Here is a 55,420-nt window from a genome sequence, read left to right as displayed (position 1 = left end):
ATCGGGTAGTACGTGCCGCCCTTCACCGTGGCGTCGTTGCAGACGACCATGACGGGGCGGCCGTGCACGAGGCCCACGCCGGCGATGACGCCCGCCGCGGGGGTGTCGTCGTCGTAGAGGTCGTCGGCCGCGAGCGGTGCGAGCTCGAGGAAGGGACTGCCCTCGTCGAGCAGTCGGGCGACGCGGTCGCGCGGCAGCAGCTTGCCCCGGGCGACGTGCCGGTCGCGCGAGGCCTCGGACCCGCCGAGGGCGGCGACGCGGAGCTTCTCACGCAGTTCGTCGACGAGGGCCGCATGGGCCTCGGCATTGGCTCGCGCGGCATCGGACGATGCGTCGATCGCGCTTGTGAGGATGTGCATCCGCTCCCGTTCCGCCTCTCCGTCGTGGCGTCCGGCGAGCGCTTCGGTGAACGCTCGCTAACCGGGATTCATGTTAGCGACCATTCACCGAGTTCTGCAACCGGGTCACGCTCACGGCGTCGTCGCCGGACCGGCGGCAGCCGGTCGGGATCCGCCGAGGCCGCGGATCAGGTGCTCGAGGCCGTACGACCAGGCGTCGTCGACCGACCCGCCGAGGCGGAACGCCCCGGCCAGCTCCATGCTCGTGAACCCGTGCAGCCAGGCCGTGAGCGTGCGGGCGGCCTCGAGCGCCTCCGACTCGCCCACGAGCCGGCGCGAGACCTCGAGCAGCGCGAGGCTCGATCGCTCGAGCGCACTGCCCCGGACCCGGGCTCCGTCCGGCAGCGGCCCGAAGAGGAGCCCGTACCCGTGCGGGTTCGCGAGGGCGAAGCGCCGAGCGGATGCCGCCAGGGAGCGCGCCGCGTCGGCGGCGCCGGCCGAGCCCTCGAGCGCAGCGTCCAGGAGCGCCCCGAGCTCCCCGGCGACGTCCTCCGCGACGACGCGGACCAGGTCGTCGCGGTCGCGGACGTGCTTGTACAGCGACGGTGCGCGGACGCCGAGCACGGTGGCGACGGACTGCATGGTGAGCCCCGAGGGCCCGCGCTGCTCCAGCACCTCCCGCCCGGCTCTCCGAAGCGCCCCGGGCGTGACCTTCGACGGTGCGGGCATCCGGTCCTCCTCGCCTCATGGCTATTGACAATAGCCATTGTAGCTACATATCGTAGCCATCATGGAACTCACGCCCGGAATCCGGCGCGTCGGCAACGAGATCGTCGCGTCCTACCTCCTCATCGACGATCGCGGGGTGACCGTGGTCGACGCCGGCCTCGCCGGCCATCACGGCGACCTGGTCGCGGAGCTCGCCGACGCGGGCCGGTCGATCGACGACGTGCGGGCCGTCATCCTCACCCACGGCGACACCGACCACCTCGGGTTCGCCGAGCGGCTCCGTCGCGACCACGGGGTGCCCGTCTACGTCCACGCGGCCGACGCCGATCGGGCGAAGGGAGGCGATACGCCCCCGACGTCGTTCGGCCGTGGCATCCGCCCCTGGCCGGTCGTGCGCTTCTTCGCCTACGCCCTCGGCAAGGGTGGCGCGAAGACCGAGTACCTCACCGAGGTCCGCACGCTCGAGGGCGGCGAGCGGCTCGACCTGCCCGGCTCGCCCGAGGTCATCCCGATGCCGGGCCACTCCCCCGGCAGTATCGCCGTGCTCTCCCGCGAGCTCGACGCGGTCGTCGTCGGCGACGCGCTCACCACCCGCCACGTGCTCACCGGCCGGCGCGGACCGCAGCCCGCGCCCTTCACCGACGATCCCGATGACGCCCTCGAGTCCCTCGGGCGGATCGCCGCAACCGGCGTCACGTGGGTGCTGCCGGGGCACGGCACGCCGTGGAACCGAGGCGCCGAGGAGGCCGTCAGGCTGGTCCGCGAGGCGGCGCGCACGAGCGCGCGCTGACCCTCGGGCGTCGAGCGGTGCTTGCCGGCCCGGGCGAGTTCGGTTAGTGTGCATTCACCGAATGCCCCGGGAGGTGCCCCCTGAGCGAGACGCTGACCGAGCGCGGCCGCGCGAAGGCCGATCGCCGCGCCGCCCTGCTCGATGCGGCGGCGCGACTGTTCGCCGAGCGCGGGTACGCGGGCGTGACGCTCGAGGAACTCGGCCAGGCGGCCGGCGTCTCGGGCCCCGCCGTCTACCGGCACTTCCCCGGCAAGGCCGCCGTGCTCGCGGCGATCCTCGCCGACGCGAGCCGCGGCCTGCTCGACGGCGGCGGGCGCACGGTCGAGGAGGCGGTCGACGCCGCCGAGGCGCTCCACGCCCTCATCCGATTCCACGTCGACTTCGCCCTCGCGAACGCCGACGTCATCCGCGTGCAGGACCGCGACCTCGACAGCCTCGACGACGCGGACGCCCACGAGGTGCGCCGACTGCAGCGCGCCTACGTCGAGCTCTGGGTGAGCGTGCTCGCCCGGCTCAGGCCCGACCGGGCCGAATCCGAGTTGCGCATCCGGGCCCACGCCGCCTTCGGACTGATCAACTCGACTCCCCACAGCGCCCGCATCCATGGGCGCCGACCCGCGGACAAGGTCGTCCGCAGCATCCTGGAGGACATGGCATGGTCGAGCCTCACGTCGTGACCCTGCGCGAGACCCGCGCCGGCGACCTCGATGAGCTGTTCCGCTTCCGGCAGGACGAGGAGGCCGCGCGCATGGCGGCCTTCACCCCGGACGACGTGGCCGACCGGTCGGCGTTCGATGCCCGCTGGGAGCGCCTCAGCGCGGATCCCGGGGTCCGGATGGTCACCATCCGCGCCGACGGCGTCGTGGTCGGCGACGCCGGCCGCTGGACCGATCCGGACGAGGGGCCGATGATCACCTACTGGGTCGATCGCGCCCACTGGCGACGCGGGATCGCCACCCGCGCGATGCGCCTCTTCCTCGACGCCGAGCCCCGACCCGTGCGCGCGCACGCCGCCGCCGACAACGCGGCGTCGATCGCGGTGCTGGGCAAGCTCGGCTTCGTCGAGGTGGGCCGCGACCGGGGCTACGCGAATGCGCGTGGCGCCGAGATCGAGGAGATCGTGCTCGAACTGCGCTGATCGCGGTGCGGGCGTCGGGGCAGCGCACCGCCCCGACGAGGCCTCAGCGGTTGCGGTACGCCTCCATGAGCGGTGCCGGGATACGGCCGCGGTCGGAGACCTTGTGGCCGTTGGCCCTCAGCCACTCGCGGGCGTCCTTCGTGTCACCGCTTCCGGCGCGGCCGCCCCGACGCCGCGAGACGCCGCCGCGCCCCGCCGTCTTGCGCGCCGCGTCGATGTACGGCGCGAGCGCCGACTCGAGCTTGCCGATGTTGTCGGCGGACAGGTCGATCGCGTACTGGTCGCCGTCGAGGGCGAACGAGACGGTCCGATCGGCGTCGCTGCCGTCCATGTCGTCGATGAGCGTCTCGACCACGCGCTTCGCCATGGTGCACTTCCGTTTCTGCGGGCATTCCGCGGGGTTCTCTGGGTGACGGGCTATTCCGAGCATAAAGAGGAATGCTCCGGATTCGCCCGCGAACCCGTGGAATGTGCAGAATTCAATGGACGCTTGACAATTCGATGAATTCCCGCAGGCGATCGCGCGGAGTGCGAATCGAGTCAATTCGCGAGCGGCCGCCTGTTGGATGCCGTGCGACGGCAGACGTCTCGATCACGCCGACGCCGCGCCCTGCTCCGCCGCGATCGCGGCGATCCGCCGCGCCAGTGCGACATCGCGCGAGGTCACTCCGCCGACGTCGTGCGAGAGCAGGTCGAATCGGACCCGGCCCCAGGCGAGCGAAACGTCCGGATGGTGATTCATCGCATCCGCGTCGATCGCGACGGCATCGAGCAGTCGCACCGAACTCGCGAAATCCGCGGTGCGGAATTCCGCGGTGAGGCGTTCCCCGTCGTGCCGGAATCCCGTTCCCTCGAGGTCGGTCACGACATCCTCGCGGGAGAGCAGTCGATCATGGTCCATCCGGCCATGCTGCTCGCCCGGCGGCCGCACCGCCACCCCGCACCCGTGCGCGCGGAGGAGCGTCGGCGGCGCCGACGCTCCTCCCGGCTCGGGTGCGTGACGATCAGGACATCGTCAGGGTGCGTGACGATCAGGACATCGTCAGCGCGAGGCCCGGATCGCGGAGGATCCGGCCCACGTCGGCGAGGAACCGCGATCCCTGCTCGCCGTCGACCAGGCGGTGGTCGAAGGAGAGCGAGAGCGTCATCACGTCGCGGAGCGCGATCTCGCCGCGGTGCTCCCACGGCGTGCGACGCACCGCGCCCATCGCGAGGATGGCAGCCTCGCCCGGGTTCAGGATCGGGGTGCCCGCGTCGATCCCGAAGACCCCGATGTTGGTGATCGAGATCGTTCCACCGGAGAGGTCCGCCGGGGCCGTCCGCCCGGCGCGGGCGGTCTCGGCGAGCTGGGCGATCGCGTCGGCGAGCTCGATGAGCGTCATCCGCTCGGCGCCCTTGACGTTGGGCACGACGAGGCCGCGTTCGGTCGCTGCCGCGATGCCGAGGTTCACGCCGCCGAAGCGGACGATCTCCTGGGCGTCCTCGTCCCAGCGCGAGTTCACCTCAGGGGTGCGCGCCGCCGCGATGCACAGCGCCTTCGCCACCACGGTGAGCGGCGTGACCTTGTGCCCCGCGTAGGCCCGGTCTGCCCGGATCCCCGCGAGCAGCTCCATCGTGGCGGTGACGTCGACCGTGAGGAACTCGGTGACGTGCGGCGCCGTGAAGGCGCTGCGCACCATCGCCGCCGCGGTGTGCTTGCGCACGCCCTTGATCGGGATGCGGGTCTCGCCCCCGGACTCGTGCGCGGTCGGTGCGGGCGCGGACGCCCGCCCGACGCCGGCGGCCGTGGCGGCGGACGCCGCCGCCTCGACGTCCGACCGCGTGATCAGCCCGCGCTCGCCCGAGCCGTCGACCTGCTCGAGGTCGACGCCGAGGTCGCGGGCGAGCTTGCGCACGGGGGGCGTCGAGCGGGGCCGCTCGACGCGGCCCGGTCCGTCACCGGCGCCGCGCAGGTGCGTGGCCGTGTCGGGTTCGATCCGGTCGTGCTCCGGGGGCGCCGGCACGAGGTCCTCGCTCAGCGCCGCCGCGCCGAGGCGCCGGGCACGCCGCTTCGGGCCGCGATCCGCGCCCGCGCCGTAGCCGACCAGGGTGGGCTCGCGGGCCTCCACGGCGGAAGCGCCCGACTGCGAGGACTCGGGCGCACCGGCACCCTCCGACGCGGCGGCCGCTGCGTCGGCCCCGACCGGCTCGCCGGCCGAGGCGCCGCCGGTGTCGCACGAGAAGAGCTTCTCGCCGACGTTCACGGTCTCTCCCTCGGCCGCGTGCAATGCGGTGACGGTCCCCTCGAACGGCGAGGGCAGTTCGACGACGGCCTTGGCGGTCTCGACGTCGGCGATGATCTGGTTCAGCTCCACGTGGTCGCCGACCTTCACTCGCCAGGCGACGATCTCGGACTCGGTGAGTCCCTCGCCGAGGTCGGGCAGTGCGAAGTCGCGGATCGTGCTCACGCGTCCACCTCCGAGAGGGAGTTCGGCCGGCCGAGCGCGCGGTCCACGCCGTCGAGGATGCGGTCCAGGTCGGGCAGGTGGTACTGCTCGAGCTTGGCCGGCGGGTACGGGATGTCGTGGCCGGTCACGCGGACGGGCGCGGTCTCGAGGTACTCGAAGCAGCGCTCGGTGATCGACGCGGCGATCTCGGCGCCCACCCCGCCCTGCTCGCCGGCCTCGTGCGCGACGACGAGCCGTCCGGTGCGGCGCACCGAGGCCTCGATGGTCGCGTAGTCGACGGGCGCGAGCGATCGCAGGTCGATGACCTCGAGCGACACGTCCTCCTCGGCCGCAGCCGTCGCGGCGTCCCGCGCGACCTGCACGAGCCCGCCGTAGGTGACGAGGGTGACGTCGTCGCCGGACGCGACGGTCGTGGCGACGCCCATCGGACGGGCGTCGGCGAGCTTGGCGTCGAGGTCGACCTCGCCCTTGACGTGGTAGCGCCGCTTCGGCTCGAGGAAGATCACCGGGTCGTCGCTCGCGATCGCCTGCTGGATCATGACGTACGCGTCGGCCGGGTTGGAGCAGGCGACGACGCGCAGTCCGGCGGTGTGCGTGAAGTACGCCTCGGGCGACTCGGAGTGGTGCTCGGCCGCCCCGATGCCGCCGCCGAAGGGGATCCGGACCACGATCGGCATCTTCACCGTGCCGCGCGATCGGTAGTGGAGCTTCGCGACCTGCGCCACGATCTGGTCGAACGACGGGTAGACGAACCCGTCGAACTGGATCTCGACGACGGGACGGAACCCGCGGTACGCCAGGCCCACCGCGGTGCCCATGATGCCGGCCTCCGACAGTGGCGTGTCGACCACGCGGTGCTCGCCGAACTCGGCCTTGAGCCCGTCGGTGATACGGAAGACGCCGCCGAGCGTGCCGATGTCCTCGCCCAGGAGCACGACCTTGTCGTCCTCCGCGAGCGCGCGACGGAGCCCCTCGTTCAGGGCCTTCCCGAAGGTGATCGTGCTCATCGCCCGCCCTCCTCGTCGAACATCGCCAGGTAGCGGGCGTACCGCCCCCGCTGACGCTCGAGGTGGCTGTTGGGCTCGGCGTAGACGTGGTCGAACACGCTCATCGGCTCCGGGTCGGGGATCGCGGTGATGCCGGCGCGCAGCTCGGCCGCGGCACGATCGGCGGCGGCCTTCACGTCGGCGTCGACCGCGTCCATGTCGGCGCCGGAGGCGGCGAGCAGGGCATGCAGCCGGGTGATCGGGTCGCGCTCGCGCCAGGCGGCGAGGTCGTCGTCGGTGCGGTAGCGCTTCGGGTCGTCGGCGGTGGTGTGCGGTCCCATCCGGTAGGTGACGGCCTCGATGAACGCCGGGCCCTCGCCGCGGCGGGCGCGGTCGAGCGCCCATCGGGTCACCGCGAGCACCGCGAGCACGTCGTTGCCGTCGACGCGGATGCCCGGCATGCCGAAGCCGTCGGCTCGGCGCGCGAGCGGCTGCTTGGACTGCAGGTCGACCGGTTCGGAGATCGCCCAGCCGTTGTTCTGGCAGAAGAACACGACGGGCGCGTCGAAGCTCGAGGCGAACACGAGGGCCTCGTTGACGTCGCCCTCGCTCGTGGCGCCGTCGCCGAAGTACGCGATGGAGGCCGAGTCGGAGCCCTCCCACTTGGCGCCCATGGCCCATCCGACGGCGTGCAGCGACTGCGCGCCGATGATGATCTGCGGGATCGCCATCCGCTTCTCGAAGGGGTCCCAGCCGGATGCCGCGGTGCCGCGCCACACGCTCAGCAGCTCGTCGGGACGCACGTCGCGCAGCCACGCCACGGCGTGCTCGCGATAGCTGGAGAAGACGAAGTCATCCTCGTGGAGGGCTCGGGCCGAGCCGATCTGCGCGGCCTCCTGGCCCGCGAGCGGCGGCCACAGGCCGAGCTCGCCCTGCCGCTGCAGCGCGGTCGCCTCCGCGTCGAGCCGTCGCACCACGACCATGTCGCGGTGCAGCCCGATCAGGGCGTCCAGGTCGAGGTCGTCGATCCAGCGGTCGAACTCGGGGTTCGAGTGGCGCTCGCCGTTCGCGTCGAGGAGTCGGACGAGGTCGTCGGGGCGGGTCAGCAGCCCGGTCGCCTCTCGGTCGGTAGGGGTCATCGTCGAACCTCCGTGTCGCCAGGCCGCTTCGTGGGCAGCCTGCACCGGCGACGGTGCCGGATACCCGCAGGCTACGACGATCTGGCATTCGGCTCAAGCAACCGACCTCGCGTTGAGCATGTTGCGCTGTAATGCGGGAATCGGTGCTGCTATCGTGTGGCAGTATGACCGGCTACGACTCCGTCGATCGTGCCCTGCTCAGCGCGCTGTCGGCCGACCCGCGCGCGACCGTCGTCGCCCTCGCCGAGCGGCTCGGGATGAGCCGGAACACGGTGCAGGCGCGGATGTCGCGGCTCGAGGCCGCCGGGGCCTTCCTCTCGTTCGAGCGGAGCATCGACCCGAGCCCACTGGGGTACCCGCTCGAGGCCTTCGTGTCGGTCCACGCCCGGCAGAAGGTGCTCTCCGACGTCGTCGCCGCGCTGACCGGGATCCCCGAGGTGATCCAGGCCCACGGGCTCTCCGGCCAGGTCGACCTGCTCGTCCGCGTGGTCTGCCGCGACGCGCACGACCTGTTCCGCATCGACGAGTCGATCCTCGCGATCGAGGGCGTGGAGCGCACCGAGACGTCACTGGCCATGGGCGAGCTCATCCCCTACCGACTGGCCCCGCTGCTGGAGCACTGAGCGACCCCGGGCAATATCGCACCCCACTCGGTTTTGGCGCCGGGCCCATCCCGTGTCAGGGTGTACTGCCCGATCCACCCCGCGAAGGAGCGCAATGGCCCGCCGACGACCCCTCGACCTCGACGGACGGCTCGCCGTCGTCACCGGCGCCGGGAGCGGGATGGGCCGCGCGTCCGCCGAGCTGCTCGCCGCACGCGGGTGTGCCCTCGCCCTCGTCGACCGCGACGACGCCGCGATCCGAGCGCTCGCCGAGCAGCTGCGCAGCCGCGGCGCCGAGGTGAGCACGAATCGCGTCGACCTCGCCGACCTCGATGCGATCGCCGCCCTGCCCGATGCGGTGGCCGCCGCGCACGAGCTCGCGCCCAGCATCCTGCTCAACTGCGCCGGCGTCTCCATGCTGGGCAGCTTCTCGCAGGCGACCCTCGAGGAGTTCCGCTGGGTGATCGACATCAACCTCTGGGGCACGGTCGCGATGACCAAGGCGTTCCTCCCGCGGCTGCTGGAGGCCGACACCGCGCACGTCGCGAACGTGTCGAGCCTCTACGGCCTCGCAGCGCCGGCGGGTCGCGTGCCCTACGTCACGTCGAAGTTCGCGGTGCGGGGCTTCACCGATGCGCTGCGCCACGAACTCGAGTCGACCGGCGTCACGGTCTCCGCCGTCTACCCGGGCGGCGTGCAGACCGGGATCATCCACCACGCTCGCGTCGCCGCCGCCGTCGAGCCGGGCGTGGCCGCCCGGGCCGCCGACGCCCAGGCCGCGCTCTACCGCACCACGCCGTCCCAGGCCGCGGAGCGGATCGTCGACGGCATCGTGCGCCGCCGCCCGCGCGTGTTCATCGGCCGCGACTCGCGCCTCTCCGACCTGGTGACGCGCGTGGCGCCGGTCGGCTACTGGAACGTGATGCGCGGCATCGTCGCGGCCGCGGCCGACACCCGCGGGTAGCGCCGCGGCGCACACTGCGCGCCGCGCCCCCGCGGAGACGACGGATGCCCGCCCCGACGGATCGGGACGGGCATCCGGTGACGATGCGTTCGATTACGCGTCGGCGCCCTCTGCGGGAGCCTCGGCGTGCTCGCCGGTCGCGGCGCGGCCGTTGGTGTCGGCCTCCTCCGCGATGACCGGCGCGAGCGAGAGCTTGCCGCGGTCGTCGATCTTGGTGATCTCGACGAGCAGCTTCTGCCCGACGCCGAGCACGTCGTCGACGTTCTCGACCCGCTTGCCGCCGGCGAGCTTGCGCACCTCGGAGATGTGCAGCAGGCCGTCCTTGCCGGGCAGCAGCGAGATGAACGCGCCGAAGGCGGCGATCTTCACGACGGTGCCGAGGAACTGCTCGCCGACCTCCGGGTTGGTGGGGTTGGCGATCGCGTTCACGGCGGCGCGGGCGGCCTCGGCCGTCGGGCCGTCGGTGGCGCCGATGTAGACGGTGCCGTCGTCCTCGATCGAGATCTCGGCGCCCGTGTCGTCCTGGATGCCGTTGATCGTCTTGCCCTTCGGGCCGATGAGCTCGCCGATCTTGTCGACCGGGATCTGCACGCTGATCACGCGCGGCGCGGTGGGCGCCATCTCGTCGGGGCCGTCGATCGCGGCGTTCAGCACCTGGAGGATCGTGTCGCGCGCCTCCTTGGCCTGGGTCAGCGCACCGCCGAGCACCGAGGCGGGGATGCCGTCGAGCTTGGTGTCGAGCTGGATCGCGGTGACGAACTCGGAGGTGCCGGCGACCTTGAAGTCCATGTCGCCGAGCGCGTCCTCCGCACCGAGGATGTCGGTGAGCGCCGCGTAGCGGGTCTCGCCGTCCTTGGTGTCGGAGATGAGGCCCATCGCGATGCCCGCGACCGGCGCCTTCAGCGGCACGCCCGCGTTCAGCAGCGACAGCGTGGACGCGCAGACCGAGCCCATCGAGGTCGAGCCGTTCGAGCCGAGCGCCTCGGAGACCTGGCGGATGGCGTAGGGGAACTCCTCGCGGCTCGGCAGCACCGGCACGAGTGCGCGCTCGGCGAGCGCGCCGTGGCCGATCTCGCGACGCTTCGGCGAACCCACACGACCCGTCTCACCCGTCGAGTACGGCGGGAAGTTGTAGTTGTGCATGTAGCGCTTCTTCGTCTCGGGCGAGAGCGAGTCGATCTGCTGCTCCATCTTGAGCATGTTCAGCGTGGTGACGCCCATGATCTGGGTCTCGCCGCGCTGGAAGATCGCCGAGCCGTGCACGCGCGGGACGACCTGCACCTCCGCGTCGAGCGGACGGATGTCGGCGAGGCCGCGGCCGTCGATGCGGACGCCCTCTTCGAGCACGCGCGAGCGCACGACGAGCTTGGTCACCGACTTGTAGGCGGCCGACACCTCGCCGTTGGCCGACTCCGGGAGTTCCCCGGACTCGACCTTGGCGGCGACGGCCTCCTTGACGCGCGCCTTCAGCGCGTCATCGGCGTCCTGGCGCTCGACCTTGCCGGCGATCTGGTAGACGCCCTTGAGCTCGTCGTACGCGAGCTCGGCGACGACGTCGTACGTCGACTGCTGGTAGGGCGGGAACGTCGGGTAATCCGCCGTCTCCTTCGCGGCGGTCGCGGCGACCTTCTGCTGCGCCTCGACCAGCTGCTTGATGAAGGGCTTGGCGGCCTCGAGTCCCTGTGCGACGACCTCCTCGGTCGGCTTGACGGCGCCGCCCTGGATGAGGTTCCACGCACCGTCGGTCGCCTCGGCCTCGACCATCATGATGGCGACGTCCTGGCTGCCGTCGGCCTCGGTCACGACCCGGCCGGCGACGACCATGTCGAAGACCGCGTCCTCGAGCTGCGAGTGCTTGGGGAACGCGACCCACTGGCCGTCGATGAGCGCGACGCGCACGCCGGCGACGGGGCCGGAGAACGGCAGGCCGGAGAGCTGCGTCGAGAGCGAGGCCGCGTTGATCGCGAGGACGTCGTACAGCTCGTCGGGCTCGATCGCGAGCACCGTGACGACGACCTGGACCTCGTTGCGCAGGCCCTCGACGAACGAGGGGCGGAGCGGGCGATCGATCAGGCGGCAGGTGAGGATCGCCTCGGTCGACGGGCGGCCCTCGCGACGGAAGAACGAGCCGGGGATGCGGCCCGCGGCGTACATGCGCTCCTCGACGTCGATCGTGAGCGGGAAGAAGTCGAAGTGCTCCTTCGGCTGCTTCGACACCGACGTGGCGGAGAGCAGCATGGTCTCCTCGTCGATGTAGGCGACCGCGGAGCCCTGCGCCTGCTGGGCGAGGCGACCGGTCTCGAAGCGGATGGTGCGAGTGCCGAACCGACCGTTGTCGATGACGGTCTCGGCGAACGTGATCTCAGGACCTTCCAAGAGGTCTCTCTCCTTTGTTTCGGCTCGCCCGCCCGTGTGGCGCGCGAGGTGAACAAGGAGCAGGGAACAGGCAGATCTCAGCGGATCGGGCTGACCCGCCAGCGCTGGCCACCAGTAGAAGTCCACCAAGCTCGCGCTTGGTAAGCCACCACAGGGGACCAGCTTCCTGCCGGCCTGCTCCGGCGCGCCCGACGTCGGGCGCGAGCTCATGTTGAATTGAGCGGATGCCACGCGGGCATCCTCGGCGAGCCTACCAGTCCGGCGTGTCGCGACCTAGCGGGCCGCGGAGGCGCCGGCCGGGACCGCCCGGTCAGGCGTGCATTCCGCGGCGCGCGGACTCGTCCCGCCGGCCGGGGATGTGCACGAGCGCGTCGTGCTTCGGGTCGCGTCCGTCCCCCGCTGTGCGCCCCAGCATCCGCCGGCCGATCCACGGCACCGCGTGCCGGCGGAGCCATTCGCCCGTCGCGAGCGGCGGCGCGTCGGGCTCGTCGCCGTCGCCGTGCAGTGCCGCGTCGAGTCCGGCGAGGGCCGCGGCGTCCGGCACGCCGAGCGCGTCGGCCGCCGCGTAGGCGAGCGCCCGGTGCCCCGAGGAGTTCAGGTGCACGCGGTCCTCCGCCCAGACGCCCCGCGCCGTGAGGCCCGTGTGCCGCGAGGCGTCGAGGACGAGGGCGCCGGCGTCGTGCGCGCGTGGGACGATGCCGTCCGCGAACCGCTCGAACCGGGTTCTGACCGCGCCGAGGCGCGCGTGCGCCGGCAGGAACGGGGTGACCAGGAGCACGTCCGCGCCGCGGCTGCGCACCTCCTCGATGGCGTCGCCGAGGCGCGCGACGAGCACGTCGGGTCGCGCGTCGACCCGGACGAGGTCGTTGCCTCCGACGAGGATCGTGACGAGGTCGGCGCCGAACTCGGCGGCGCGCGGCAGCTGTCCGTCGATGACGTCGGCCGTGCGCCGGCTCCGCACCGCGAGGTTCGCGTAGCCGATGCCGTCGCCCGACTGGGCGAGCAGCATGGCGAGGCGATCGGCCCACCCGCGGTACTCGCCCGCCGCCATCCGCGAGGAGTCGCAGAGGCCCTCGGTGACGGAGTCGCCGACGGCGACGTAGCGTCGCCACGCGGGCCGCACGGCGCGCACGGGCGCGGACGCCAGGCGTTCGGCCCCGTCGTCGATCGCGGAGGGACTCCCGGGCACGCCCGCGGTGCCGATCGGGGTCGCGGCCGACGGGATCGGCTCGACCGGCCGGGCGTGCGCGAGCGCGGGCGCCTGGCCGCGGTGCAGGCTCCCGGCGAACGCGTAGTGCTCGAGCAGCTCATCGCCGAGGCTCGACCAGCTCCGTCCCGCGACGCCGATGCGCGCCGCGCGACCGAACGCGCGCCGCTTCGAGGCGTCGCCGGCGAGGTCCCGCACGCGCCCCGCGAGCTCGTCGAGGTCGCCGGGGCGGTAGAGCCAGCCGTCGCGACTGGAGTGCACGAGGTCGAGCGGGCCGCCGCGCCCGGTCGCGACCACCGGAACCCCGCTGGCGTGGGCCTCCTGGATCGTCTGGCAGAACGTCTCGCTCTCTCCCGGGTGCACGAACACGTCGAGGCTCGCCATCGCCTCGGCGAGCTCGGAGCCGCCGAGGAAGCCCGTGAACGCCGCATCCGGCAGCAGCGCCTCGAGGGCGCCCCGGTCCGGCCCGTCGCCGATCACGACCAGGCGCACGCCGTCGAGCCCCGAGAGCACGCGCAGGTCCTCGACCTGCTTCTCCGGGGCGAGCCGGCCGACGTAGCCGACCAGCACCTCGTGGTCCGCGGCGAACCGACGGCGCCATTCCGGCGACCGCAGTTCGGGACGGAACCGATCCGTGTCGACCCCGCGGGCCCAGCGTCGCACGCGCTCGACGCCGTAGCCCTCGAGCTGCCGGGTGGACGAGGACGAGGGCGCGAGCGTGAGCGTGGCCCGCCGGTGCAGACGCGCCACGTGCGCGGCGAGCATGGGCGCGGCGCCCGGGACCCGGTAGCGCTCGGCGTACGCGGGCACGTCGGTCTGGTAGACCGCGACGCTCGGGATGCCGAGCTGCTCTGCGGCGAGGACGCCCTGCCACCCGAGCACGAACGGCGAGGCGAGGTGGAGCACGTCGGGTGAGAAGTCCGCGAGCTCGGTCGCGAGCCGGCGCGCCCGCGCGAACGCGATCCGGACCGCGGGGTAGCCCGGCAGCGGGACCGATCGCAGGAAGGTGGCCTGCGCCCCGTGCAGCCCGTGGTCGACGTGACCGGAGCGCGGCGCGATGACGAGCGCCTCGTGTCCGCGTCGCTCGAGGTGGCGCAGCACCTGGAGGAGCGAATGGGTGACGCCGTTCATGTGCGGGAGGAAGGACTCGGCGAGCAGTGCGACTCTCACGGGAGCAAGCGTCGGTCCGTCGCGCGTGTCCAGCGGAGTCGAGACGCCGATGGTCGACGAGGATTCACCGGGCGGACCGCGCCCGTTCCCCGATCGGTCGGCCGAGGGCCACGCGGGGCGTGCTCGGAGACCCCGAAGGTCACGGATGGATGACGAAGCGGGCACGGAACAGGGGTGGGTGCTCCGGTTGTGAATATGCTCTGAATCCCCACACCTCGGTCGACGTCGACCGGCGCGCGCGTCCTGCATGGGCGCGCGTTCGACCCGAACTCGGAGCACCTGAATGATCTCTCTCTCCACGCGAGGCGCTGCCCTCACGGCGACCGCGCTCACCGGCATCGGTGCCATCGTCACGGCGAGCGTCCTCGCGCTCGCCCCTGCCGTGGCGGCGCCCGGCGACCGAGCCGACCTCGTCCCCTCGTCCGACGACGCTCCGGCGATGTACCAGGCCGACGCCGCCGAGGTCGAGGCCCTGCACGCCGACGTCGATGCGGCCTCGGCGTCCGCCGCCGAGGCCTCGGGCCTGCTCGGCAACTCCGCCACCACCTTCGTGCCCGTCGCGCCGTGCCGCATCGCCGACACGCGTCTCGGGGGCGGCAAGATCGGCTCGCAGGTGCTGCGCAACTTCCACGTGACCGGGACCGCCGGCTTCTCGGGCCAGGGCGGCGTCGCGGGCGGCTGCGGCATCCCGGAGAACGCCGTCGCCATCGCGGCGGGCCTGAAGGCGGTCGCGCCCACCGGCAGCGGCTACCTCCGCGCCTGGGGCTACGGCGAGGCGCAGCCCCCGTCGACGGCCCTGACCTTCGCGAAGGGCGTCGACATCGGCGACGCCACCGTGCTGCCGCTCGGCCTGCCCGACCAGGCCTATGACATCTCGACGAAGCCCTACAAGGGCTCGATCCACCTGCTGATCGACGTCACGGGCTACTACGTGCTGAACGACCACGGGCTCCTGCTCGCGGACGGCTCGCTCGACTCCGGTGGCGCGACCCTCTGGAACGTGGAGAAGACCGGCACCGGCGCCTACGAGCTCGTCGTCGACCACGACATCTGGTTCTGCTCGTACTCGGTGACGCCGTTCGACGCGAACCTCGTCGCCTCCGCGAGCTACAGCGCCGAGTGGATCAACGCGTTCGACGTCCAGCTGCGCCAGCCGGACGGGACGCCGGTCGACGGGGACTTCTACTACAGCATCACGTGCTGATCCCCTGAGCGCGCGCGAGGACGGCCCCGTCGGCACCTGCCGGCGGGGCCGTTCGCCGTCCCGCCGCGCGCCGGGCGCCGGCGGGTCAACCCCTCGCGGCCGCACGGCCGCGACGGCATCATTGGGCCCGGACGCGCCGTCCGGAGCGTCCGACGTCGTACGGGAGGAACGCCATGTCATCGGTCGCACGAGTCACCACCATCACCGCCTTCTCCGAGAGGAGCTTCGAGGACGCCGTCAACGTCGGCATCGCGCGCTCGGTCGAGACGCTCCGGGGGGTCAGGGGCGCCTGGGTGAAGGAGCAGAAGGTCAAGGTCGAGGGCGGGAGCATCGTCGAGTGGTCGGTCACGCTCGAGGTGACCTTCGTGCTCGACGACTGACGTCGCCGCACTCCGCATAGGAGCCGGGACGGGGATGCCCCGTCCCGGCTCCGCGGCGTTGCGGCGTCAGCCGCGGCTCATGAGCTGAAGGTGCCCTTCAGTGCGATGAACGCGCCGCTGTCGAGGTCCTCGACCGTCACGTTCGACCAGACCACGGAGATGAGCGTGGCCGTCTGGCCGGGCGGGCAGTCGAGCGCCTGGGCGGCCGGCGTCGGAACGAGCGTCAGCGAACCGACGATGTTGCCGTTCTTCCCGGCCTCGAACTCGCCGCTCGCGGCCAGCCTGGAATCGACCGTCGTCTTCTTCGGGTCCGCCGGGACGTGGTTGCCGCCGTTGACGCACGAGTACGTGGCGCTGAGGTCCGCGCTCGCGACGACCGTCTCGACGGAACCGGACTCGAGGCCGGCCTCCTTGAACTGCACGACGAGGTCGACGCCGTCGAGCGATGCGCTCGTGGCGTTCTTGATGAAGTGCGGGTTTCCCGCCATCGCTGGGGAGGCGGCCCCGACCAGGACGAGTGCGGCGGCCGCGACGAGCGCGGCGAACGCCTTGCGAATGGACATTGCGCAGCTTCTTTCGGGTTGGTGGGTTTCGGTGCGGAGGGCGACCGAGGCGTGCGCGCGTCCGTAGTGGCCCGTCGCCGGGGAGTGCGAGGCGTGCGCGGTCCCTCGACCACGCTCCTGATCCGGACGCTACTCCGGCCCTCCGTTCGCGGGAACCCTTTTCGTGAGGGAATCTCATTTTTTCGGATGTCCCCTCGGGCGCGGCGCGCGGATCGTGTCGCACGGGCTCCGCGCCGTCCGGCCGAGGGGCCCCGGGGAAGGGATCGACCATGACGGGGTACCTGGTGCTGTACCGCGTCGACGTCGGCGCGGAGGACCGGATGCGGGAGTCCGACGACGACGGCCGGGCGCAGATGCAGGCCCGGATGGACCGGGCGGGCCGGGTGGGCCCCGCCCTGGTCGACATGGTCACGACCCTCGGGAACTCGCGCCACCTCGGCGCCGATGCGATTCGATCATCCGACCGGCGCAGATGAGCGGATGCCGCGGCGGGTGGTCCCGCCGCGGCATCCGCTGCACGAATCGTGCCGCTACTCCCCCGCGAGCCCGCCGAGCAGGTGGCCCATCGGGCGCGCGAGGGCGAAGGGGTCGCCGACGAGCCCACTGCGGTCGGTGCGCTCGACGAGGCCGGCGAACTCGGTCGCCCCGCGCATGATGCGGTCCGGGAGGGAACGGACGCCGTCCCCGCCGCCCCAGTCGCCGGTCGCGGCGAAGACGCCCGTCGTCACCGGCATCGCGTGCAGGTAGGTGAACAGCGGCCGGATCGCGTAGTCGATCGCGAGGGAGTGCCGCGGGGTGCCGCCCGTCGCGCCGATGAGCACCGGGAGGTCGGTGAGCGCCTGCGGATCGATCACGTCGATGAACGACTTGAACAACCCGGCATAGCTCGTCGTGAAGATCGGCGTGACGACGATGAGGCCGTCGGCCGACGCGACCGCGTCGAGCGCCTCCTGGAGTTTCGGCGGCGCGAAGCCCATCAGCAGGTGGTTGGTGATGTCATGGGCCAGGTCGCGCAGCTCGAACACCTGGGCCTCGACCTCGACGCCCCGCTCCTGCAGGAGCGACGCGCTGTCGGCGAGCAGTCGGTCGGCGAGCTGACGGCTCGAACTCGGGGTCGAGAGCCCTGACGAGATGACGACGAGCGTGCGGGTGGTCATCGCACGACCTCCTTCCGGGTCGCGGCGGGGCCGAACGCCGAGCCGGTGGATGCCGCCGGGACCGGAGCATCCTGGTACGGCGAACCGAGGGTGAGGTTGTCGCCGCGGTTCGCGTTCGGCGTGGCCTGGCGCGGCGCACCGTCGCCGTACTTCGCCCGCACGAGCGAGGCGTGGGTGGGCGCGTCGGGCACGTCGGCGGGACGATCCTTCGCGAACTCGCGGCGCAGCACCGGCACGACCACCTCGCCGAGCAGGTCGAGCTGCTCGAGCACGGTCTTCAGGGGCAGGCCCGCGTGGTCGATGAGCCACATCTGGCGCTGGTAGTCGCCGACGTAGTCGCGGAATCCCAGGGTGCGGTCGATGACCTCCTGCGGGCTGCCGACGGTGAGGGGCGTCTGCTGCGTGAATTCCTCCATGCTCGGGCCGTGGCCGTAGACGGGCGCGTTGTCGAAGTAGGGCCGGAACTCGTTCACGGCGTCCTGCGAGTTCCTGCGCATGAAGACCTGCCCGCCGAGCCCGACGATCGCCTGCGCCGCGGTGCCGTGGCCGTGGTGCTCGTAGCGCTGGCGGTACAGCGCGATCATGCGCTGCGTGTGGTACGCGGGCCAGAAGATGTGGTTGGCGAAGAAGCCGTCGCCGTAGAACGCGGCCTGCTCGGCGACCTCGGGCGTGCGGATCGAGCCGTGCCAGACGAACGGGGGCACGCCGTCGAGGGGGCGCGGCGTCGCGGTGAAGCCCTGCAGCGGGGTGCGGAACTTCCCCTCCCAGTCGACGATGTCCTCCCGCCAGAGGCGGTGCAGGAGCTCGTAGCTCTCGATCGCGATGGGCAGGCCCTGCCGGATGTCCTTGCCGAACCACGGGTAGACCGGGCCGGTGTTGCCGCGGCCGAGCATGAGGTCGGCGCGACCGCCGGAGACGTGCTGGAGCATCGCGTAGTCCTCGGCGAGCTTCACCGGGTCGTTCGTGGTGATGAGCGTCGTGGCCGTCGACAGCTGCAGCGTGGAGGTCTGCCCCGCGATGTAGGCGAGCGTCGTGGTGGGCGAGGACGACCAGAACGGCGGATTGTGGTGCTCGCCGAGCGCGAAGACGTCGAGGCCGACCTCCTCCGCATGCCTGGCGATGGTCAGCGTCGCCTGGATCCGCTCGGCCTCGCTCGGGGTGCGGCCGGTCGTGGGGTCCTGCGTGATGTCGCTGACGGTGAAGATTCCGAACTGCATGTCGCCCTCCTGGGCTCCGTCTCTCATTTCATGCGTTTGCATGCAATGAGGTGAACGGGAGGGGCCGTGCGACTATTCCCGGACGCCGGACGGGGTCCGCCCGAGACGGACGACCGCCGCCGCCGCGTCGGCGAGGGCGACCCCGTAACCGCGCCCGTGGCCCGCCGCATGGACCGCGAGCGGATGCAGCTGGTGCAGCGGCACGCGGTCGCGCCAGCCCGCGCGGAGCGGCGCCGCCCGACCGTAGGCGGCGAGCACGTCGTCGAGGAACGGGCAGCCGAACAGCTGCAGCATGGCGAGGTCGGTCTCGCGGTGTCCGCCGTGCGCCGCGGGATCGATGAGCACGACGCCCGCCGAGGACCAGAGCACGTTGCCGTTCCACAGGTCACCGTGCAGGCGCGCGGGCGGCTCGTCGTCGTCGAACACGCCCGAGGAGATGAGCTCGCACGCCCGCTCGACGACGTCCAGCTCCGCATCGGTGAGATGGCCCGCCCCGACGGCGACCGGCAGGAACGGGCGCACGCGGTCGCGCGCGTAGAACGCACCCCACGAGCGGTCGCGCTCCGCGGGCATCTCCCGCCGGCCGATGAAGAGCGGCCCGCGCCATCCGCCCGGCCGCGCGCCGAACGCCTCGGCGCCGGCCGCGTGCGTCCCGGCGAGTGCCGCCCCGAACGCCGTGGCCGCGACGCGCGTCGGGCGCACGTCATCGACCCGCTCGAGCTCGATCCAGCCGGCCCCGACACCGGCGACGGCCGCGATGCGCGCGCCGCGCGCGTCGGCGAGCCAGGCGAGCCCCGCGGCCTCGGCCTCGAAGAAGCCCTCCGGGGCGTCGGCCCGGCGCTTGAAGATCGTCCGCATCGACCCAGTGTCGCGCACCGACCCATCCGGCGAACGGGAGCGGGGCCCGTCGCTCGCGCTACGGGCCCCGCTGGTCGATCGATCCGGACTAGTCCGTCTCGGGCGAACCGTGGTGACCGTGGTCGTGGTCGTGGTCGGGCGAGAGCCCGCCGCCACCGGGGTTGTTGACCGTGCCCTCGGGGCCGGCCGGAGCCGGCAGCGAGAGGCCACCCGGGACCGCGACACCCGCGACGCCGTTGACCGACTCGGTCGAGTAGGCGTACGCGAGGATCGCCATGGCGATCGCGTCGATGTTGACGTCGAGCGCGGCCTGGTTGACGTTGTCGATCGTGTCGCAGGCCTGGTGGTAGCACTGGTCGTACGACTCACCGGCGACGCCGCCCCAGATGGCCGCCTGCTCTTCGGTCTTGAGGACCTCGGCGCCCGTGAAGAGGCCACCCGCGGGGATGTCGCTCTCGATGAACGCCTGGTAGTCGCTCCGGCCGCTGAACTGCGCGTCGTCGTACGGCACGCCCGCCCAGGTGAAGTAGCTCTCGAAGAGGTCCTCGATCTGCACCGAACCCTCGGGGATCGGCACGCCCGCCGGGGCGTCCCAACCGGACTCGTCGCCGTCGTACACCATGAAGATGTGGTTCGGCGAGGCCACCATGTCGAAGTTCAGGTACAGCGCGATGCGGTCCTTCTCTTCCTGGCTGAGGTCGGCGACGTAGGCCTCGGACCCGAGCAGGCCCTCCTCCTCGGCGGCCCACCACGCGAGGCGGATCGTGTTCTGCGGCTTGATCTTGCTGAGGTTCTCCGCGATCTCGAGGAGCGAGGCGGAACCGCTGCCGTTGTCGTTGATGCCGGGGCCGGCCTCGACGGAGTCGAGGTGCGCGCCGGCCATGACCACGTTGTCGTCGTTCACGCCGGTCTTCTCGGCGATCACGTTCTTCTGCGGGCGCGACTCGGGCTCCGGCACGAAGACGTGCGCGGTCGAGCCGTCGGCGGCGAGGGCCACGCCGTCGTCGTAGCTGGCGCCGACGACCGGGATGCCGTGGGTGATCGGCGACCCGTCACCGAGCGTCGCGGCGTTGGCGACGATCAGGTCCTTCCGGGCCTCGGTGTTGCCCTGGTTGAAGATGACCACGGCCTCGGCGCCCGCGTTCTCCGCGTTCTGCGCCTTGTTGCCGAAGTTGCACGCGCCGCGCTGGATGAGCGCGATGTCGTTGTCGCCCGAGAAGTCGAGCCCGTCGAAGTCCGTCGCCTCGCAGCCGCTCGTGCTCGCGTTGCCGAGCCCGAGGTCGAGGTCGACCGGGATCACGTTGCCCGAGACGTCACCGGCGCCGGTGCCGGAGAACGCGCCGGTCTCGTAGTCGGCGGCGACCGGGGTCAGCTGCGACAGCGACGCCGGACCGAAGAACGTGAAGTCGAACTCGTGGATCGAGACGTCCCATCCGGCCGCCTCGAGCGTCTGGACCACGTAGTCGACGCTCTGCTCGTAGCCCTCGGTGCCGGCGGCACGGGTGCCGCCGTTCGCGTCCGCGATGTCCTGCAGCGCCTGCAGGTGCTCCATTGCACCGTCGGCGTCGACGCACTCCATCAGCTTGGCGATCGTGTTGTTGTTGCGAGTGTCGCAGGACTTCCCGCCGGGTGCGGCGAGTGCGGCCCCGGCCGGCACCAGCGCGAGTGCGGCGACCGTTGACGCACTCGTCGCGAGCACCGCGGCGCGGCGGGACAGCCGTGTCGTTCGATACATCGTGTCTCCTCCTGGGCAGCCGTCGTCGGCGCCCTTGAGGCGAGACTCTACTTGTCGTCATCCGCGCTCAACAGACTTGACTTCGAGGATCCCTCCACGTAAAGAGGGGACGATCGTCCGGTATCCGGCATCCTGATCGGGACGATCGGCACGGCTGCCCGGCGGCACGGCACCACGCCGCGTCGGTCAGCCGTCGAGCGCCGCCGCGAGCCCGGAGAGGTCGAGCTCGACGCCGTGCGGGCGTGACGCGCCCGTGATGCGAGCGGGCACCCGCGCGTACCGCCCGCGCTCGCGCTCGGCGTCGAGCCGATCGCGCCACTTCTCGTCGGCGGCGTCGCCCAGGAAGCCGGCATGGCGGGGACGGCCATCGCCGACGAGCTGCACCCCGATCCGGTACTTCGGCGACAGCCACCTCCGTGCGCGCGGCACGAGCACCGCGTGCTGCTCGGCTCCGCCGTGCAGCCGCGCGAGGTCGATCCCCGGCTGGTGGCGCTGGGCGTCGGCGACGGGGACCACGGTGCGCACGTCGGCGGTCACCGGTTCGGCGTCGACGAGCTCCAACGCCTCCAGGTCCTCGAGGTCGCCCATCGGGTCGGGGTTGCGCATGCGACGTTCGCGGAGGAACAGCAGGAGTACCCAGGCCCCGGCCGCGACGATCGCCGCGACCAGGACCGCGTACCAGGGCCCCGCCTCGGGCCGGACGGCCCCGGTGAGCACGAGCAGCGCGACGAGGACGAGGTAGGGCAACGGCTCCCAGCGCAGCAGCGGGACGAAGCGGGGTGCGGACACCCCGACAGGCTACCCGCCGGCTCGCCCGATCGACCTCAGCGGAGCTCGGGCAGCCGGGCGGCGATCTCGTCGAGCACGTCCTCGCTCCCGGCGTAGAGCCCCTGCTCGCGCGGGCGGTGCGACACGACGTCGGTGAAGCCCAGGTCGCGCGCACGCCCGACGGCGTCCTCGAACGCCGCGACGCTCGCCATCGAGTAGCGCGCCTCGCTGTCGAGCGAGAGCATCCGGTCGAACCCCTCGGGGTCGCGACCCTCGGCGGCGAGCGCGTCCTCGAGGCGCGCGACGAGTCCCGCGAGGTGGTCCCACCACGCGGTGTCCGACTCCGCCTCCCCGCCCGTGGTCACCCACCCCTGACCGTGCCGGGCGGCGAGCCGCATCGCCTTCGGGCCGTTGGCCGCCATGAGGAACGGCATGCGCGGATGCTGCGCCGGCTCGCCGACCATGCGCGCCGAGACTGCCGAGTAGCGCTCGCCGGCGTAGGAGATCCCCTCGCCCGAGCTGCGCTCGAAGCGGAGCAGCGCATCGAGCGCCTCGGTGAACTCGCGGAACCGCTCGTGCCGCTCGCGGGGCGTGAGCTCGGCCCGCCCGAGCACGAACGCGTCGAAGCCGGTGCCGCCCGAGCCGAGGCCGAGGATGACGCGCCCGCCCGAGACCTGGTCGAGCGTCGCGATGTCCTTCGCGAACGGCACCGGGTGACGGAAGTTCGGGCTCGCCACGAACGTGCCCAGGCGGATCCGCTCCGTCACCGTCGCCGCGGCGGTGAGGGTCGGCACGGTGGCATGCCATCGCTCCCCCGCCAGCCCGCGCCACGAGAGGTGGTCGTAGGTCCACGCGTGGTCGAAGCCGAGCTCCTCCGCGCGACGCCAGAGGCGCCCGGCCTCCGGCCAGTCGTACTGGGGCAGGATGACGAGGCCGAAGCGCATGGACCGAGCCTACGCCGGGGCCGCGATCGGCCCGGTCGGGGTGTCGGCCCGCGTCTCGGCCGCCCCGTCCGGCCTCGCTCGCGGAGCCGCGCCGTCGCCGGCGGCCCGGGCCCCGGCCGACGCGCTCCCGCTCGCCGGGGCATCCGGACCCTCGACGATCCGGATGGCGGCCGTGGGCAGCGGTTCGACGACCGGCGCGTCGGATGCGACGGGCCGAGGGGCGCGCTCGAGCTTGACGAGCACGATGCCGCCGAGGATCAGGGCGCCGCCCAGGAGCTGCAGCGGCCCGAGGGCCTCGCCGAGCAGCACCCAGCCGACGATGCCGGCGAAGATCACCTCGGACAGGCCGAGGAACGAGGCGAGCCGCGAGCCCAGCAGGCGGATCGAGGCGACGCCCGCCGTGTACGCGAACGCCGTCGAGATCGCGCCGACGGTGACCAGCGGGGCCCACCAGGGCGCGGTGCCCCCGAGGAAGGGGACGTCGGTCAGCCGCACCTCCATGGGCAGCACCCCCAGGAGGCCGACGAGTGCGAGCGCGACCGCGCCGACGACGAATCCCGCGGCCAGGAGCGCGACCGGCGGTACCTGCGCGGTCGCGCGCTCGGCCATGGCGTAGTAGACGCAGACGCCGATCATGGCGATCCCGGCGAGCACGAGGCCGAGCGGGTCGAGCGCGCCGCCGCCGGGACCGATCACGAGCACGAGCCCGCCGATCGCCAGCACCGACCCGCCGAGGACGATGAGCTGCGGCATCCGGCGACTGCGCACCCAGGCGAGGAGCACGAGCGCGACCGGTGCCAGGTACTCGATGAGCAGGGTCATCGACACGGGGATGCGCTCGATCGAGGCGTAGAAGGCGACCTGCACGCCGGCCACCGCGACGACGCCGTAGAGCAGCACCATCCACTTGGCCCGCCAGAGTGGCCGGAGGTCGAACCGGAGCGCGATGAGACCGGGGACGACGAGCAGTGCCGCGGCGATCGAGATGCGCGCGAGGACGGCCGCGCCCGGCGACCATCCGGCTTCGAGCAGCGGCTTGACGAAGACGCCGCCCGCTCCGAACGCGAGCCCGGCCGCGAGGCCGATGACGATCCCGACGATCCCCCGTGATGCACGCACGGCCGCCTCCTCCACAGTCCGCACGCCGTCGGCCATGTCATGACCGAACGCCGTTATGCTCGTTACGGTACTGCCGGCAATGTCAGGAGTCAAATGATTTTCACCGATGACACCGTGGCCGCGCTCGGCTTCATGGCGGCCGTGGCCGACACGGTCCCCGGCGCCTCGGAGTCGGGCGAGGACGAGCTCGTCACGACCGCCGAACTGGCCGCCCTCCTCGACGGATGGGCGTTCTCCGGGCGGCGCGACGGCGACGAGCGCGAGCTCGCCGAGGTGCGCGGGGTGCGCGAGCGCGTCCGCGGCATCTGGACCCTCGAGCGCGACCCCATGGCCGCCGAGGTCAACGCGATCCTCGACGAGGCGCACGCCATCCCCCGGCTCGTCCGGCACGACGGCCTCGACTGGCACATCCACGCCGTCTCGCAGGAGTCGCCGCTGGCCGAGCGCATGCTCGTCGAGGCCGCGATGGCGCTCGTCGACGTGATCCGGGCCGACGGCACCGACCGCCTGGCGCGCTGCGAGGCCGACGACTGCGCGGGCGTCTTCGTCGACCTCTCGAAGAACGCCTCGAAGCGCTACTGCAGCACCCGATGCGGCAACCGGATGGCGACGCGCGCCTACCGCGCCCGGAGCGCCGACTGACCGGACCGGCACCGCTCGGGGCGGCCGGCCGGCCCGCGCATGACGAAGGCCCCCGTCGCGCCGTGGCGCGGCCGGGGGCCTTCGGAAGAAGTTCGCGGGGTCATCGAGAGCCGCGCGGGAATGCGCTCAGCGGCGCAGCCCGAGACGCTCGATGAGCGAGCGGTAGCGGTTGATGTCCACGTCGGCCAGGTAGCCGAGCAGACGACGACGCTGACCGACGAGGAGCAGCAGGCCACGACGCGAGTGGTGGTCGTGCTTGTGCTCCTTCAGGTGCTCGGTGAGGTCCTTGATCCGCTTGCTGAGGATCGCGATCTGGACCTCGGGGGATCCAGTGTCACCGGGGTGCGTCGCGTACTCGTCGATGATCGCCTTCTTGGTGTCTGCATCCAGTGCCATAGATGGGATCCCCTTCCTTGTCGTTGCGCGCTGCCCGGGGCCTCGTGCCTCGGGCTCTCTTGATGCGCGGCCGGTTCACGGCAACCTCAAGAGTCTAGCAGAGCGGATCGCGCCGGCCCGCCGCCGACGCCGCGGCGCCCGGGCCGAACGGAATACCGTCCCCCGCAGGGCCGTTCCCATGAACGTGGATGCGCTGCCAGTCGACGTCGCCGTGATCGGCGCGGGCCAGGCCGGCCTCTCCGCCGCCCACCACCTGCGTCGACGCGGGTTCGCGCCCCTCACGGGTGACTCCGATGCCGCAGGCACGTTCGTCGTGCTCGACGCGAGTCCGGCGCCGGGCGGCGCGTGGCAGCACCGATGGGCGTCGCTGCGGATGGCGACCGTGAACGGCATCCACGAACTGCCCGGGTACCCGGTGCCGCCCGCCGATCCGGCTGCGGCGAGCCGCGACGTCCTGCCGCCGTACTTCGCCGAGTACGAGCAGCGGTTCGAGCTCGACGTGCGACGACCCGTGCAGGTTCGGGCCGTGCGCCGCGCCGACGACGACCCGGCCGGCCGACTCCTGGTCGAGACCGACCGCGGCACCTGGGCGGCCCGGTACGTCGTCAATGCGACCGGCACCTGGACGCGGCCGTTCCGCCCGTACTCGCCCGGCATCGAGCGCTTCCGCGGCCGGCAGCTGCACGTCGCCGACTACGTCTCGGCCGACGAATTCGCGGGCGAGCGCGTGGTGATCGTCGGCGCCGGCGTCTCGGCCGTGCAGCTGCTCGACGAGATCTCGCACGTCGCCGACACGTTCTGGGTGACGCGACGCGAGCCGCACTGGATCGAGGGGGACTTCGACCTGCCCGCGCGCAGCGCGGCCATCGCGGGTGTCGAGGCGCGCGTGCGCGAGGGGCTCCCGCCCGGCAGCGTGATCTCGGTGACGGGCATGCACTGGACCCCGTGGGCCCGGGCCGCGCAGGCGCGCGGCGTGCTGGAGCGCCATCCGATGTTCACCGCCATCGAGGAGGACGGCGTGCGGATGCCCGACGGCTCGTTCATCGCCGCAGACGCGATCCTCTGGGCGACGGGGTTCCGACCGGCCCTCGACCACCTCGCCCCGCTCCGGCTGCGCACCCGCGCCGGCGGCATCCGCGTCGCCGACACCCGTGCCCTCGACGAGCCGCGCCTGTTCCTGATCGGCTACGGACCGAGCCAGTCGACCATCGGGGCGAACCGCGCGGGGCGCGCGGCGGTCCGGCACATCGTCGCCGATCGACGCGAGGCGATCGCGGCCTGAGGGGCCTCGTTGCCGCGCTCGCCCGCCGCGGGCAGACTGTCGCCATGGGCTTCGTCGCCAAGCGCGTGTACGACGCGCCCGACCCCGCCGACGGTCGCCGCGTGCTCGTCGACCGCCTCTGGCCGCGCGGCATCTCCAAGGAGGGCGCCGAGCTCGACGAGTGGGCGAAGGACGTCGCGCCCTCCCCCGGCCTGCGCACCGAGTGGCATCGCGCCGAGCCCGAGCGCTTCGACGAGTACGCGGCTCGCTATCGCGCCGAACTCGACGGGAGCGAGGCCGCGACGGCGCTGCTCGAGTCCGGCCGGTCGAACGAGCGGGTCACGCTGCTGTTCGGCTCGCGCGACGTCGGGCGCAACCACGCGACGGTGCTGTTGGAGTGGCTCGCCACGCAGGGTGCGGACGTGGGAGGCTGAGCCCCCGGGCGCTGCGCACCCGGAAGGTCGCTGGTCCGATGGCCGACGTACGAGGACGAACGGACGATCGCGCGGGCTACCCGCCCCGCCGCCTCACGGCCCTCGTGCTCGCCGTGGGCGCGCTGGCGCTCGGCGCGGCCGGGATCGGGGCGATCGGCGAGACGTCCGGTCGTGCCGCGCTCGCCACCGAGCCGGTCACGGCGATCGTCGTCGACGAGCGCGTCGACGAACGGCTCGTCGCCGACCGACGCGGGAGCCGGCTCGTCCCCTTCCGCATCGTGGGCGTCGAGCTGCCCGACGGCTCGCTCGCCGAGGTCCGGAGCGACACGCTCGCCGTCGGGTCGACGGCGACGGTGTACGTCGGCGGCCCGGGCACCGCGTTCGAGACGCCGCCCGAGCCTCCCGGCCCCCTGGAATGGACGGTGGGCGCGGCGGCCATCGCCGGCGGCGTCACGCTCATGACCGGCTCGGCGCTCGCGCTCCGGCGGTCGCGCCGGCCCTGAGCCGGGCCGGGACCGCGCGTCGACTCACGCCGGGACCAGCGGGAAGATCGCCGGCCACCCGTTGTGCGCGTACACGATCACGCAGAACACGACCGCGTCGAAGATGAGGTGCACGATCAGCACGTAGGTGAGCGACTTGGTGAGCTTGAACGTGTACCCCTGCACCAGGGCGAAGGGGATGGTCAGGAGCGGTCCCCACGACTGGTAGCCGAGCTCCCACAGGAACGACACGAACACGATCGCCTGCAGCAGGTTCGCCTGCCACGTCGGCAGGTGCCGGCGCAGCAGCGCGAACACGGTGCAGATGAAGAACAGCTCGTCCCACGTGCCGACCGCGTTCACCCCGACGAACAGGCGCGCGATCTCGCCGGGCTCGGTCACGGTGGGCCAGTTCTCGTACACGCCCGAGGTGATGAAGTAGAACGGCAGGATGAGCCATCCGGCGGTCGTCACGACGATCAGGTACGCCCACTGCGTGCGGGTCCAGCGCCGGCCGGTGCGCCACGGGAAGCGGATGACGCGCTCGCGGTAGAGGAACCGCGAGATCACGTACGGCACGGCGACCGCGGAGCCGAGCACGAGCGCGAATCGCACCATCGCCTCGTCGGACAGGTCGGCCCTCAGCGACATCGTCGAGATGATCGCCTGGCCGATCGCGATGAGCGCGAGGTCGGGCATGAGGCGCTCGGTCCGGCCCGACCGGTCGGCGAGCCATGCGGCCACGAGTCCCGCCACCAGCAGCACGTAGCCCGGCACACGCTCCTGGAACCCGAAGAGCAGCACGGCCGCGGAGCAGACGATCAGGGCAGGCACGACCGCGATCGGGTGTGTGCGCACCTCTGGCGGTGCGGCGACGGCGGCGGTCACCCCTCCAGCTTCGCACGACCGGGCTCGGCGCGCGGGTCCCGGCGGAGCGCGGCGGGGCGCCCCGACCTGTCGGCGGCGCATGTCAGCATCGAGCCATGACCCGGATGTCGCCTGCGCCCGCCCGCCGCATCCCGAGCCGCCGCGCCGGGATCGTGCCGCCGTACCTGCTGCTGCGCATCGCCGCCGCCGAGGAGCACTACGACATCGCCGCCGAGGCGGCCCGTCGCTCGCTGGTGCGCGACGATCCGATGCGCGAGCTGCGGGCGGAGGGCCTGCCGTCCACCTTCCCGCCGCATGAGCGCCCGGGCCTGGTCGCCGACCGGCCCGGCCCAACGGCCGTCGGGGAGCACCCGGGCGAGGGGGTCGGCCTCGCGCCCGAGCCGGCGCCCGACCGACGCATCTCCGACGCCGAGGGCATCGAGACGCTCCCCGGGCGACTCGTCCGGGCCGAGGGCGAGCCGTCGACAGGCGACGCCGACGCCGACGAGGCGTACGACGGGCTCGGCGAGGTCTTCGCGCTCTTCGCCCGCGCGTACGGCCGCGACGCCATCGACGGCTGCGGCGCACCGCTCGAGGCGACGGTCCACTTCGGCGATCGCTACGACAACGCCTTCTGGGACGGCGAGCGGATGGTCTTCGGCGACGGCGACGGCGAGGTCTTCCGCGGCTTCACGCAGTCGCTGAGCGTCATCGGGCACGAGCTGACGCACGGCCTCACCGAGGCCACCGCGCGGCTGCGCTACCGCGACGAGTCGGGCGCGCTGAACGAGCACGTCTCCGACGTCTTCGGCGCGCTCGTCGAGCAGTACGCGATGGGCCAGGACGCCGGGGCCGCCACCTGGCTCATCGGAGAGGGCGTGTTCACGCCGCTCGTCGAGGGCCGTGCACTGCGTTCGATGCTCGAACCGGGCACCGCGTACGACGACGACGTGCTCGGGCGCGATCCGCAGCCCGCGCACCTGCGCGACTTCATCCGGACCGACGCCGACAACGGCGGCGTGCACCTGAACTCCGGCATCCCCAACCGGGCGTTCGCGCTCGCGGCGGTCGAGCTCGGGGGCTTCGCGTGGGAGCACGTCGGACACGCCTGGTACGACACCCTCACCGACGGCGTGCTCGGCCCGGACGACGGCTTCTCGGTGTTCTCGGCCGCCACGCTCGCCGCCGCGCGATCACGCTTCGGCACGGGTTCCCGCGAGGCCGCGGCCGTCGCCGCCGGATGGCGCGCCGTGGGCGTCGAACCGGAGTAGCATCCGGATCATGGAGGTCGAGGTCTCGCGCAGCGGCGGCCTCGCGGGGCTCCGCCTCACGTGGACCGTGCAGGTCGACGACCAGCCCGATCCCGAGGAGTGGACGCTCCTCGTCGAACGGCTGCCGTGGAGCGACGCGGCGCCGGCACCGCCCGAGCCGGACCGCTACACGTACCGCATCCGCTGCGCGTCGCACGAGGCGACCCTCGCGGAGCGGCAGGTGACCGGGCCGTGGCGCGACCTGGTCGACCGGGTCCGCGAGCGGGCCGAACCCGAGCGAGCGCGGCCGGACGCGGGCGGTCGTGGGGCGCCCGCGCCGGCTACCGCGCCGGAGTCGGCACCCGGGCAGGAGCCCGAGGCGGAGTCGGGATCGCCGGGGCGACGCGCCTGAGCACCCCCCACGCGATCAGCCCCTGCGCGACGAGGTACGTCGACATCACCACGAGGTCGTGGGCGGCGAACTCGTAGCCGGGCAGGAACCGCCCGAGCGCCAGCACCGAGTCCGAGACGACGAAGCACGCGCCGCCGAACGCGACGGCGCCGCCCACGCCGCCGGCGAGCGCGGCCATCGTGCCGAGCACCACGCCGTACACGACGACCGGCGCCGCCAGCGCACCCAGTCCCGGCGCGAGGAGGGCGAGGAAGCCCGCGAACCACGCGACGTACACCGCCGTCCACCACGGCAGGCGGCGTCGCCCGGGCGGCAGGCGCAGGAAGAGCAGCACGTAGGCGACGTGCGCAGCGAGGAACGAGCACAGGCCTGCCACGAACCATCCGTCGCCCGGTGCCGTGAGCAGCGCGTCACCACCCCATGAGAGCGCGATCGCCGCGAAGAGGAGGCCCGCGACCGCGCCACGAGGAGGCCGGGCGAACAGGACGGCCGCCGCGAGCGCGGGCATCAGCAGGAGCTTCGAGGCGGTCACCGCAGCGGGCGAGCCGAGCCCGAGGGCGGCGAGGTGCACGAGCCCGAGCGCGGCGTACGGCGCGAACGCGAGCGCCATGCGCGTCCGCGTGGGCGACGGGGGCGCAGTGGCCGGGCGCGCGCTCACGCGAGCTGCAGTTCGCCGCGCACGATCGAGTCGCCCGAGTGGCCGGGGTCTCCGTCGACGGGCTCCGCCGAGACGTCGACGAGCGGGTACTCGGCGAGGTCGATCCCCGGGGGGACGGTGAGCCGGGCCGAGTCGCCCTCCATGAGCCCCAGGCTCACCAGGCCCGACGCGTCGGCCCGGATCAGCCAGACCTCACGGACCTCGCCCTCCGGCACCTGGGCCTCCAGGTCGACCACGATCGTCCGCTGCCCCGAGGCGTCCTCCTCGACCGCGGCGCGCCCCGCCGTGTCCCAGCCGGGGAAGGCGTCGAGCTCCGCGGTCGCGAGCACGACCTCGGGCTCCGGCTCGGGCGCGATGCCGCCCACGGCGAGGCCGAGGCCGACGCCGACGACCAGTCCGGTCACGGCCGCCGCAGCGGCGACGAGCCAGCGGCCCCGGCGTCGGCGCGGCGCGGCGCCCCCCGCGGCGACGGCGGGCGTTCGCCGCCGTCGCGGCGGAACATGCGCCGACGGTTCGGCGATCGGCGCCGGCACCGGTTCGGACCCGCTCGCCCCGCGCACGGCGTCGGCACCGGCCGCGAGCGCGGGCGCCCGCTCGACCAGCGGGTCGTCGGCGAGGTCGTCGGAAAGGCCGAGTCCGGCGTGGATTCCGGCCCATACCGACGACGGCGGTGCTTCGAGGTCGTCGTCCGCGTCGGCGGCGCCGCCGCGGCCGATCGCCACGGTCCGCGCGAGTGCGTCGAACTCCTCGCCGCACTGCTCGCAGGTCGCGAGGTGGTCGCGGACGTCCGGCCCGGGCGCGTGCCCGTCCAGCGCGAGCACCGCCAGCTCGTCAGGCTCGATGTGGTCCATCCTCCACCTCCCATCGTGTGCGCAGCCGGGTCAGGCTGCGTCGGACATGGCTCTTCACGGTGCCGATCGGCAGGTCCATCCGCTCGGCGATCTGCGAGTGGCTGAGCTCGTCGTAGAACGCGAGCTGCATGACCTTCCTCGGCACGGGCTCGAGCCGGTCGAGCTCCTCGGCGACCATCACCCGGTCGGCGAGGTCGTCGTGCGCGACCGGCGGGTCGACGGCCGCCTCCGCGGCCAGGCGTTCGTCGAGGCGACGGGCCCGAGCCCGGGCCTCGTGGGCGTCCGCGATGCGATGCCGGGTGATCCCGACGATCCACGCCCCGAGCGACGAGCGGGTCGGGTCGAACGATCCGCGGCCCTTCCACGCCGAGATGTACACCTGCTGCGTGACGTCCTCGGCGTCGGTGCGGTCGCCGAGCGAGCGCGACGCGAGCCGGAACACCAGCGGCGACCAGCGCGCGTACGCCTCCCGGAGCGCACGCTCGTCGCCGGCGGCGAACTCGAGCGCGAGGCTCCGGTCGTCGAGGTCGGCGAACGTGGTGGTCACGGGTCGGGGTCCACTCCCTCGTCGCGGGGTCCGGATGCCCACCGCGCCGGGGGCCGGCGGGCGGGGCGTCGCGGCGGTCGCCTGCGACGTCGGCATCAGCATATCGATCGCTCCCCCGGCTCAGCCGATCGGGGTCGCCGTGACGACCAGGTTCGAGAGGTAGGTTCGGCGGTCGTAGTCGAATGCGCCGCCGCAGGTCACGAGCGTCAGGCGCGGATCGCCCGTCCGGTCGAACGCGGCATCCCAGTCGACGGCGGCCTTCTCGATCACGTCGAGCCGCTGCACGGCGTAGGTGCGACGCGTGCCCTCCGCGTCGGTGACGACGACCTCGGTGCCGGGGGTCGCGTCGCGCAGGCGGGCGAAGGGCAGCACGCGGTACTCGAGCGAGTCCACGTGCGCGGCGATGACCGCGGACCCGGCCGCGCTCCCCGGTGCCGGGCCCCACCGATACCAGGCGGCGATCGCGGGATCGTCGAACAGGCCCATGGCGCCGTCGCCGTCCAGCCCGACCGGCTCCACGCTCACGTCGATGCCGAGTGCCGGGACCTCGAGGCGGGTGGGCCGGGGGACGACCGTGCGGCGCTGGTCCTCGAGCGCGGCCGACTGCCGCGGGATGTCCGGGACCGAGGCCGGCGGTGCCGCTGCCGCGGGCCGCGCGACGCGCTCCTCGACCGGAGCGGCCGCGGCCGGCGGTGCGGCACTCGCCGGCGGCGCGGCGGAGTCGACCCCCGACGACTCCGCCGCTCGTCCGGCCGCGAGGCCGAACACGGCGGAGGCCGCGATCAGGCACCCGAGGAGCCCGACCGCGACCTCCTTCCCTCCCACCGGGATCAGCGCTCCGTCTTCGAGGTCGCGACGCGACGGGTGGTCAGCGCGGCGACCGCGGACGCAGCGAGCACGAGGACTCCGATGCCGCCCCCGAGGGCGAGCTGCTGCTGGGGCGAGTTGGTGGCGACGAGGCCGGCCTCACCCGCGGGCACGCCGTCCGGGCTCGAGTGCATGCCGCCCACGGTCTGCACGGCGAGCGCCAGGCTGTCGTCCTCGAGGCTGCCCCACGCGTAGGCGATGGTCAGCTGGCCCTCGGCGACGTCGACGTCGGCCGGCCCGAGGACCGGGTCGGTCGTGCCGGCGGCGGCCACCGATGCCGAGACGACGCCGGCCGGCAGGTCGAGCGTGGCCTCGTCCGGGTTGGCGAGCCCCTCGATCACCGGGTCGCCGCCCGCGAGGACGTCGACCTCGGGCGCCGCGGCGATGTGGCGCACGGTCAGTCGACCCTCGCCCGCGGCGATGTCGGACGTGTCGTTGGTGAACAGGGTGGCCGTCGGGTTGCCCTCGGCGTCCAGGTGCGCGGCGGCCGTGTAGTTCATGCCCGCCTCGAGCGGCAGGTCGACCGGCCCGATCGCGGGCTCGGACGCGTCGGCCGCATCGGACGCCGTGATCGCGACGGTGTAGGTGCCCGCGGGCAGTTCGAGCGGTCCGGCGAGGTCGCCGGGCTCGAAGTCGTCGAGCGTCAACTCGTCGTTGACGTAGACGTCGACGGTGAGGCCCGGAACGCCGTGGAGCACGGACAGCATGGCTGCGTCCTCGGCGGCGTTGGCGGGTGCTGCGGCGCCGAGTGCGACGAGCGCACCGACCCCGATTCCGGCGGCGAAGAGCGTGTTCATGGTTCCCTCCAGGTCGGCCCCGCGGTGCGGAGCGGTGACGTGCCTTCAACACCTACTTCGGTCGGAGGGGGTCGATCGGATGCACCTGCATGGAGATTCCTCGGAGGGTGGGCCGGCGCCGGCCGGCTGGAACGGGGAAGGCCGGCACCCCTGCACGGGGTGCCGGCCTTCGCCGGCGTGTCGAGCCTCGCTCAGCTGACGCCGAGCAGGTCGATCACGAAGATCAGGGTCTTGCCCGACAGCGGGTGGCCGCCGGCGGTGCCGTAGGCCTGCTGCGGGGGCACGACGAGCTTGCGGCGGCCGCCGACCTTCATGCCGGGGATGCCCTCCTGCCAGCCGGCGATGAGCGCCTGCAGCGGGAAGTTGATCGACTGGCCGCGGCTCCACGACGAGTCGAACTCCTCGCCCGAGTCGTACTCGACGCCGAGGTAGTGCACGTCGACCGTCGAGCCCGGCTGGGCCTCCGCCCCGTCGCCGACGACGATGTCCTCGATGACGAGCTCCGCGGGAGCCGGTCCCTGCGGGGCCTCGACCTCGGGCTTGCTGTTCGTATCAGTCATGCCCTCCATCCAAACGGATGCCGGCTCGCGGTTCAATCCGCGGACGCCCGTCCACCGCCCTCTTGCGCGGAGGGCGAACAGGATGCACTCTGTACCCCTAAAGACTCGTCGCCCCGGAGCGCTGTCGGCTGAGGCCACACCACGGGGCGACGAGTTTTCTCTTGTCCGGGCCCATGCCGAGCCTCACGGTCAGGGCGCCGAGATCGCGGCCCGGTCGCGCGAGACGGCGTCGAGCAGCACCCGCTCGTCCTCGAAGCGGCGCACGTCGGCGCGGCCGGTCGCCATCGCGTTGCGCGTGAAGGCGAGTCGCGTGGCATCCGCGATGAAGCGCCGCACCTCCGCAGTGCGGGGCGGACGCTGCGCCTTCGCCCACTCGAGGGCCGCGCGCCGGCCCGCCCAGGTCGACAGCCCATCGACCTCGTCGGGACTGAACCATCCGGCCGCGGCGTACTCGGCGAGCCGCGCCCGGGTGACGCGCTGCTCGGCGCGGCGCAGCAGCACGACCAGCACGATCGCGCCGATGAAGATCGGGACCTGGACGGTGAAGTAGAGCGCGAACGCGTCGGCGAAGGCGAGCGAGCCGTTCCAGAACGCGTGCAGGAGGACCGCGCACGCCAGGCCCAGCGCGAACCAGCCGAACACGTTCGCGCCGTGGCCGCGTCGGGCCGCGATGCCCACGGCGATCCCCGTGCACGCGGTGAAGAGCACGTGCGCGAACGGCGAGAACAGGCCGCGCACGACGAACGTCATGCCGAGCTCCTGGGCGCCGCCCTCGACGAGCGCGGCGCCGAAGTACAGCACGTTCTCGGTGAACGCGAACCCGGCGGCGATCGTCGCCGCGTAGACGAGGCCGTCCACCGGGCCGTCCAGGTGCGAGCGGGCGAGGGCGTAGATGAGCAGCACGCCCAGGCCCTTGGCGAGCTCCTCGACGATCGGCGCCTGCACGACGGCCCCCATCGCCTGTCCCGTCGTCGCGCCGTCGGGCTGAGTGAACGCGGCGAACAGCTGCACGCCGAGGTCGACGATGAGCGCGATGGCGACCGAGACGGCCGCGCCCCACAGGAACGCGAGCCAGAGCGCCCACCGCGGCTCGGGTTCCCAGCGGTCGATCCAGCGCACCGCGAGCAGCACGATCGCGAGCGGCACCAGTGCGACGACGGTGCCGACCACGAGCACGGAGACGCCGAGCGCCACCGCGAGGTAGCCGGCGACGAGCAGGCCGACGAGGATCGCGACGGCGATGAGCGCGACGATGGCGACACCGGCGCCGGCGCGCCGCGGAGCGTGCGGGAAGGCGGGCGTGCCGGACGTCGGCGCGTCCGGGCGGGGTCGGTCGGGGGTCGGCTGGGCGTGGCTCACGCGGGCAGCCTAGCGATCGCTGGTCGGCTCGAACATCACGCCGGGGTTCAGGATGCCGCGGGGGTCGAACACGGCCTTGATGCGGCGTTGCAGCTCGACCGAGTCGTCGCCGAGCTCCTCGGCCAGCCATCGCCGCTTGAGCACCCCGACCCCGTGCTCGCCCGTGAGCGTGCCGCCGAGGCGAACGGCCGCACGGAAGAGGTCGCTCGCGGCCGCCCAGATCCGTTCGGGCACCTCCTCGCCCTCGAACACGAAGTTGGGGTGCAGGTTGCCGTCGCCCGCATGCGCCAGCGTCGGGATCTCGACGCCGTACCGTTCGCCGATCCGGGCGATCTCGCCGAACATCTCGGGCAGCCTCGAACGCGGCACGGCGACGTCCTCGATGAGCACGCTCCCCCGCGACGCGAGCGCGGGGTGCATGGCGCGCCGCACGTCGAGCAGCCGCTCGCCGGTCGCGACGTCGGTCGAGCGGCTGACGCGCCCGCCCGCCTCGGCGAACACGCGCGCGACGACCTCCGCCTCGGCCGCGGCATCCCCCGCGTCGAGCTGCGCGAGCAGGAAGGTCTCGCCCTCGGCGAAGTCGGCGAGGGGGGTCCCCGCGAGCGCGTCCGCCCCCAGGTACTCGGCGACGCGGGCGAGTCCGACCGGATCGATGAGCTCGAGGACGGCGGGGCGCACACGGGCCGCGGCCACCGCCCCCACTGCGACGCCGGCGGACTCGACGTCCGGGAACGCGGCGGCCACCGTCTCGACGTCGCCGCGCACGACCGGGCGCAGGCGCACGGTCGCCTCCACGATCACGCCGAGCGTGCCCTCGGAGCCCGTCAGGAGCGCGGTGAGGTCGTAGCCGGTCACGCCCTTCACCGTGCGGTGGCCGGTGCGCAGGAGGGAGCCGTCGGCGAGCACCACGGCCAGCCCGAGCACGCTCTCGCGCGTCACCCCGTACTTCGCGCACAGCAGTCCCCCGGCGTTGGTGGCGATGTTCCCGCCGATCGAGGAGATCGCCCGGCTGGCGGGGTCGGGCGCGTACCACAGCCCGTGCCGGCGCGCGGCGGCGTCGAGCCGACCGTTCAGGACGCCCGGCTCGACGACGGCGAGCTCGTCCACGACGTCGAGTTCGAGGATCCGGTCCATCCGGGAGAGGTCGAGCACGATCGACCCGCGACTCGACATCGCACCGCCGGCGAGCCCGGTGCCCGCGCCACGCGGCACGACGGGCGTGCCCGTCTCGCTCGCGATGCGCATGAGCGCCTGCACGTCGTCGATCGACGCCGCGTGCACGAGCGCGAGCGGCGGGGAGTCGCTCCGCTGCCCCGACCGGTCGGCACGCACGGCCTCGAGTCCGGGGCCGTCGAACAGCACCCGATCGTCGAAGGCGTCGGCCAGTCGCGAACGGAGGTCGGCCGGTGCGGGATCGCGGTTCATGCCGTTCAGCGTACTGCCGCCGCGATGTCCGATTCCCGCTATGCCGATGGGCCCCGGGATGCGAGGCTGGACCCGTGAGCACGACCACCGCCACCCGCGCGCGCCGCACCGCTGCCGAGCCGGACCCACTCGCGGATCCCGTCTTCGCCGAGCGGTACCGGGCGATGCTCGCCCGCGACGAGCGCTTCGACGGGCAGTTCATCACGGGCGTGCACTCGACCGGCATCTACTGCCGCCCGAGCTGCCCCGCCGCGCCGCCGAAGCCGCGCAACGTCACCTTCTACCGCACCGCCGCGGCGGCCCACGAGGCCGGCCTCCGGGCCTGCAAGCGGTGCCTGCCCGACGCCGTCCCCGGAAGCCCCGAGTGGGACCTGGACGACGACCTCGCGGCTCGAGCCATGCGGCTCATCGCCGACGGCGTCGTCGAGCGCGAGGGCGTGCCGGGGCTCGCCGCACGACTCGGCTACACCCCGCGGCACCTGACCCGCGTACTCACCGCCGAGCTCGGCGCCGGGCCGCTCGCCCTCGCCCGGGCCCACCGCGCGCAGACCGCGCGCGCACTGCTCACGGCGACGTCCATGCGGGTCTCGGACGTCGCGTTCGCCGCCGGTTTCGGCAGCATCCGCCAGTTCAACGACACCGTACGGGCGGTCTACGAACGCAGTCCGCTCGAGCTGCGGGCCTCGGCCCGCGCTCGCACCTCGAGCCGCCGACGGGCCGGGACCGCGAACCTCCCGGCCGCTCCGGCGTCGACGGCACCGGCATCCTCCGCGACTTCGTCCGACGCGGCCGGTGAGAACGGCGTCGTCCGGCTCCGGCTGCCCGCGAGGGCGCCCTTCGACGCCGGCGGCGTCTTCGCCTGGCTCGACGCGCGTTCCCTCCCCGGAGTCGAGGAATCCGGACCCGACGGCTACGAGCGCACCCTGGCGCTGCCGTCCGGTCCCGCGCTCGTCCGGCTCGCGTCCGTCCCATCGGCGCCGGCGCTCGAGGTGGAGGCCCGCCTCGCGAGCCTCGCCGACCTCTCGCCCCTCGTCGCCCGGGTGCGCCGGCTGTTCGACCTGGACGCCGACGCCGAGGCGATCGACGCGGCGCTCGCGGCCGACCCGGGGCTCGCGCCCGCCGTGGCCGCGGTGCCCGGCATCCGCATGCCCGGCACCCTCGACGCCCACGAGCTCGTCATCCGCGCGCTCGTCGGGCAGCAGGTCTCGGTCGCGGCCGCCCGCACCGCCCTCACCCGGCTCGCCACCGAGCTCGGCGAGCGGGTCGAGTTCGACGGGCGCACGCGCATCCTCTTCCCGACCGCGTCGGACATCGCCGAGCACGGCGAGGCGGTGCTCCGCGGCCCGGGGGCGCGCATCCGCACGATCCTCCACGTCGCCGCGCGGCTCGCCGCGGGCGAGCTCGTCGTGGCGCCCGAGCGCGAACGCACCGACCTGCGCGCGGAGCTCCTCGCGATCCCCGGCATCGGCCCGTGGACCGCCGGGTACCTCGCGATGCGCGTGACCCGCGAGCCCGACGAACTGCTCGTCTCCGACCTCGCGCTGCGCAACGGGGCCGCCCGGCTCGGCCTGCCCCGGGAGGCGCGAGCGCTCGCCGAGCGCGGGGCGGCGTGGGCCCCGTGGCGCAGCTACGCGTCGATGCACCTGTGGCGGGCGGCCGCGAACTGATTCGCCGGGCCGACTTGTCGACGTGACGGAGCATCCGGCACGGTTCGTTGTACGTTCTGCACAGGCCTGCGACGAGCCCGGCCGATAGCCTAGACCGGTGAAGTTCGCGCACCTCCGAGTCGAAGGCCAGACGACCCCACGACTCGCGGCGGTCCACGACGAGCAGGCACTCTTCCTCGACGAGGTGATGGACGACGCGCCGCGCGACCTGCAGGACCTGATCGAGCGCGGCCCCGAGGCACTCGACGGCGTCCGTTCGGCGGTCGACGCCGCCATCGCGTCTGGCGCGGCCACCAGCGCGGTCGCCGACCTGCGGCACGAGTCCGCGGTGCTCCGGCCCGCGCAGGTGCTCGCGATCGGCGCGAACTACGCCGCGCACGCCTCGGAGCTGAAGCTGCGATCCGAGTCCGCCATGACGATCTTCTCGCTCTGGCCGAACTCGCTCACCGGCCACGGGGCGACGACCACCTGGGCGGGCGACGTCGCGACCCAGGTCGACTACGAGGCGGAACTCGGCGTCATCATCGGCCGTCCGGCCCGGAACGTGTCGGCGCGCGACGCCCTCGACCACGTGTGGGGCTACACCGTCGTCAACGACATCACGGCCCGCGACATCCAGTTCAGCGAGGCCCAGTGGTCGCGCTGCAAGTCCTTCGACGGCTTCACGCCGACCGGGCCCGTGGTCGTCACCGCCGACGAGGTCGCCGACCCGCAGGACCTCTGGCTCACGACCAACCTCGACGGCCACATCCTGCAGGACGCCTCGACGAACGAGATGGTCCGCAGCGTCGCCGAGATCATCGCGTACCTGTCCCGCACCGCGACCCTCCCTGCGGGAACGCTGATCTCCACCGGGAGCCCGGGCGGAGCCGGCTACTCCCGCAATCCGCAGGTGTTCCTGCGCGACGGTTCGACCGTGACGGTCTCGATCGAGGGCATCGGGTCGCTGACCACGCACTGCCGCGTGATCTGAGCCCGCGGCGCGACCGGGTCGCGCCGCGGCCCGGGATCAGTCGCTCGGCTCGCCCTTGCGCTCGACCACGTCGACGGCCTGCGTGATGGGGTGCACGCCCGACAGGCGCGACGGCATCAGCTGGCGGGTCACGTCCTCGCGCGTCATGAGCCCGGACTCGACGACGAGGTCGGCCACCGGCCGGCCGGTCGCGAGCGCCGCCTTCGCGAGCTTCGCGGCCTCGGTGTAGCCGATGAACGGGATGAGTGCGGTGATCACGCCGACGCTCGAGGCGACCTGCGCGTCGAGGCGCTCGGTGTTGGCCGTGATGCCGTCCACGCAGTTCACGCGCAGCGTCCAGCAGGCCTGGCGCATCCAGGTGATCGACTGCAGCAGCGAGTGCGCGATCACCGGCTCGAACGCGTTCAGCTGCAGCTGGCCGTTCTCCGCGGCCATCATCACCGTGACGTCGGCGCCGGCGACCGCGTAGGCGACCTGGCTGACCGCCTCGGGGATGACGGGGTTCACCTTGCCCGGCATGATGCTCGAGCCCGCCTGCTTCGGCGGGAGGTTGATCTCGCCGAGCCCGGCCTGCGGACCGGAGGAGAGCAGCCGGAGGTCGTTGCAGATCTTCGAGAGCTTGATCGCGCTGCGCTTGAGCGCGCTGGAGAACGTCATGAAGACGCCCGTGTCGCTGGTCGCCTCGACGAGGTCGGGGGCGGTCTCGAGTCGCTGGCCCGTGATCTCGCTCAGGTGCCGGACGACGGCGGCGGCGTAGCCCGGGTCGGCCGTGATGCCCGTGCCCACGGCCGTGCCGCCGAGGTTCACCTCGGAGAGCAGCTTGATGGTCTCGCGCAGCCGCGCGATGTCCTCGCCGAGGGTCGTCGCGAAGCCGTGGAACTCCTGGCCGAGCGTCATCGGCACCGCGTCCTGCAGCTGGGTGCGGCCGACCTTGAGCACGTCGTGGAACTCGCGGCCCTTCCGGCCGAACGAGATGCGCAGGGCGTCGAGCTCCGCGAGCATCGTCGTGAGCGACATCGTCATCGCGAGCTTCAGCGCGGTCGGGTAGGTGTCGTTCGTCGACTGGCTGCGGTTGACGTCGTCGATCGGGTGGATGAGGTCGTAGCGGCCCTTGGGCTGCCCCGCGATCTCGAGCGCGACGTTGGCGATGACCTCGTTCGCGTTCATGTTGGTCGAGGTGCCGGCGCCGCCCTGGATGACGCCGACGATGAACTGGTCGTGGAACTCGCCGTCGATGATGCGCTGGCACGCTTCATCGATCCACGCCTGCTTGCGCGGCTCGAGGGCTCCGAGCTCCTTGTTGGCGCGGCACGCGGCCTGCTTGACCTGGGCGAGCGCGACGACGAGCTCGGGATAGACCGAGATCGGGCGCTTCGAGATCGGGAAGTTCTCGAGGGCGCGCTTGGTGTGCACGCCCCAGTACGCGTCGTGCGGGATCTCGACCGATCCCAGCGAGTCCGTCTCGGTCCTGGTCTCGGTCGTGTTCGTGGTGATCACCTCGTCCTCCGATCGGACGTTCTCGACGGTTCGGGGATGCGGTCGGGTCATCGACACTCTGGCTCCATCGCCTCGTGGTTCGCGCGGGATCGCCGCGCCTGTTCGCCCCCGAGCCTACTCGCGGGCGTGCGGCGATTCCCGCTGCAGCGTGTACGTTGCGTGCGCATCCGCTGTACACGGCGTCCGTTTCCCGCGTGGTGCGCTCGGCGGGCGCGCCTCGGCGCCGCTCAGACCCCCGACACCGCGAAGAGCCGCCACTCCCCCGGCACGCCCCGGAGCAGGTGGACCCCTCGGTCCTCGAATCCGATGCCCGAGCCGACGACCAGGTCCTTCACGGTCCCGGACGCGAGCACCGTGCCCGGACCGGCCAGCGACATGACCCGCGACGCCAGGTGCACCGCGATCCCGGCGACCTCGCCGCCGTTGAACTCGACCTCGCCGCTGTGCACCCCTGCTCGCACCTCGATCCCGAGCGAGCGGACCGCCGAGGTGATCTCCCATGCGCAGCGCACCGCGCGCGCCGGACCGTCGAAGAGCGCGAGGAACCCATCGCCGGTCGACGTGACGCCCCTGCCGCGATGTCGCTCGATCAGCGACCGCACCAGGGCGTCGTGGGCGAGCTTGAGGTCGAGCCAGCGCTGGTCGCCGAGCCGGGCGGCGTGATCGGTCGAGCCGACGATGTCGGTGAAGAGCACGGTCGCGAGCACGCGGTCGTCGATCGGGACCGGCCGGTCGCCCGTGACGAACTCCTCGATCTCGTCGAGCAGCGGCTCGGCGTCGAGGAACTGCGGGTACCAGTCGGCACCGGGCAGCTCGACGAGTCGGGCGCCCGGGATATGGTCGGCCAGGTATCGGCCCATCGCGATGCGGTAGTGCAGGTTCCCCGAGCGGTGGAGCACGAGGGTGGGGGCCTGGATGCTCGGCAGCACGGAGCGGACGTCGAGTTGCAGCACCCACCGGTACATCCGGGTCGCCGCGGCAGGTGATGCCGAGAGGCGCATGTACCGCCCGATCCACCGCTGCAACTGCGGGTCGTCGACCGCGCTCGGGGCGCTGAGCCCGAGCACCTCCCCCGTGCCCCACGCCCGCCGCCATCCTTCGAGCAGGCGCTCGACCGACGTCTCCGGGAGGCCGATCGGGTAGTCCGGAGCGCGGAGCATGCGGGCGAAGGTGTTGACGAGCACCAGGGAATCGGTGCGATGCGGATGACTCGCCGCGAGCATCATCGCCATGGGCCCGCCTTCGGCGTCGCCGAGCAGCGTCGCCGACGTCGACTCAACCGCGTCGAGCACCGCGCGCGCGTCGTCCATCCAGTGCTCGAGCGTCGGCAGCGCCCCCATCGCGACCGGGTCGGAGATGCCGGCACCGCGCTTGTCGAAGCAGACGACGCGGGCGAACCGGGCGAGCCGCTCGAGGTAGCGCACCATCGAGGGGTGCTCCCACATGATCTCGATGTTGCTCGCCCAGTTGCCGATCATGAGCAGGTCGCGCGAGCCGCTGCCGAAGACCTGGTAGGCGACGGAGCCGTCCTCGACCTCCGCATAGCGTGGTTCGGGCGCTCCCGCACCCCACGCCGGCATCGGTACGCCGCGCTCCCCGTCCATTCCGCCCCCCCAGCGTCAGGGTAGCGCCGACACCCGCGCCATGCGATGGGCCCCGACCGGTCGGGTCGGGGCCCATGACGGGCGGCGGATCGCGATCAGATGAAGGCGAGCGGTGCGAGGGGCAGCAGGAGCAGCCCGAACGCGAGGAAGCCGAGGGCGGCGAGCACGGCGCCGCCGAGCAGGACGCCGTTGAGTGCGACGCCCCAGATCGCCATGGTGCGTGCCGCGGGCTCGCGTCGCAGCGCGAGGATGCCGAGCACGAGGCCGGCGATCGGCACGACGAAGGTGAAGCCGGCGACGAGCGAGAGGATTCCGAGCACGAGGCTCGAGACGGCGAACCCGCGCGTCTCGACGTCGGTCGCCGGTGCGGGGGTGGCGGTGGTCATGGGTCGATCTCCTTGTCCGTGGATACGACCTCCACGCTAGGCACGCCCGGCCCGCCGCGACATCCGGCTGACCCCCGCATCGGCGGGGCGGCTGACGCCACCGCGCGAGCGCCGGTAGCATCCGTGCGAATCGCCGAGCGCGAACCGAGCCCCCTGATCGGAGTCCCCATGTCCCTGCCCTGGACCGTGCACGGCGACGGCACCCACGTCGCCCCCGGCGACGTCGTGGCGCCCGGCGAGCGCCTCTCGTGGCCGCGCACCATCGGCCTCGGCGCGCAGCACGTCGTGGCCATGTTCGGCGCGACGTTCCTCGTCCCGGTGATCACGGGCTTCCCGCCCGCGACGACCCTGTTCTTCTCCGGCATCGGCACGATCCTCTTCCTGCTCGTGACCCGCAACCGGGTGCCGAGCTACCTGGGATCCTCGTTCGCGTTCATCGCCCCCATCACCGCGGCGACGGCCGCCGGATCGATCGACGACCCGATGGGAGCGGCACTGTTCGGCATCGTCGTGGTCGGCGTGCTGCTCGCGCTCGTGGGCGTCGTCGTCCAGGTCGCGGGCTCGCGCTGGATCGACGTCCTCATGCCGCCCGTCGTGTCGGGCGCGATCGTCGCGCTCATCGGCCTGAACCTGGCGCCCGTGGCGCGCACGAACTTCGAGGCCGCGCCGGTGACGGCGATCGTGACCCTCGCGGCCGTGATCGTCGCGAGCGTGCTGTTCCGGGGCATCCTCGGGCGCATGTCGATCCTCGTCGGCGTCGTCATCGGCTACGTCGTCGCCGTCGCGCAGGGCGAGGTCGACTTCGCCGCGGTGGGCGCGGCGGCGTGGGTCGGGCTGCCGAGCTTCCACCTGCCGGCGAACCCGATCGCCGACGCCGCGGTCTGGGGACTGCTCCCGGCGTTCCTCCCGGTCGTACTGGTGCTCGTCGCCGAGAACGTCGGCCACGTGCGCGGCGTCGCGCAGATGACCGATCCCGCGGTGAACGCGTCGACCGGTCGCGCGCTGCTCGCCGACGGGCTCGCGACGACGCTCGCCGGCATGTTCGGCGGATCGGGCACCACGACGTACGGCGAGAACATCGGCGTGATGGCGGCGACGCGCGTGTACTCGACCGCCGCGTACTGGGTGGCCGGCGCGTTCGCGGTGCTGCTCGGCCTGTCGCCGAAGGTCGGGGCGCTCATCAACACGATCCCGCCGGGCGTGCTCGGCGGCGTGACGACCGCGCTCTACGGGCTCATCGGCATCATCGGCGTGAAGATCTGGGTCGACAACCGCGTGGACTTCCGCAGTCCCGTGAACCAGTTCACGGCCGCGACCGCCCTCGTGATCGGCATCGCCGACTTCACGTTCTCGACCGGGTCGGTCGTGTTCAACGGCATCGCCCTGGGCACGGTCGCCGCGATCGTGATCTACCACGTGATGCACGGCATCGCCCGCTGGCGCGGCACGGGACTGCCGGCCGAGCCGCCGACGCCCGAGGCGGACGCGACCGACCCGCGAGGATGATGGACCCATGCCATCCCCTCATCGCCCCGGCCTGCGGGTCGACTCCGGACTGACCATTCCGGAGTCGGAGCTCTCGTGGCGCTTCTCGCGCTCGTCCGGGCCCGGCGGCCAGGGGGTGAACACCGCCGACTCCCGGGCGGAGCTCGTGTGGGACGTCGCGGGCTCGGCCGTCCTCTCCGACCTCCAGCGGGATCGCCTGCTGGATCGACTGCGCAACCGCCTCGTCGACGGGGTGCTGACGATCACCGCCTCGGAGCACCGCGCGCAGCTGCGCAATCGGGAGGCGGCCCGGGCGCGACTCGCGGACGTCGTGGCCGACGCGCTGCGCCCGCCCCCACCGGCACGTCGACCGACCACGCCGAGTCGAGGCTCCAGGGAACGGCGGTTGGCGGCGAAGAAGCGGCGCACCGACGTCAAGCGCCTGCGCCGCCCGCCCGGCGACTGATCCGCGCGGGGCGCTCGCCGTCGGACGCCGGACGCATCGCGGCGCGCGCAGCCGGGAGCCGTCAGCGCTCCGCCTGCAGCGCCCTCGCCCAGCGCGCCCGGTGGGCGGCGACGTAGCGGGTCACGGCCGCCCAGTGGTCGCCGTGCCCGTCGACGTACATCGACCCCCAGGGCTCCTCGCCGGACTCGTGTCCCGACCGCAGGAGCTCGAGCATCGCCGCGGACCGCTGCGCCATCGCCGTCGGCAGGGCCTCTCGCAGGGAGCGGTCCGCGGCGTAGCCGTCGACGAACGCGGCGAGGTCGCGGCCCGCATCCTGCGGGGACCGACCGACGTCCCCGAGCGTGAACGCCTGCGCGGCGTACGCGAGGTCCCACAGGCGCGTGGACGGCGCGGCGGCATCCCAGTCGATGAACACCCAGCGCTCGCCGACGACGAGGTTCCACGGCGCGAGGTCGTTGTGGCAGACGAGGTCCCCGGCGGGGGCGGGGATCGCGCACTCCCACGTCGCATCCGGCTCAGGGACGAACGGGGCGCTCGCGTCGTGGATCGCCCGCACCATCGCGCCGACCCGATGCAGGTCGTCGCGGGTCAGCGGGACGGCATCCATCGCCAGGCGCCCCGGGACGAACTCGAGCACCTGCCTGCCCTGCTCGTCGCGGCCCCTCGGGGCCGGCGCGTCGACGCCTGCGGCGCGAACGGCGTCCAGGAACGCATGCACGTGCGGCGTTGCGTCCGACCAGGCCTTGCGCACGGTCTCGCCGATGCGGACGACCGGTCCGCTCGCGTTGCCGCCGTCCAGGGGCCGCCCGGTGTCCACGCCGTGCTCAGCCCCCGAGCAGCGCCTCGACCGGTCCGCGAGCGAAGTAGACCACGAACCCGGCGGCCACGATCCACAGCAGCGGGCTGATCTCGCGGGCCCTGCCGGCGAACGAGCGCACGATCACCCAGCTGACGAAGCCCGCGCCGATGCCGTTGGCGATCGAGTAGGTCAGGGGCATCACGGTCACCGTGAGGAACACGGGCAGCAGCACGCTGAAGTCGTGGAAGTCGATCTCGCGGATCTGCGACATCATGAGCGCACCGACGATGACGAGCGCCGCGGCCGCGACCTCCGAGGGCACCACCGAGGTGAGCGGCGTGAGGAACATCGCGAGCAGGAACAGCACGCCGGTGACGAGGTTCGCGAGGCCGGTGCGCGCGCCCTCGCCGATGCCGGAGCCCGACTCGATGAACACCGTGTTCGACGAGCTCGAGGTGAACCCGCCGGCGACGGCGCCGACGCCCTCGACGACGAGCGCGGAGCGCAGTCGCGGGAACTCGCCCTTGGCGTCGGCGACGCCGGCCTCCTTCGACAGGCCGGTCATGGTGCCGAGCGCGTCGAAGAAGTTCGTGAAGACGAGGGTGAAGACCAGCATGAGGGCCGCGAGCACGCCGATGCGCTCGAAGGAGCCGAAGCTCACCTGGCCGACGAGCGAGAGGTCGGGCAGGCTCACCCACTGCGCGGGCAGTTCGGGAACCGAGAGGCCCCAGCCCTGCGGGTTCACGCTGCCGTCGGCGCCGAACTTCGGGCCGAGGTCGAGGATCGCCTCGAGCACGAGCGCGAGCACGGTGCCCGAGAGCAGCCCGATCAGGATGCCGCCCTTGACGCGTCGCGCGACGAGGATGCCGGTCAGCAGGAGCGTGACCACGAACACGATGGTCGGGACGGTGCCGACCGAGCCGTCGACGCCGAGGCCGACCGGCGGCGAGGCGGCGCCGGTCGCGGTGACGAAGCCCGCGTCGACGAAGCCGATGAAGGCGATGAACAGGCCGATGCCGACGGTGATCGCGAGCTTCAGCGGCAGGGGCACGGCCTCGAAGATGAGCCGGCGCAGGCCGGTCGCGGCGAGCAGCACGATGATCAGGCCGTTGATGAGCACGAGCCCCATGGCCTCGGGCCAGGTGACCTGCCCCACGACCGACACGGCGAGGAAGGAGTTGATGCCGAGGCCGGCGGCGAACGCGAACGGCAGGCGCGCGACGAGCCCGAAGAGGATCGTCATGACGCCGGCGGTGAGCGCCGTGACCGCGGCGACCTGGGCGAATCCGAGGTCGTCGCCGGCCACGTCCGTGCCGCCCGACAGGATGATCGGGTTCAGGATGACGATGTAGGCCATCGTCACGAAGGTCACGACGCCGCCGCGGATCTCGGCCGGAATGGTCGAGCCGCGCCGGCTGATCTCGAAGAAGCGGTCGAGCGCGCCGCGCATAGATCGCGGCGAGGGCTCGGTGGTGCGAGGCTCGGTGCCGGCGGGCTCGGTCCCCTCGGGGTCGGCGGTGGTCGTGTCGGGTCCGGTCGTCATGCGTCGTCCTGCGTGGGTCGGGTGCGCCGGGGCGCACGGGTGTGGGTCGCTCGGGATGAGCGGATCGCGGGACGACGGTGGCCCGGGCCGCGAGGCGGCGGGCTCGGCGCGCCGCCTGCCGGACGGTGCGGTCCGAGCGGGCGAGAGGCGCCGAGTCGATGGTACGTCAGGATGGCGCGTCGTGCTCATCCACGACGGTGGCGAGGTCCGCCCCGAACACGTAGGTGCGCCGCACCCGTCCCCCCGCGAGCACCCCGGGCAGCCACCGGCGCGCGTCGTCCCACATCTCGGCGAGGGGCACGCGTTCGAGCGGGAACCACTCCGGATCGAGTTCGTCGGACGGACCCGGAGCGCCGAGGAAGGACCGCACGACGAAGACGTTGGAGACCTGGCTCCACGCCTCGCGGTGCGGGAACAGGTAGGTCAGCCGGCCGCGCGGTTCGAGGTCGCCGCCGGCGACGACGAGACCCGACTCCTCGTGCACCTCGCGCACGGCCGCGTCGACGGCCGACTCCCCCGGCTCGAGCTTGCCGCCGAGGCCGACGTAGTTGCCCTCCCCGAGCCCGTGCTTCTTGCGGCCGAGGAGCACCTCGGTGCGCCCGTCGACCTCGCGGAGCACGTAGCAGACGCAGACCTCGGGCAGCGCCATCCGCTCGCCCGGGGCCTGCATCGGCTGGTCGCCCACGCGGTTCAGCCGAAGAGGATCTTCGCCTCGTCGTACCGCGCCTGCGGCACGCTGTTGAGCCCACCGGTGGCCTCGGCGATCGTGACGCGCTCGATGTCGGTGCCGCGGAGGGTCACCATGCTGCCCCACGCGCGATCGAGCGCGGCATCGACCGCCGCCATGCCGAGCCGCGTCGCGAGCACCCGGTCGTACGCCGAGGGCGCGCCGCCGCGCTGGATGTGGCCGAGCACCGTGTGGCGCGACTCGATGCCCGTACGCTCCTCGATCATGGGCGCGAGCTTCTCGGCGATGCCGCCGAGGCGCGGGCGGTTGAAGGCGTCGAGGCCGAGGTGCGAGTGCGCCTCGTCCATGGTGTCGAGCTTGAAGCCCTCCGCGACGACGACGAGGGGGGCGCGGCCGCGCTCGCGAACGGATTCGACGTACTCGCAGATCTCCTCGATGCCCATCGGCTGCTCGGGGATCAGGATGGCGTGGGCGCCGCCGGCCATGCCCGAGTGCAGGGCGATCCACCCGACGTGCCGGCCCATGACCTCGAGCACCATGCAGCGGTCGTGCGACTCGGCCGTCGTGCGGAGCCGATCGATCGCCTCCGTCGCGATCTCGACCGCGGTGTCGAACCCGAACGAGTAGTCGGTGGCCGCGAGGTCGTTGTCGATCGTCTTCGGCACGCCGATCACCGGCAGCCCGCCCTCGTCGACGAGGCGTCGGGCCGCGGTGAGCGTGCCCTCGCCGCCGATCGCGATGATCGCGTCGATCCCGTGCTCCTCGAGGGTCGCACGGATGTTGTCGGGTCCGCCCCGCTCGCCCTCGAAGGGGTTCGTGCGGCTCGAGCCGAGGATCGTCCCACCCTGCTTCGAGAGGCCCCGCACGTCGTGGCGCGTGATGGGCATGATGTCGGCCTCGACGACGCCCCGCCACCCCCAGCGGAACCCGACGAACTCCGCCTCGTGCGAGATGACGCCCTTCAGGACGGCGCCGCGGATGACCGCGTTCAGGCCGGGGCAGTCGCCGCCGCTCGTCAGAATGCCGATCTTCATGCCTGTGTGACTCCTCGTGAGGGGTGGACGTCCGCGGGGGTGCCGCATCGTCGGGGCGCGAACGTGGGGAGTCTAGCGGGGCGGGCGCGCTCCGGCCGCTTCGGCGACCTCGGCCGCCCGCCCCGGTGCGCGCTCCGCCCGCGCCCGCATGGCCCTACAGGGCGCCGTCGAGCGCCTGCCGGAGCAGGTGCTGCAGCGCATCGAGCTGCACCGAGTCGGCGGAGCCCGGCTCGACATCGCTGCCGTCGAGCGCGCGGAGCGCGAGCCCCTGCTTCTGGTCGATGAGCTCGGCGATGCGCGCGTCCACGGTGTGCGCCGCGATGATGCGCCACGCCGTCACGGGCTCGTCCTGGCCGATGCGGTGCACGCGGTCGATCGCCTGCGTCTGCTCGGCCGCGGTCCAGCTGAGCTCGGCGAGCACGACGTTCGACGCGGACTGCAGGTTCACGCCGACGCCGGCCGCCGTGAGCGAGCAGACCGCGACCGAGACCTCCGGGTCGGAGTTGAACGCGTCGATGGCCTCCTGGCGCGCCACGGCGGACTGGTCGCCGCGGATCGACACCGTCCGGAGCTCCCGCGCCGCGAACGACGCCTCGGCCTGGTCCATGACGTCGATGTGCTTGGCGAAGAACACGACCTTGCCCGCCGAACGGGCGAGCTGCGCCGCGTAGTCGGCCGCGAGGCCGGCCTTGGCCTGGCCGATCCGCCGGACCATCGTGAAGACGTTCTCGCCGGACTTCGAGGACTTCGACTCCTCGAGCTCGGACAGGGCGACCGCCCGGATGAACTGGTCGCGCTCGAGCTCGTCGAGGTCGCCGACCCGGAGCTTGCGCGACTCGACGAGCGCGCGGAAGCGGCTCGCGAGCCGGTTCCCGAGCTCGCGCTCGGCGGCGCGGATGGAGCGCCCGAGCTCGTCGTCGAGCTCGACGGGCAGGTCGGCGATCCGCTTGTCGGGCAGGTCGGCGGCCACGTCGACCTTGCGGCGGCGGACGATGCCGAGGTCGATCACGCTGCGCCGCGCCTCCGGGTAGAAGCCGGGGTCGGCGGGCGTGAGCCCGGTCTCCTCGAGCTGCCCGAGCAGCGACGGCGACGGGCGGTCGCCCTCGATCCAGCCGAGGAACTGCCAGATCGCACGGAAGTCGTCGACGTCGTTGATGAGCGGCGTACCGGTGAGGGCGAGCAGCAGCGGGTCGCCCGCGGCGCCGTCCTCGCGGATGCGCTCGGCGAGCGCGAGCACGTTGCGCGAGCGCTGCGACTGGAGGTTCTTGATGAAGTGCGCCTCGTCCACGACCATGCCGCGGAAGCCCATCGTCGACAGCCACGACATGTGCCGGTCGAGCACGTCGTAGTTGACGACGATCACGTCGGCGAAGGCGTCGACCGTGTCGCCGTCGCCGTGGATGACGGTCGCGCGTCGGTGCGGGGTCCAGCGTTCGACCTCGCGCGCCCAGTTCATCTTCACGACGTTCGGCACGACGGCCAGCAGCGGGTAGGCGTCGGCGACGGATGCCGCGAGCACCGACTGCGCCGTCTTGCCGAGGCCGGGCTCGTCGGCGAGCAGGAACCGGCGGTGGCCCTGTCGGGCGGACTCGACGAACCGGGCCTGGTGCGGCATCAGTTCGAGCCCGCGGGGCGAGAGCCGGTCCACCCGCGGCGCCTCCGGCAGGTCCATCGACGCCGCCTGGCCGCCAGAGCCCGACTCGAACGACTTGAAGAGCGGCCCGAGCAGCTCCCAGTTGGCCAGCCGTCGCACCGGCACGGTCGGCTGGGCGCCGCGACTGAAGTCCGGTGCGAGGAACGGGTTCGCCAGCTTCCGCGACTTCACCGAGGGCGGCACGACCTGGTTCTCGGAGAGCACGGGCAGGGGCTCGGACTCGCGGACGATCACGAGCTCGTCCTCGCTGAGCTCCGCGCCCGACTCGAGGAGCCAGTCGCGACGGAAGCGCTGCGCGACCGTCGAGATCGAGGCGTCGGGCTCGAGCAGCGTGATGAGGCTCGTGTCGCGCGCCGCGGTCTTCGCGAGGATCTGCGCGATGCCGTCGAGTCGCTTCAGCAGCTCGGCGCGTGCGGCGTCGCCGATGTCGGGGTCGGCCCTGACCCGGGCCCGCTCCTCGCGCATGAGCAGCGCGATGACCTGGAACTTCGTGCGGTTGGTGGGACCCAGCTTGTTCTTCTGGGCCTTCTGCTCGACCTCGCGGACCTTGCGCGCGAGGATCGGGATGATGGGCGCGTCGTCGTCGCGCGAGCGCGTGCGCTGTCGCTGCCTCGTCTGGGCCAATGGTCCTCCCCTGTCTGGGCCCGATGCGATCCGGCGCCCGTGGCCACGGGCGGGTAGCCGGCACCGGGCGACGGGAACGAAGCGAGCGTGGCCGTCGCGGTGCACCGGATCCGTGATGTGCCGAGCATGGCGGAGCGAGTCCCCCGGCCGTCGGCCCGCGAATGGATCCGTCGAGCGCCGGGGGACATTCTACGCGCCGGGAGCGGGTCGGCGCGAATACGTTCGGGACACGGGGAGTCGAGGGCCCCCTGATCCCTCCACGTGCAGCCCTGTCGCGCCGCCGCCGGCGGGGCTAGTCTCGTGGCATGGACGAGTCGACCGGGGTCGGCGGGGACATCGCCGACGATCACGAGTTCCAGGTCGCACAGGACGGCGAGGCGCCGCCCCGGACGGAGTCCGGCGCCGACGAGGCACGCGCGACCGGCGAGGACGACCAGGACGACGTCGTGGGGATCGACGCCGAGCGCCGCGTCGTGCTGCCGGAGGACCCAGCCGTCGCGGCGGCCGACGAGGACTGAGCGCGCGCCGGGAGGCGCGTCCGTCGACCGCGGTCAGACCCCGCCGCCACCGCCGCCGCCGCCACCACCGCCCGAGGAGCCGCCCCCGCCGGACCCGCTCGAGGACGAGCTCGACGAGGACCCCGACCAGCTCGAGTTGGACGCGCTGCTGAACGAGCCGACGCTCGCGGCGAAGTACCCGGCGTTGAACCCGCTGCGTCCCGCGTACCAGTCGGGTTCGCGACCCTGCTCCGCGTACAGCGCGGCGAGCACTCGACTCCACTCCTTCTCCATGCCGAACAGCACCGAATAGGGCAGCAGTCGCTCGTTGAGCCGCAGCACGGTCGCCGGGTCCGGGACGGCGCCGGTGCCGGGCCCGACGGGGGCCGGCCGGCCGCTCGCCCTGGCGTCGGGTGCCGGCGGCGGGATCGCGGGCGCCGCGGCGGGCACGCGCTCGGCACCCGTGGGCGACTGGAGCACGCGCAGGCGGTCGGCCTCGGCGAGCCGGATGTACTCGCGCAGACCCTCGAGGTGGTCGCGCGCCGTGCGACCGCGTTCGGTGAGGGGTCGCACGCCGGAGACGATCGCGATCGTGGCGAGCGCGGCGACCCCGCCGAGCAGGATCGTCGACCACGGCCAGTGGCCGCCCATGCGGTCGTCGAGCGCGACGAACCCGAACACGGCCGCGAGCACGGCCGACCCGATGGCCGCCACCGCGAGCAGCCCGCGTGCACCGCGCGCGGGCGTGCGCCGGAGCCCCTCCCGCACGACCCGGGTGTGCACGGAACGGCGCAGGCTCGCGAGCCGCGTGCCGAGCGTGCGATCCTGCGAGCGCAGGTCCCGACGCGCGCCGATCGGCGCGACCGCACCGAACAGCGCGCGGAGCACTCGCGTCGCGTCGCGGTCGGCGCCGTCGATCGGGCCGGCCAGCTCGACCGAGTACCGTCGCGACCCCGTCTCGACGATCCGCACGCGGCGACCCACCGCCTCGTCGAGGAGCGTCGCCGTGATCCCCTTCCCCGCCGCGCCGACGAGGTCGGCCGCCTCCATGAGGGTGAGGCCGTCGGGCGGCTCGTACTCGGCGACGATGATGCCGCGACCGGGATGGGAGCGCCAGCGCGTCCCGCGGAGCACGCCCGCGACCACCGCGAGGGCGACCGCGAGGATCGCGCCGACGAGCGAGGTCATCGCCGCAGGCGAGGAGGTGAACCGCTCGTCCCGCGGCGCGAAGGTGCCGGGCTCGAAACCGAGCGCGACCGTGAGGTTCTCGAACGGTCCGAGCGTGCTCGCCTCGGCGACCACCACGGGCTCGCCGTCCGCGAGCGGTGACAGCCGCTCGCACGGGGTCGTGGACCCCTCGTACCCGCGATAGCACGCGACGTCGCCCGTGAACGCGGGGACGAGGTCGGGTGCCAGGCGCACGGTGGCGCGGACGACGCCGAACGGCTGGCGCCATCCCGTGCCGTTGACGTCCCAGTAGAACTCCTGCAGCGCGACGTCCGACGGATCGAAGGTGACGTTGCGCTGGTCGTAGGTGATCACGTAGGTCTGCTCGCCGTGCACGTAGTCGGCGGCCGCGACGGTCACGAGCACGAACTCGCCGTCCTCGCTGCGGTCGACCTCGTACTCGCGGGGCGCGCCGGTCTCGTCGACCACCGAGACCACCGCCACGTCGGTGGGGTGGCCGTCGTACCAGCGTGGGATGGCGCGGCGGATGCCGCGGTTCTGGTCGATCTCAGGGAAGACGGCGACGAGCGTCTCGGTGGTGCGGAGCGTCGATCGCCCGCCGTCGTCGCGGTCGAGGTCGTAGACGGCGTCGAAGCTCGCGAACCGGAAGTCGTCCACGTCCGCCGCGGACGACACGGCCGCGAGCGGCGCGGAGTGGAGCGCGTCGTTCGGGGCCGTCGCGGCGAGTGCGACGGAGGGCGCGCCCAGCAGCACCGAGCCCGCGAGCACGAGGCCCGCGAGGGCGTGGCGGAGTGTGCGGCGCCGTAGCGGGCGCGGGGTGGCCATGCGCTCACGCTAGCGAACGGAATGCGGCCCGTCACGCCCCGCGTCGGCGTCCCGGCATACGGTGCCGGGTATCGCGCCCGGGCGTATCCTGACGAGGTGATCGAGGACATCAAGAAGCGGGCGCTGCACCGCACGAAGATCATCGAGGGCCAGCTCCGCGGCATCGAGAAGATGATCGAGAACGAGGACTACTGCGTGGACATCATCACGCTCTCGCTCGCGGTCCAGAAGTCGCTCGGCTCGCTGAACAAGCTCCTCGTCGAGAACCACCTGCGCACCCACGTGTCGCACATGTACGAGCAGGGCGGCGACCAGCGCGAGGAGGCGGTCGCCGAGCTCGTGCGCATCTTCGAGCTCTCCAACAACCGGGGGTGACGTGCCGCGCATCGAGCTCGTGACGGGCGACCTCACGCGCGAACGGGTCGACGCGATCGTGAACGCCGCGAACCCGACCCTGCTCGGCGGCGGCGGCGTCGACGGCGCGATCCACCGGGCGGGCGGGCCTGCAGTCCTCGAGGCGTGCCGTCGCCTGCGGGCGACGTCGCTGCCGGACGGGCTGCCGACCGGCGAGGCGGTGGCGACGACCGCGGGCCTGCTCCCGGCGCGCTGGGTGGTGCACACCGTCGGCCCGGTCTGGCCGGGCGCGGGCGAGGAGGCGGCACGACGCCGGTTGCTGCTCGCCGGCGCCTACCGCAGTTCGCTCCGGGTCGCGGCCGAGCTCGGCGCGACCTCCGTGGCCCTTCCGGCCGTGTCGGCGGGCGTCTACGGCTGGCCGGCCGACGACGCGGCCGAGGTCGCCGTCGGCGTCGCGGCCGAGGCGGACCGCGCGCCGGCGCTCGTGCGGTTCGTCCTCTTCTCGGAGCGCATGCACGCGGAGTTCGTCGCGGCAGCGGACCGGCTGGGCGCCGACGTGACGGTGCGCTGAGGGTCAGGTGCCGGGAGCCGTCGAGGCGATCCAGGCGTCGAGGTCGCTCGGCTGGTCGGTGATGATGCCGTCGACGCCGAGCGCGCTCACCTCCTCCCACCGGTCCTGCGTGTTCAGCGTGTAGCAGAGCACCGCGATGCCCGCCGCGTGCGCGGCGTCGATCGCCTCCGGCGCTGCGGTCACCGAGGCCGCGGTCGTGCCGTAGCCGATCAGGCCGAGCTCGTCCGCCATGGGCACCGGGTCGGCCGGGAGCTCCCGGATGAGCATGATCCGCGGCGTGGTCGGGGCGACCTGGCGGATCGACTGCAGCGTCTCGACGCTGAAGCTCTGCAGCACCACGCGCCCTCGGAGTCCGTGCCGTTCGACCAGGTCGAGCACGACGCGCACCTCCGACGGCGTCCAGGTCGCCTTGAGCTCGACCAGCGCGCGCGCCTCGTCGCGTTCGGCGAGGGCGGCGAGGAATCGGTCGAGCGTCGGGATCCGTTCGCCCGCCCAGTCGCCGGAGTACCACGCCCCGGCGTCGAGCCGCTCGAGTTCGTCGAGGTCGAGGTCCTCCACGCGACCGTCGCGGCCGGTGACGCGGTCGAGGCCGGTGTCGTGGAAGAGCACGGGCACGCCGTCCCGGGTGAGCCGTACGTCGGTCTCGACGTACGCGAGTTCGTCCATCGCGAGTTCGAGGGCGGGCATGGTGTTCTCGGGCGCCGCCGAGCGGTCGCCGCGGTGCCCGATGATCGCCGCGGCCTCCCCCGGCTGCCGGAGCGCGCCGAAGACGTCGATGGCGTACACGTCGTTCGGGGTGGCGGCCGTCCAGAGCAGGCCGGCCGTGGCGAGCATCCCGACGGCGGCGAGCGGGATGCGCACGAGCGGTCGGGGCGGATGGGCGAGGCGGCGGACGGCTCGGCTGGCGGGGGCCGCGGTCGCTGGGT

The 55,420-nt window shown here is 73.0% G+C and carries 58 protein-coding genes (1 of these 58 cut by a window edge); 21 read left to right on the top strand and 37 right to left on the bottom strand.

The window, feature by feature from the left end; translation table 11 throughout:
* Together ABME01_RS13320 and ABME01_RS13315 are read right to left on the bottom strand one after the other, a co-directional pair.
* Positions 1-359 carry the beginning of a carboxyl transferase domain-containing protein gene (locus tag ABME01_RS13320; protein ID WP_353828910.1) on the bottom strand. It extends 1,249 nt beyond the left edge of the window, so only the first 359 of its 1,608 coding nucleotides appear in the window; the start codon lies at positions 357-359; its stop codon lies off the left edge, out of view.
* Between the two features lie 111 nt (positions 360-470).
* Positions 471-1,067 carry a TetR/AcrR family transcriptional regulator gene (locus ABME01_RS13315; RefSeq protein WP_353828909.1) on the bottom strand — a complete coding sequence of 199 codons (597 nt, stop codon included), beginning with the start codon at positions 1,065-1,067 and terminating at the stop codon, positions 471-473.
* Between the two features lie 61 nt (positions 1,068-1,128).
* Between ABME01_RS13315 and ABME01_RS13310 the strand changes: the two genes are divergently transcribed.
* The 3 genes from ABME01_RS13310 to ABME01_RS13300 all read left to right on the top strand — a co-directional run bounded on the left by ABME01_RS13310 (position 1,129) and on the right by ABME01_RS13300 (position 2,995).
* Positions 1,129-1,857, top strand: a complete 729-nt coding sequence (locus ABME01_RS13310; protein WP_353828908.1) for an MBL fold metallo-hydrolase — start codon at positions 1,129-1,131, stop codon at positions 1,855-1,857.
* An 80-nt stretch (positions 1,858-1,937) separates the two neighbouring features.
* Positions 1,938-2,534: an SACE_7040 family transcriptional regulator gene (locus ABME01_RS13305; RefSeq protein ID WP_353828925.1), complete on the top strand. Its 597-nt coding sequence runs from the start codon at positions 1,938-1,940 to the stop codon at positions 2,532-2,534.
* Positions 2,513-2,995 (top strand): GNAT family N-acetyltransferase, encoded by a 483-nt coding sequence (locus ABME01_RS13300; RefSeq protein WP_353828907.1) that lies wholly within the window; start codon positions 2,513-2,515, stop codon positions 2,993-2,995. Before ABME01_RS13305 ends, ABME01_RS13300 begins: the two co-directional genes overlap by 22 nt.
* A gap of 43 nt (positions 2,996-3,038) precedes the next feature.
* Here the strand turns inward: ABME01_RS13300 and ABME01_RS13295 are convergent, their stop codons facing one another.
* From ABME01_RS13295 to pdhA, 5 genes are all read right to left on the bottom strand, one after another.
* Entirely contained in the window at positions 3,039-3,362 is a 324-nt protein-coding gene (locus ABME01_RS13295; RefSeq protein WP_353828906.1) for a histone-like nucleoid-structuring protein Lsr2, read from the bottom strand.
* Positions 3,363-3,587: 225 nt separating this feature from the next.
* Positions 3,588-3,896 (bottom strand): 4a-hydroxytetrahydrobiopterin dehydratase, encoded by a 309-nt coding sequence (locus ABME01_RS13290; RefSeq protein ID WP_353828905.1) that lies wholly within the window; start codon positions 3,894-3,896, stop codon positions 3,588-3,590.
* Positions 3,897-4,026: 130 nt separating this feature from the next.
* A complete protein-coding gene (locus ABME01_RS13285; protein WP_353828904.1) occupies positions 4,027-5,442 on the bottom strand; it encodes a dihydrolipoamide acetyltransferase family protein in 1,416 nt (471 codons plus the stop codon).
* Entirely contained in the window at positions 5,439-6,449 is a 1,011-nt protein-coding gene (locus ABME01_RS13280) for an alpha-ketoacid dehydrogenase subunit beta (RefSeq protein ID WP_353828903.1), read from the bottom strand. The genes ABME01_RS13285 and ABME01_RS13280 overlap by 4 nt, the downstream gene beginning before the upstream one ends.
* Positions 6,446-7,567 (bottom strand): pyruvate dehydrogenase (acetyl-transferring) E1 component subunit alpha, encoded by a 1,122-nt coding sequence (gene pdhA / locus ABME01_RS13275; protein WP_353828902.1) that lies wholly within the window; start codon positions 7,565-7,567, stop codon positions 6,446-6,448. The genes ABME01_RS13280 and pdhA overlap by 4 nt, the downstream gene beginning before the upstream one ends.
* A 164-nt stretch (positions 7,568-7,731) precedes the next feature.
* Between pdhA and ABME01_RS13270 the strand changes: the two genes are divergently transcribed.
* Both ABME01_RS13270 and ABME01_RS13265 read left to right on the top strand, forming a co-directional pair.
* Positions 7,732-8,190, top strand: a complete 459-nt coding sequence (locus ABME01_RS13270) for an Lrp/AsnC family transcriptional regulator (protein ID WP_353828901.1) — start codon at positions 7,732-7,734, stop codon at positions 8,188-8,190.
* A gap of 94 nt (positions 8,191-8,284) precedes the next feature.
* Positions 8,285-9,133, top strand: a complete 849-nt coding sequence (locus ABME01_RS13265; protein WP_353828900.1) for an SDR family NAD(P)-dependent oxidoreductase — start codon at positions 8,285-8,287, stop codon at positions 9,131-9,133.
* A gap of 93 nt (positions 9,134-9,226) precedes the next feature.
* Here ABME01_RS13265 and ABME01_RS13260 read toward each other — a convergent pair whose 3' ends face one another.
* Positions 9,227-11,509, bottom strand: coding sequence for a polyribonucleotide nucleotidyltransferase (locus ABME01_RS13260; RefSeq protein ID WP_353828899.1), 2,283 nt, complete (start codon positions 11,507-11,509; stop codon positions 9,227-9,229).
* Positions 11,510-11,819: 310 nt separating this feature from the next.
* Positions 11,820-13,886 (bottom strand): glycosyltransferase, encoded by a 2,067-nt coding sequence (locus tag ABME01_RS13255; RefSeq protein ID WP_353828898.1) that lies wholly within the window; start codon positions 13,884-13,886, stop codon positions 11,820-11,822.
* Between the two features lie 283 nt (positions 13,887-14,169).
* On the opposite strand from ABME01_RS13255, the gene ABME01_RS13250 reads away from it, so the two are divergent.
* Both ABME01_RS13250 and ABME01_RS13245 read left to right on the top strand, forming a co-directional pair.
* The gene (locus ABME01_RS13250; RefSeq protein ID WP_353828897.1) at positions 14,170-15,090 is read left to right on the top strand and encodes a hypothetical protein; all 921 of its coding nucleotides are present in this window, start codon (positions 14,170-14,172) and stop codon (positions 15,088-15,090) included.
* A gap of 173 nt (positions 15,091-15,263) precedes the next feature.
* Positions 15,264-15,470 (top strand): dodecin family protein, encoded by a 207-nt coding sequence (locus ABME01_RS13245; protein WP_353828896.1) that lies wholly within the window; start codon positions 15,264-15,266, stop codon positions 15,468-15,470.
* 77 nt (positions 15,471-15,547) lie between these two features.
* On the opposite strand, the gene ABME01_RS13240 is transcribed toward ABME01_RS13245, so the two are convergent.
* Positions 15,548-16,033 (bottom strand): hypothetical protein, encoded by a 486-nt coding sequence (locus tag ABME01_RS13240; RefSeq protein ID WP_353828895.1) that lies wholly within the window; start codon positions 16,031-16,033, stop codon positions 15,548-15,550.
* A gap of 269 nt (positions 16,034-16,302) precedes the next feature.
* Here ABME01_RS13240 and ABME01_RS13235 point away from each other — a divergent pair, with 269 nt between their 5' ends.
* Positions 16,303-16,509, top strand: a complete 207-nt coding sequence (locus ABME01_RS13235; protein WP_353828894.1) for a hypothetical protein — start codon at positions 16,303-16,305, stop codon at positions 16,507-16,509.
* Positions 16,510-16,563: 54 nt separating this feature from the next.
* Here ABME01_RS13235 and ABME01_RS13230 read toward each other — a convergent pair whose 3' ends face one another.
* From ABME01_RS13230 to ABME01_RS13200, 7 genes are all read right to left on the bottom strand, one after another.
* A complete protein-coding gene (locus tag ABME01_RS13230) occupies positions 16,564-17,190 on the bottom strand; it encodes a CE1759 family FMN reductase (protein WP_353828893.1) in 627 nt (208 codons plus the stop codon).
* A complete protein-coding gene (locus tag ABME01_RS13225) occupies positions 17,187-18,407 on the bottom strand; it encodes an LLM class flavin-dependent oxidoreductase (protein WP_353828892.1) in 1,221 nt (406 codons plus the stop codon). Before ABME01_RS13225 ends, ABME01_RS13230 begins: the two co-directional genes overlap by 4 nt.
* A 72-nt stretch (positions 18,408-18,479) precedes the next feature.
* Positions 18,480-19,265: a fructosamine kinase family protein gene (locus tag ABME01_RS13220; RefSeq protein WP_353828891.1), complete on the bottom strand. Its 786-nt coding sequence runs from the start codon at positions 19,263-19,265 to the stop codon at positions 18,480-18,482.
* Positions 19,266-19,353: 88 nt separating this feature from the next.
* Positions 19,354-21,000 (bottom strand): M28 family peptidase, encoded by a 1,647-nt coding sequence (locus ABME01_RS13215; RefSeq protein WP_353828890.1) that lies wholly within the window; start codon positions 20,998-21,000, stop codon positions 19,354-19,356.
* 186 nt (positions 21,001-21,186) lie between these two features.
* On the bottom strand, positions 21,187-21,789 hold the full coding sequence (locus ABME01_RS13210) for a hypothetical protein (RefSeq protein WP_353828889.1): 603 nt from the start codon (positions 21,787-21,789) through the stop codon (positions 21,187-21,189).
* Between the two features lie 35 nt (positions 21,790-21,824).
* Positions 21,825-22,712, bottom strand: coding sequence for an LLM class flavin-dependent oxidoreductase (locus ABME01_RS13205; RefSeq protein ID WP_353828888.1), 888 nt, complete (start codon positions 22,710-22,712; stop codon positions 21,825-21,827).
* Positions 22,713-22,721: 9 nt separating this feature from the next.
* On the bottom strand, positions 22,722-23,831 hold the full coding sequence (locus ABME01_RS13200) for an EamA family transporter (protein ID WP_353828887.1): 1,110 nt from the start codon (positions 23,829-23,831) through the stop codon (positions 22,722-22,724).
* Positions 23,832-23,924: 93 nt separating this feature from the next.
* Here ABME01_RS13200 and ABME01_RS13195 point away from each other — a divergent pair, with 93 nt between their 5' ends.
* Positions 23,925-24,473 (top strand): CGNR zinc finger domain-containing protein, encoded by a 549-nt coding sequence (locus ABME01_RS13195; protein WP_353828886.1) that lies wholly within the window; start codon positions 23,925-23,927, stop codon positions 24,471-24,473.
* A gap of 126 nt (positions 24,474-24,599) precedes the next feature.
* Here ABME01_RS13195 and rpsO read toward each other — a convergent pair whose 3' ends face one another.
* Positions 24,600-24,869, bottom strand: coding sequence for a 30S ribosomal protein S15 (gene rpsO / locus ABME01_RS13190; RefSeq protein WP_353828885.1), 270 nt, complete (start codon positions 24,867-24,869; stop codon positions 24,600-24,602).
* A 178-nt stretch (positions 24,870-25,047) separates the two neighbouring features.
* Here rpsO and ABME01_RS13185 point away from each other — a divergent pair, with 178 nt between their 5' ends.
* Genes ABME01_RS13185 through ABME01_RS13175 form a run of 3 tightly spaced genes read left to right on the top strand, consistent with a single transcriptional unit; the run spans position 25,048 to position 27,067 of the window.
* Positions 25,048-26,151, top strand: coding sequence for an FAD-dependent oxidoreductase (locus tag ABME01_RS13185; RefSeq protein WP_353828884.1), 1,104 nt, complete (start codon positions 25,048-25,050; stop codon positions 26,149-26,151).
* 44 nt (positions 26,152-26,195) lie between these two features.
* Positions 26,196-26,564, top strand: a complete 369-nt coding sequence (locus tag ABME01_RS13180; protein WP_353828883.1) for a DUF488 domain-containing protein — start codon at positions 26,196-26,198, stop codon at positions 26,562-26,564.
* A 38-nt stretch (positions 26,565-26,602) separates the two neighbouring features.
* On the top strand, positions 26,603-27,067 hold the full coding sequence (locus ABME01_RS13175; RefSeq protein ID WP_353828882.1) for a hypothetical protein: 465 nt from the start codon (positions 26,603-26,605) through the stop codon (positions 27,065-27,067).
* Between the two features lie 24 nt (positions 27,068-27,091).
* On the opposite strand, the gene ABME01_RS13170 is transcribed toward ABME01_RS13175, so the two are convergent.
* A complete protein-coding gene (locus tag ABME01_RS13170) occupies positions 27,092-27,934 on the bottom strand; it encodes a CPBP family intramembrane glutamic endopeptidase (RefSeq protein ID WP_353828881.1) in 843 nt (280 codons plus the stop codon).
* A gap of 104 nt (positions 27,935-28,038) precedes the next feature.
* Here ABME01_RS13170 and ABME01_RS13165 point away from each other — a divergent pair, with 104 nt between their 5' ends.
* Positions 28,039-29,184, top strand: coding sequence for a M4 family metallopeptidase (locus ABME01_RS13165; RefSeq protein ID WP_436407436.1), 1,146 nt, complete (start codon positions 28,039-28,041; stop codon positions 29,182-29,184).
* A 10-nt stretch (positions 29,185-29,194) separates the two neighbouring features.
* Complete coding sequence (locus ABME01_RS13160; protein WP_353828879.1) at positions 29,195-29,575, top strand: protealysin inhibitor emfourin; 381 nt, start codon at positions 29,195-29,197, stop codon at positions 29,573-29,575.
* On the opposite strand, the gene ABME01_RS13155 is transcribed toward ABME01_RS13160, so the two are convergent.
* The 8 genes from ABME01_RS13155 to ABME01_RS13120 form a co-directional block, all read right to left on the bottom strand.
* Positions 29,505-30,185, bottom strand: a complete 681-nt coding sequence (locus ABME01_RS13155) for a lysoplasmalogenase (RefSeq protein ID WP_353828878.1) — start codon at positions 30,183-30,185, stop codon at positions 29,505-29,507. The two genes, ABME01_RS13160 and ABME01_RS13155, sit on opposite strands and share 71 nt — an antisense overlap.
* A gap of 44 nt (positions 30,186-30,229) precedes the next feature.
* Entirely contained in the window at positions 30,230-31,084 is an 855-nt protein-coding gene (locus ABME01_RS13150) for an anti-sigma factor (protein WP_353828877.1), read from the bottom strand.
* Entirely contained in the window at positions 31,065-31,631 is a 567-nt protein-coding gene (locus tag ABME01_RS13145; RefSeq protein WP_353828876.1) for an RNA polymerase sigma factor, read from the bottom strand. Before ABME01_RS13145 ends, ABME01_RS13150 begins: the two co-directional genes overlap by 20 nt.
* Before the next feature lie 120 nt (positions 31,632-31,751).
* Positions 31,752-32,456, bottom strand: coding sequence for a class F sortase (locus ABME01_RS13140; RefSeq protein ID WP_353828875.1), 705 nt, complete (start codon positions 32,454-32,456; stop codon positions 31,752-31,754).
* Positions 32,457-32,461: 5 nt separating this feature from the next.
* The gene (locus tag ABME01_RS13135; protein WP_353828874.1) at positions 32,462-33,295 is read right to left on the bottom strand and encodes a DUF4397 domain-containing protein; all 834 of its coding nucleotides are present in this window, start codon (positions 33,293-33,295) and stop codon (positions 32,462-32,464) included.
* A gap of 191 nt (positions 33,296-33,486) precedes the next feature.
* The gene (locus tag ABME01_RS13130) at positions 33,487-33,855 is read right to left on the bottom strand and encodes an FKBP-type peptidyl-prolyl cis-trans isomerase (protein ID WP_353828873.1); all 369 of its coding nucleotides are present in this window, start codon (positions 33,853-33,855) and stop codon (positions 33,487-33,489) included.
* A gap of 189 nt (positions 33,856-34,044) precedes the next feature.
* A complete protein-coding gene (locus ABME01_RS13125; protein WP_353828872.1) occupies positions 34,045-35,214 on the bottom strand; it encodes a PrsW family intramembrane metalloprotease in 1,170 nt (389 codons plus the stop codon).
* A gap of 9 nt (positions 35,215-35,223) precedes the next feature.
* Positions 35,224-36,639 carry an FAD-binding oxidoreductase gene (locus ABME01_RS13120; protein WP_353828871.1) on the bottom strand — a complete coding sequence of 472 codons (1,416 nt, stop codon included), beginning with the start codon at positions 36,637-36,639 and terminating at the stop codon, positions 35,224-35,226.
* A gap of 74 nt (positions 36,640-36,713) precedes the next feature.
* Here ABME01_RS13120 and ABME01_RS13115 point away from each other — a divergent pair, with 74 nt between their 5' ends.
* Positions 36,714-38,306, top strand: coding sequence for an AlkA N-terminal domain-containing protein (locus ABME01_RS13115; RefSeq protein WP_353828870.1), 1,593 nt, complete (start codon positions 36,714-36,716; stop codon positions 38,304-38,306).
* Positions 38,307-38,403: 97 nt separating this feature from the next.
* A complete protein-coding gene (locus tag ABME01_RS13110) occupies positions 38,404-39,279 on the top strand; it encodes a fumarylacetoacetate hydrolase family protein (RefSeq protein ID WP_353828869.1) in 876 nt (291 codons plus the stop codon).
* A 36-nt stretch (positions 39,280-39,315) separates the two neighbouring features.
* Here ABME01_RS13110 and ABME01_RS13105 read toward each other — a convergent pair whose 3' ends face one another.
* From ABME01_RS13105 to ABME01_RS13095, 3 genes are all read right to left on the bottom strand, one after another.
* Entirely contained in the window at positions 39,316-40,776 is a 1,461-nt protein-coding gene (locus ABME01_RS13105; RefSeq protein ID WP_353828868.1) for an aspartate ammonia-lyase, read from the bottom strand.
* A gap of 227 nt (positions 40,777-41,003) precedes the next feature.
* Positions 41,004-42,380: an adenylate/guanylate cyclase domain-containing protein gene (locus ABME01_RS13100; protein ID WP_353828867.1), complete on the bottom strand. Its 1,377-nt coding sequence runs from the start codon at positions 42,378-42,380 to the stop codon at positions 41,004-41,006.
* Between the two features lie 95 nt (positions 42,381-42,475).
* On the bottom strand, positions 42,476-42,766 hold the full coding sequence (locus ABME01_RS13095) for a hypothetical protein (protein WP_353828866.1): 291 nt from the start codon (positions 42,764-42,766) through the stop codon (positions 42,476-42,478).
* A gap of 168 nt (positions 42,767-42,934) precedes the next feature.
* On the opposite strand from ABME01_RS13095, the gene ABME01_RS13090 reads away from it, so the two are divergent.
* Both ABME01_RS13090 and arfB read left to right on the top strand, forming a co-directional pair.
* On the top strand, positions 42,935-44,272 hold the full coding sequence (locus tag ABME01_RS13090; RefSeq protein WP_353828865.1) for a uracil-xanthine permease family protein: 1,338 nt from the start codon (positions 42,935-42,937) through the stop codon (positions 44,270-44,272).
* A 7-nt stretch (positions 44,273-44,279) separates the two neighbouring features.
* Complete coding sequence (gene arfB / locus ABME01_RS13085; RefSeq protein WP_353828864.1) at positions 44,280-44,717, top strand: alternative ribosome rescue aminoacyl-tRNA hydrolase ArfB; 438 nt, start codon at positions 44,280-44,282, stop codon at positions 44,715-44,717.
* A gap of 61 nt (positions 44,718-44,778) precedes the next feature.
* Here the strand turns inward: arfB and ABME01_RS13080 are convergent, their stop codons facing one another.
* The 5 genes from ABME01_RS13080 to ABME01_RS13060 form a co-directional block, all read right to left on the bottom strand.
* Positions 44,779-45,534, bottom strand: coding sequence for a phosphotransferase (locus ABME01_RS13080; protein WP_353828863.1), 756 nt, complete (start codon positions 45,532-45,534; stop codon positions 44,779-44,781).
* Positions 45,535-45,541: 7 nt separating this feature from the next.
* Positions 45,542-46,966, bottom strand: coding sequence for an NCS2 family permease (locus ABME01_RS13075; RefSeq protein ID WP_353828924.1), 1,425 nt, complete (start codon positions 46,964-46,966; stop codon positions 45,542-45,544).
* Between the two features lie 259 nt (positions 46,967-47,225).
* The gene (locus tag ABME01_RS13070; RefSeq protein ID WP_353828862.1) at positions 47,226-47,744 is read right to left on the bottom strand and encodes an 8-oxo-dGTP diphosphatase; all 519 of its coding nucleotides are present in this window, start codon (positions 47,742-47,744) and stop codon (positions 47,226-47,228) included.
* 5 nt (positions 47,745-47,749) lie between these two features.
* Positions 47,750-48,781 carry a 6-phosphofructokinase gene (locus tag ABME01_RS13065; RefSeq protein WP_353828861.1) on the bottom strand — a complete coding sequence of 344 codons (1,032 nt, stop codon included), beginning with the start codon at positions 48,779-48,781 and terminating at the stop codon, positions 47,750-47,752.
* 154 nt (positions 48,782-48,935) lie between these two features.
* Positions 48,936-51,059: a DEAD/DEAH box helicase gene (locus ABME01_RS13060; RefSeq protein WP_353828860.1), complete on the bottom strand. Its 2,124-nt coding sequence runs from the start codon at positions 51,057-51,059 to the stop codon at positions 48,936-48,938.
* 305 nt (positions 51,060-51,364) lie between these two features.
* Between ABME01_RS13060 and ABME01_RS13055 the strand changes: the two genes are divergently transcribed.
* Positions 51,365-51,577 carry a hypothetical protein gene (locus tag ABME01_RS13055; RefSeq protein WP_353828859.1) on the top strand — a complete coding sequence of 71 codons (213 nt, stop codon included), beginning with the start codon at positions 51,365-51,367 and terminating at the stop codon, positions 51,575-51,577.
* A 33-nt stretch (positions 51,578-51,610) separates the two neighbouring features.
* Here ABME01_RS13055 and ABME01_RS13050 read toward each other — a convergent pair whose 3' ends face one another.
* A complete protein-coding gene (locus ABME01_RS13050) occupies positions 51,611-53,569 on the bottom strand; it encodes a DUF2207 family protein (RefSeq protein ID WP_353828858.1) in 1,959 nt (652 codons plus the stop codon).
* 96 nt (positions 53,570-53,665) lie between these two features.
* On the opposite strand from ABME01_RS13050, the gene ABME01_RS13045 reads away from it, so the two are divergent.
* Both ABME01_RS13045 and ABME01_RS13040 read left to right on the top strand, forming a co-directional pair.
* On the top strand, positions 53,666-53,944 hold the full coding sequence (locus ABME01_RS13045; protein WP_353828857.1) for a metal-sensitive transcriptional regulator: 279 nt from the start codon (positions 53,666-53,668) through the stop codon (positions 53,942-53,944).
* Position 53,945: 1 nt separating this feature from the next.
* A complete protein-coding gene (locus ABME01_RS13040) occupies positions 53,946-54,494 on the top strand; it encodes an O-acetyl-ADP-ribose deacetylase (protein ID WP_353828856.1) in 549 nt (182 codons plus the stop codon).
* 3 nt (positions 54,495-54,497) lie between these two features.
* Here ABME01_RS13040 and ABME01_RS13035 read toward each other — a convergent pair.
* Positions 54,498-55,420 (bottom strand): glycerophosphodiester phosphodiesterase (locus ABME01_RS13035; protein ID WP_353828855.1); only part of this gene is annotated, 923 nt, incomplete at its 5' end.

The organism is Agromyces litoreus, from assembly GCF_040496015.1.
In the GTDB taxonomy this organism is placed as follows: domain Bacteria; phylum Actinomycetota; class Actinomycetes; order Actinomycetales; family Microbacteriaceae; genus Agromyces; species Agromyces litoreus.
Note: the sequence above shows the minus strand (reverse complement) of the source record. Positions and strands in the feature narration are given on the sequence as shown.

Bases quoted from the DNA above. Each gene is read 5' to 3' on its own strand.
- ABME01_RS13315 (WP_353828909.1), bottom strand. From the start codon at position 1,067: ATGCCCGCACCGTCGAAGGTCACGCCCGGGGCGCTTCGGAGAGCCGGG.
- ABME01_RS13310 (WP_353828908.1), top strand. From the start codon at position 1,129: ATGGAACTCACGCCCGGAATCCGGCGCGTCGGCAACGAGATCGTCGCG.
- ABME01_RS13300 (WP_353828907.1), top strand. From the start codon at position 2,513: ATGGTCGAGCCTCACGTCGTGACCCTGCGCGAGACCCGCGCCGGCGAC.
- ABME01_RS13295 (WP_353828906.1), bottom strand. From the start codon at position 3,362: ATGGCGAAGCGCGTGGTCGAGACGCTCATCGACGACATGGACGGCAGC.
- ABME01_RS13290 (WP_353828905.1), bottom strand. From the start codon at position 3,896: ATGGACCATGATCGACTGCTCTCCCGCGAGGATGTCGTGACCGACCTC.
- ABME01_RS13280 (WP_353828903.1), bottom strand. From the start codon at position 6,449: ATGAGCACGATCACCTTCGGGAAGGCCCTGAACGAGGGGCTCCGTCGC.
- pdhA (WP_353828902.1), bottom strand. From the start codon at position 7,567: ATGACCCCTACCGACCGAGAGGCGACCGGGCTGCTGACCCGCCCCGAC.
- ABME01_RS13270 (WP_353828901.1), top strand. From the start codon at position 7,732: ATGACCGGCTACGACTCCGTCGATCGTGCCCTGCTCAGCGCGCTGTCG.
- ABME01_RS13265 (WP_353828900.1), top strand. From the start codon at position 8,285: ATGGCCCGCCGACGACCCCTCGACCTCGACGGACGGCTCGCCGTCGTC.
- ABME01_RS13250 (WP_353828897.1), top strand. From the start codon at position 14,170: ATGATCTCTCTCTCCACGCGAGGCGCTGCCCTCACGGCGACCGCGCTC.
- ABME01_RS13245 (WP_353828896.1), top strand. From the start codon at position 15,264: ATGTCATCGGTCGCACGAGTCACCACCATCACCGCCTTCTCCGAGAGG.
- ABME01_RS13240 (WP_353828895.1), bottom strand. From the start codon at position 16,033: ATGTCCATTCGCAAGGCGTTCGCCGCGCTCGTCGCGGCCGCCGCACTC.
- ABME01_RS13235 (WP_353828894.1), top strand. From the start codon at position 16,303: ATGACGGGGTACCTGGTGCTGTACCGCGTCGACGTCGGCGCGGAGGAC.
- ABME01_RS13230 (WP_353828893.1), bottom strand. From the start codon at position 17,190: ATGACCACCCGCACGCTCGTCGTCATCTCGTCAGGGCTCTCGACCCCG.
- ABME01_RS13225 (WP_353828892.1), bottom strand. From the start codon at position 18,407: ATGCAGTTCGGAATCTTCACCGTCAGCGACATCACGCAGGACCCCACG.
- ABME01_RS13220 (WP_353828891.1), bottom strand. From the start codon at position 19,265: ATGCGGACGATCTTCAAGCGCCGGGCCGACGCCCCGGAGGGCTTCTTC.
- ABME01_RS13215 (WP_353828890.1), bottom strand. From the start codon at position 21,000: ATGTATCGAACGACACGGCTGTCCCGCCGCGCCGCGGTGCTCGCGACG.
- ABME01_RS13205 (WP_353828888.1), bottom strand. From the start codon at position 22,712: ATGCGCTTCGGCCTCGTCATCCTGCCCCAGTACGACTGGCCGGAGGCC.
- ABME01_RS13195 (WP_353828886.1), top strand. From the start codon at position 23,925: ATGATTTTCACCGATGACACCGTGGCCGCGCTCGGCTTCATGGCGGCC.
- rpsO (WP_353828885.1), bottom strand. From the start codon at position 24,869: ATGGCACTGGATGCAGACACCAAGAAGGCGATCATCGACGAGTACGCG.
- ABME01_RS13185 (WP_353828884.1), top strand. From the start codon at position 25,048: ATGAACGTGGATGCGCTGCCAGTCGACGTCGCCGTGATCGGCGCGGGC.
- ABME01_RS13180 (WP_353828883.1), top strand. From the start codon at position 26,196: ATGGGCTTCGTCGCCAAGCGCGTGTACGACGCGCCCGACCCCGCCGAC.
- ABME01_RS13175 (WP_353828882.1), top strand. From the start codon at position 26,603: ATGGCCGACGTACGAGGACGAACGGACGATCGCGCGGGCTACCCGCCC.
- ABME01_RS13165 (WP_436407436.1), top strand. From the start codon at position 28,039: ATGTCGCCTGCGCCCGCCCGCCGCATCCCGAGCCGCCGCGCCGGGATC.
- ABME01_RS13160 (WP_353828879.1), top strand. From the start codon at position 29,195: ATGGAGGTCGAGGTCTCGCGCAGCGGCGGCCTCGCGGGGCTCCGCCTC.
- ABME01_RS13155 (WP_353828878.1), bottom strand. From the start codon at position 30,185: ATGGCGCTCGCGTTCGCGCCGTACGCCGCGCTCGGGCTCGTGCACCTC.
- ABME01_RS13150 (WP_353828877.1), bottom strand. From the start codon at position 31,084: ATGGACCACATCGAGCCTGACGAGCTGGCGGTGCTCGCGCTGGACGGG.
- ABME01_RS13135 (WP_353828874.1), bottom strand. From the start codon at position 33,295: ATGAACACGCTCTTCGCCGCCGGAATCGGGGTCGGTGCGCTCGTCGCA.
- ABME01_RS13130 (WP_353828873.1), bottom strand. From the start codon at position 33,855: ATGACTGATACGAACAGCAAGCCCGAGGTCGAGGCCCCGCAGGGACCG.
- ABME01_RS13120 (WP_353828871.1), bottom strand. From the start codon at position 36,639: ATGAACCGCGATCCCGCACCGGCCGACCTCCGTTCGCGACTGGCCGAC.
- ABME01_RS13100 (WP_353828867.1), bottom strand. From the start codon at position 42,380: ATGGACGGGGAGCGCGGCGTACCGATGCCGGCGTGGGGTGCGGGAGCG.
- ABME01_RS13095 (WP_353828866.1), bottom strand. From the start codon at position 42,766: ATGACCACCGCCACCCCCGCACCGGCGACCGACGTCGAGACGCGCGGG.
- ABME01_RS13090 (WP_353828865.1), top strand. From the start codon at position 42,935: ATGTCCCTGCCCTGGACCGTGCACGGCGACGGCACCCACGTCGCCCCC.
- arfB (WP_353828864.1), top strand. From the start codon at position 44,280: ATGCCATCCCCTCATCGCCCCGGCCTGCGGGTCGACTCCGGACTGACC.
- ABME01_RS13075 (WP_353828924.1), bottom strand. From the start codon at position 46,966: ATGCGCGGCGCGCTCGACCGCTTCTTCGAGATCAGCCGGCGCGGCTCG.
- ABME01_RS13065 (WP_353828861.1), bottom strand. From the start codon at position 48,781: ATGAAGATCGGCATTCTGACGAGCGGCGGCGACTGCCCCGGCCTGAAC.
- ABME01_RS13055 (WP_353828859.1), top strand. From the start codon at position 51,365: ATGGACGAGTCGACCGGGGTCGGCGGGGACATCGCCGACGATCACGAG.
- ABME01_RS13050 (WP_353828858.1), bottom strand. From the start codon at position 53,569: ATGGCCACCCCGCGCCCGCTACGGCGCCGCACACTCCGCCACGCCCTC.